46 protein-coding genes and 1 tRNA gene are annotated in these 41,109 nt (G+C 27.2%); 12 read left to right on the top strand and 35 right to left on the bottom strand.

What is annotated here, in order from left to right; all coding sequences use genetic code 11:
- Window positions 1-301 precede the first annotated feature (301 nt).
- The 5 genes from H9660_RS08865 to H9660_RS08845 all read left to right on the top strand — a co-directional run bounded on the left by H9660_RS08865 (window position 302) and on the right by H9660_RS08845 (window position 5,671).
- Window positions 302-1,660, top strand: a complete 1,359-nt coding sequence (locus H9660_RS08865; protein ID WP_191750016.1) for a MurT ligase domain-containing protein — start codon at window positions 302-304, stop codon at window positions 1,658-1,660.
- Between the two features lie 16 nt (window positions 1,661-1,676).
- The gene (locus H9660_RS08860; RefSeq protein WP_191750015.1) at window positions 1,677-2,402 is read left to right on the top strand and encodes a type 1 glutamine amidotransferase; all 726 of its coding nucleotides are present in this window, start codon (window positions 1,677-1,679) and stop codon (window positions 2,400-2,402) included.
- A 232-nt stretch (window positions 2,403-2,634) separates the two neighbouring features.
- Window positions 2,635-3,927 carry a D-alanyl-D-alanine carboxypeptidase family protein gene (locus tag H9660_RS08855; RefSeq protein ID WP_191750014.1) on the top strand — a complete coding sequence of 431 codons (1,293 nt, stop codon included), beginning with the start codon at window positions 2,635-2,637 and terminating at the stop codon, window positions 3,925-3,927.
- A gap of 165 nt (window positions 3,928-4,092) precedes the next feature.
- Window positions 4,093-4,671 carry a flavin reductase family protein gene (locus H9660_RS08850; RefSeq protein ID WP_191750013.1) on the top strand — a complete coding sequence of 193 codons (579 nt, stop codon included), beginning with the start codon at window positions 4,093-4,095 and terminating at the stop codon, window positions 4,669-4,671.
- 133 nt (window positions 4,672-4,804) lie between these two features.
- Window positions 4,805-5,671, top strand: a complete 867-nt coding sequence (locus H9660_RS08845; RefSeq protein WP_191750012.1) for a 50S ribosomal protein L11 methyltransferase — start codon at window positions 4,805-4,807, stop codon at window positions 5,669-5,671.
- An 87-nt stretch (window positions 5,672-5,758) separates the two neighbouring features.
- On the opposite strand, the gene H9660_RS08840 is transcribed toward H9660_RS08845, so the two are convergent.
- The 4 genes from H9660_RS08840 to glsA all read right to left on the bottom strand — a co-directional run bounded on the left by H9660_RS08840 (window position 5,759) and on the right by glsA (window position 10,564).
- Entirely contained in the window at window positions 5,759-6,307 is a 549-nt protein-coding gene (locus H9660_RS08840) for a lytic transglycosylase domain-containing protein (RefSeq protein WP_191750011.1), read from the bottom strand.
- Window positions 6,308-6,317: 10 nt separating this feature from the next.
- On the bottom strand, window positions 6,318-6,920 hold the full coding sequence (gene coaE / locus H9660_RS08835; protein ID WP_191750010.1) for a dephospho-CoA kinase: 603 nt from the start codon (window positions 6,918-6,920) through the stop codon (window positions 6,318-6,320).
- 15 nt (window positions 6,921-6,935) lie between these two features.
- Window positions 6,936-9,545, bottom strand: a complete 2,610-nt coding sequence (gene polA, locus H9660_RS08830) for a DNA polymerase I (RefSeq protein WP_191750009.1) — start codon at window positions 9,543-9,545, stop codon at window positions 6,936-6,938.
- Window positions 9,546-9,646: 101 nt separating this feature from the next.
- Window positions 9,647-10,564 carry a glutaminase A gene (gene glsA, locus H9660_RS08825; RefSeq protein WP_191750008.1) on the bottom strand — a complete coding sequence of 306 codons (918 nt, stop codon included), beginning with the start codon at window positions 10,562-10,564 and terminating at the stop codon, window positions 9,647-9,649.
- A 224-nt stretch (window positions 10,565-10,788) separates the two neighbouring features.
- On the opposite strand from glsA, the gene H9660_RS08820 reads away from it, so the two are divergent.
- A complete protein-coding gene (locus tag H9660_RS08820; protein ID WP_423739004.1) occupies window positions 10,789-12,021 on the top strand; it encodes an aminopeptidase in 1,233 nt (410 codons plus the stop codon).
- A 60-nt stretch (window positions 12,022-12,081) separates the two neighbouring features.
- On the opposite strand, the gene H9660_RS08815 is transcribed toward H9660_RS08820, so the two are convergent.
- The 7 genes from H9660_RS08815 to H9660_RS08785 form a co-directional block, all read right to left on the bottom strand.
- Window positions 12,082-13,296: an NADP-dependent isocitrate dehydrogenase gene (locus H9660_RS08815; protein ID WP_191750006.1), complete on the bottom strand. Its 1,215-nt coding sequence runs from the start codon at window positions 13,294-13,296 to the stop codon at window positions 12,082-12,084.
- A gap of 278 nt (window positions 13,297-13,574) precedes the next feature.
- Window positions 13,575-14,585 (bottom strand): YeiH family protein, encoded by a 1,011-nt coding sequence (locus H9660_RS08810; RefSeq protein WP_191750005.1) that lies wholly within the window; start codon window positions 14,583-14,585, stop codon window positions 13,575-13,577.
- A gap of 87 nt (window positions 14,586-14,672) precedes the next feature.
- Window positions 14,673-15,572 carry a LysR substrate-binding domain-containing protein gene (locus tag H9660_RS08805; protein WP_191750004.1) on the bottom strand — a complete coding sequence of 300 codons (900 nt, stop codon included), beginning with the start codon at window positions 15,570-15,572 and terminating at the stop codon, window positions 14,673-14,675.
- A 53-nt stretch (window positions 15,573-15,625) separates the two neighbouring features.
- Window positions 15,626-15,910 (bottom strand): hypothetical protein, encoded by a 285-nt coding sequence (locus tag H9660_RS08800; RefSeq protein ID WP_191750003.1) that lies wholly within the window; start codon window positions 15,908-15,910, stop codon window positions 15,626-15,628.
- A 168-nt stretch (window positions 15,911-16,078) separates the two neighbouring features.
- Entirely contained in the window at window positions 16,079-17,725 is a 1,647-nt protein-coding gene (locus tag H9660_RS08795; protein WP_191750002.1) for a peptide ABC transporter substrate-binding protein, read from the bottom strand.
- 461 nt (window positions 17,726-18,186) lie between these two features.
- On the bottom strand, window positions 18,187-19,185 hold the full coding sequence (locus H9660_RS08790) for a GGGtGRT protein (RefSeq protein WP_191750001.1): 999 nt from the start codon (window positions 19,183-19,185) through the stop codon (window positions 18,187-18,189).
- 20 nt (window positions 19,186-19,205) lie between these two features.
- Window positions 19,206-19,898, bottom strand: coding sequence for an iron-sulfur cluster assembly scaffold protein (locus H9660_RS08785; RefSeq protein WP_191750000.1), 693 nt, complete (start codon window positions 19,896-19,898; stop codon window positions 19,206-19,208).
- Between the two features lie 234 nt (window positions 19,899-20,132).
- Here H9660_RS08785 and H9660_RS08780 point away from each other — a divergent pair.
- A tRNA-Leu gene (locus tag H9660_RS08780) sits at window positions 20,133-20,215 on the top strand.
- A gap of 117 nt (window positions 20,216-20,332) precedes the next feature.
- Here the strand turns inward: H9660_RS08780 and H9660_RS08775 are convergent.
- From H9660_RS08775 to H9660_RS08700, 17 genes are all read right to left on the bottom strand, one after another.
- Window positions 20,333-21,367 (bottom strand): hypothetical protein, encoded by a 1,035-nt coding sequence (locus tag H9660_RS08775; RefSeq protein WP_191749999.1) that lies wholly within the window; start codon window positions 21,365-21,367, stop codon window positions 20,333-20,335.
- 223 nt (window positions 21,368-21,590) lie between these two features.
- On the bottom strand, window positions 21,591-21,902 hold the full coding sequence (locus tag H9660_RS08770; protein WP_207729451.1) for a hypothetical protein: 312 nt from the start codon (window positions 21,900-21,902) through the stop codon (window positions 21,591-21,593).
- 15 nt (window positions 21,903-21,917) lie between these two features.
- On the bottom strand, window positions 21,918-22,160 hold the full coding sequence (locus H9660_RS08765; RefSeq protein ID WP_191749998.1) for a hypothetical protein: 243 nt from the start codon (window positions 22,158-22,160) through the stop codon (window positions 21,918-21,920).
- Window positions 22,147-22,368 (bottom strand): hypothetical protein, encoded by a 222-nt coding sequence (locus H9660_RS08760; protein ID WP_191749997.1) that lies wholly within the window; start codon window positions 22,366-22,368, stop codon window positions 22,147-22,149. Before H9660_RS08760 ends, H9660_RS08765 begins: the two co-directional genes overlap by 14 nt.
- Window positions 22,369-22,476: 108 nt before the next feature.
- Window positions 22,477-23,094, bottom strand: coding sequence for a hypothetical protein (locus H9660_RS08755; protein ID WP_191749996.1), 618 nt, complete (start codon window positions 23,092-23,094; stop codon window positions 22,477-22,479).
- Between the two features lie 19 nt (window positions 23,095-23,113).
- Entirely contained in the window at window positions 23,114-25,726 is a 2,613-nt protein-coding gene (locus tag H9660_RS08750; RefSeq protein ID WP_191749995.1) for a hypothetical protein, read from the bottom strand.
- 1 nt (window position 25,727) lies between these two features.
- Window positions 25,728-26,045, bottom strand: coding sequence for a hypothetical protein (locus H9660_RS08745; protein ID WP_191749994.1), 318 nt, complete (start codon window positions 26,043-26,045; stop codon window positions 25,728-25,730).
- Window positions 26,042-26,179, bottom strand: coding sequence for a hypothetical protein (locus H9660_RS08740; RefSeq protein ID WP_191749993.1), 138 nt, complete (start codon window positions 26,177-26,179; stop codon window positions 26,042-26,044). The genes H9660_RS08745 and H9660_RS08740 overlap by 4 nt, the downstream gene beginning before the upstream one ends.
- 324 nt (window positions 26,180-26,503) lie before the next feature.
- Window positions 26,504-27,616 (bottom strand): hypothetical protein, encoded by a 1,113-nt coding sequence (locus H9660_RS08735; protein ID WP_191749992.1) that lies wholly within the window; start codon window positions 27,614-27,616, stop codon window positions 26,504-26,506.
- Window positions 27,617-27,653: 37 nt separating this feature from the next.
- Window positions 27,654-27,797 carry a hypothetical protein gene (locus H9660_RS08730; RefSeq protein ID WP_191749991.1) on the bottom strand — a complete coding sequence of 48 codons (144 nt, stop codon included), beginning with the start codon at window positions 27,795-27,797 and terminating at the stop codon, window positions 27,654-27,656.
- A gap of 86 nt (window positions 27,798-27,883) precedes the next feature.
- The gene (locus H9660_RS08725) at window positions 27,884-28,036 is read right to left on the bottom strand and encodes a hypothetical protein (RefSeq protein WP_191749990.1); all 153 of its coding nucleotides are present in this window, start codon (window positions 28,034-28,036) and stop codon (window positions 27,884-27,886) included.
- Between the two features lies 1 nt (window position 28,037).
- Window positions 28,038-28,274, bottom strand: a complete 237-nt coding sequence (locus tag H9660_RS08720; protein ID WP_191749989.1) for a hypothetical protein — start codon at window positions 28,272-28,274, stop codon at window positions 28,038-28,040.
- A 118-nt stretch (window positions 28,275-28,392) separates the two neighbouring features.
- Window positions 28,393-28,554 carry a hypothetical protein gene (locus H9660_RS16200; RefSeq protein WP_207729450.1) on the bottom strand — a complete coding sequence of 54 codons (162 nt, stop codon included), beginning with the start codon at window positions 28,552-28,554 and terminating at the stop codon, window positions 28,393-28,395.
- Window positions 28,555-28,558: 4 nt separating this feature from the next.
- Window positions 28,559-29,923, bottom strand: a complete 1,365-nt coding sequence (locus H9660_RS08715; RefSeq protein ID WP_191749988.1) for a replicative DNA helicase — start codon at window positions 29,921-29,923, stop codon at window positions 28,559-28,561.
- 11 nt (window positions 29,924-29,934) lie between these two features.
- Window positions 29,935-30,702 (bottom strand): hypothetical protein, encoded by a 768-nt coding sequence (locus H9660_RS08710; protein ID WP_191749987.1) that lies wholly within the window; start codon window positions 30,700-30,702, stop codon window positions 29,935-29,937.
- A gap of 127 nt (window positions 30,703-30,829) precedes the next feature.
- The gene (locus H9660_RS08705; RefSeq protein ID WP_243190632.1) at window positions 30,830-31,081 is read right to left on the bottom strand and encodes a helix-turn-helix domain-containing protein; all 252 of its coding nucleotides are present in this window, start codon (window positions 31,079-31,081) and stop codon (window positions 30,830-30,832) included.
- A gap of 197 nt (window positions 31,082-31,278) precedes the next feature.
- Complete coding sequence (locus H9660_RS08700) at window positions 31,279-31,473, bottom strand: helix-turn-helix transcriptional regulator (RefSeq protein ID WP_191749986.1); 195 nt, start codon at window positions 31,471-31,473, stop codon at window positions 31,279-31,281.
- 136 nt (window positions 31,474-31,609) lie between these two features.
- On the opposite strand from H9660_RS08700, the gene H9660_RS08695 reads away from it, so the two are divergent.
- On the top strand, window positions 31,610-32,296 hold the full coding sequence (locus tag H9660_RS08695) for a helix-turn-helix domain-containing protein (protein WP_191749985.1): 687 nt from the start codon (window positions 31,610-31,612) through the stop codon (window positions 32,294-32,296).
- 266 nt (window positions 32,297-32,562) lie between these two features.
- On the top strand, window positions 32,563-33,741 hold the full coding sequence (locus tag H9660_RS08690) for a tyrosine-type recombinase/integrase (RefSeq protein ID WP_191749984.1): 1,179 nt from the start codon (window positions 32,563-32,565) through the stop codon (window positions 33,739-33,741).
- A 403-nt stretch (window positions 33,742-34,144) separates the two neighbouring features.
- On the opposite strand, the gene H9660_RS08685 is transcribed toward H9660_RS08690, so the two are convergent.
- Window positions 34,145-34,966: a hypothetical protein gene (locus tag H9660_RS08685; RefSeq protein WP_191749983.1), complete on the bottom strand. Its 822-nt coding sequence runs from the start codon at window positions 34,964-34,966 to the stop codon at window positions 34,145-34,147.
- 166 nt (window positions 34,967-35,132) lie between these two features.
- Here H9660_RS08685 and H9660_RS08680 point away from each other — a divergent pair, with 166 nt between their 5' ends.
- Both H9660_RS08680 and H9660_RS08675 read left to right on the top strand, forming a co-directional pair.
- The gene (locus H9660_RS08680; RefSeq protein WP_191749982.1) at window positions 35,133-35,675 is read left to right on the top strand and encodes an NADH peroxidase; all 543 of its coding nucleotides are present in this window, start codon (window positions 35,133-35,135) and stop codon (window positions 35,673-35,675) included.
- A gap of 13 nt (window positions 35,676-35,688) precedes the next feature.
- Window positions 35,689-36,009 (top strand): DUF1540 domain-containing protein, encoded by a 321-nt coding sequence (locus H9660_RS08675; RefSeq protein ID WP_191749981.1) that lies wholly within the window; start codon window positions 35,689-35,691, stop codon window positions 36,007-36,009.
- 244 nt (window positions 36,010-36,253) lie between these two features.
- On the opposite strand, the gene H9660_RS08670 is transcribed toward H9660_RS08675, so the two are convergent.
- A complete protein-coding gene (locus H9660_RS08670; protein WP_191749980.1) occupies window positions 36,254-37,273 on the bottom strand; it encodes a pyruvate kinase in 1,020 nt (339 codons plus the stop codon).
- Between the two features lie 193 nt (window positions 37,274-37,466).
- Here H9660_RS08670 and H9660_RS08665 point away from each other — a divergent pair, with 193 nt between their 5' ends.
- Window positions 37,467-37,955, top strand: a complete 489-nt coding sequence (locus H9660_RS08665; protein ID WP_191749979.1) for a DUF4883 family protein — start codon at window positions 37,467-37,469, stop codon at window positions 37,953-37,955.
- Between the two features lie 51 nt (window positions 37,956-38,006).
- Here H9660_RS08665 and folK read toward each other — a convergent pair whose 3' ends face one another.
- The 5 genes from folK to H9660_RS08640 all read right to left on the bottom strand — a co-directional run.
- Complete coding sequence (gene folK / locus H9660_RS08660) at window positions 38,007-38,825, bottom strand: 2-amino-4-hydroxy-6-hydroxymethyldihydropteridine diphosphokinase (protein ID WP_191749978.1); 819 nt, start codon at window positions 38,823-38,825, stop codon at window positions 38,007-38,009.
- 10 nt (window positions 38,826-38,835) lie between these two features.
- Window positions 38,836-39,645: a dihydropteroate synthase gene (folP, locus tag H9660_RS08655; RefSeq protein WP_191749977.1), complete on the bottom strand. Its 810-nt coding sequence runs from the start codon at window positions 39,643-39,645 to the stop codon at window positions 38,836-38,838.
- Window positions 39,646-39,659: 14 nt separating this feature from the next.
- A complete protein-coding gene (locus H9660_RS08650; protein ID WP_191749976.1) occupies window positions 39,660-40,133 on the bottom strand; it encodes an HD domain-containing protein in 474 nt (157 codons plus the stop codon).
- 21 nt (window positions 40,134-40,154) lie between these two features.
- Window positions 40,155-40,709 (bottom strand): GTP cyclohydrolase I FolE, encoded by a 555-nt coding sequence (gene folE, locus H9660_RS08645; RefSeq protein ID WP_191749975.1) that lies wholly within the window; start codon window positions 40,707-40,709, stop codon window positions 40,155-40,157.
- An 11-nt stretch (window positions 40,710-40,720) separates the two neighbouring features.
- A partial coding sequence (locus H9660_RS08640) for an aminotransferase class IV (protein ID WP_191749974.1) occupies window positions 40,721-41,109 on the bottom strand: 389 nt, incomplete at its 5' end.

Below are 41,109 nucleotides of genomic sequence, written 5' to 3'. Positions count from 1 at the left end.
AGTGAATATAATTATATATTTTAAATATAGAATATTTTTGGAAATATTCTCATTAATTAATATTATTAAAAATTATTACTATTTAATCAGTATGAATATTCCCAATTCCATTAATTAAATCATAATAAAGCTCTGTTGTATAAATACACTTCATTTAATAATTCTTAATAAAATCTTATAACAACTTTATTTTTAAGTGTATAAAGTTATGATATACTATTCATAGTAAAATATAAAAATATTAATATTTGATTATGTATTAATATTTTTGTACATAATATTTTATAAGTAATATAAGGTGGTGAAAAAAATTAGTATTAAATCAACAATAAGCATTATAGCTTCAAAAATCACAATTTTTCTAACAAAAACAATACTAAAAGGGGGAACTACCTTCCCTGGAAAAGTGGCTTTAAAAATAGATAAAAATATTTTAAAAAAAGTTTCTAAAGGGTATAAGGTCGTTTTAGTTACAGGAACTAATGGTAAAACAACTACTACAAGTATGATTTATAATATTTTTAAGGAATCAGGAAAGGAAGTAATTACTAATAACACTGGTGCAAACTTATTTCCAGGAATAGTTACAACTTTTATTGATAATTATAAGTTCTTTAAAGCTCCTAAAGAATCTTATGCAATCATTGAAGTAGATGAAGCTAATCTAAAATATATTACTAAATTTATTTCTCCGGAAATAATTACTGTAACAAACCTTTTTAGAGATCAGCTAGATAGATACGGAGAAGTTTATACTACTCTTTCTAAAATATTAGAAGGTATTAATATTACTCCAAATACTACTTTAGTTTTAAACGGTGATGAATCTCTATTAGGTAAATTAGATATTCCTAATAAAACTGTTTTTTATGGCTTTAATACAAAAATAAATGAAAATAAAAATATAGAAATTAATGCAGATGCAAAATTTTGCAAATTCTGTAAATCTCCTTATGAGTACAATCATATTACATATAATCATTTAGGTGACTTCTACTGTACAGGCTGTGGTTTTAAAAGAGCTAACTTAAAATATGCTGTAAATGAAGTATTAGAGTTAACTCCAGATAGTTCTACTGTTAAAATAAATGACTTAGAAATAACAGTAAGTCAATCAGGAATTTATAATATTTATAATGCATTATGCGCCTTTTCAATTGCTAAAGAGTTAAATTTGAATGATAATTCAATAAAAAACTCATTACAAAATCAAAATTCAAGTTTTGGAAGACAAGAAGCTTTAAACATCGATGATAAAGAAGTCAAAATAATACTAGTAAAAAATCCTGCTGGATATAATCAAGCTTTAGATACTCTTTGCTTAAATAATGATAAGTTTTCTGCTGCATTCTTATTAAATGATAATTATGCTGATGGCACTGATGTTTCTTGGATTTGGGATGTTGATTTTGAAAAACTTCATACTCTAAATATAGATGAAATTTTAATTTCTGGTATGAGGTGCTATGATATGGCAGTAAGACTTAAAATTGCTGGACTAAATGAAGAAAAGTTTATTATAGAAGAAGACTTCGAATCATTAACAAATAAAATCAAAAATAGCTCTAACAATAAAGTTTATGTTTTAGCTACTTATACTGCAATGATAAACTTTAGAAAATATTTATATTCAAAAGGCTATATTAAAAAGCTTTGGTAAGAAAGGAGTTTTATAAATGGAATTAAATATTTGTCATCTTTATCCTGACTTACTTAATGTTTATGGAGATGTTGGTAATATATTAATATTAAAACATAGAGCAGAAGCACGAGGTATTAAAGTTAATTTAATAAACATATCTTTAAATGATGAATTTGATGCAGAAAACACTGATATTCTATTTTTTGGCGGTGGTCAAGATTTTGAACAATCAATAGTATCTGCTGATTTAAAGACTATTAAAAAACCTATGTTAAAAAAATATATAGAAGATGAAAAAGTACTTATTGCTATTTGTGGAGGGTATCAATTACTAGGTAATTATTATATAGCTCCAAATGGCGAAAAAATAGAAGGACTTGGAATACTAGATATATATACTGAAAGTGGCGAAAATCGTTTTATAGGAAATACGGTAATATATAACGAAGATTTTAATGAAACTTATGTAGGTTTTGAAAATCATTCAGGAAGAACCTATATAAACAACTTAAAACCTTTAGGTAAATGCCTTCATGGCTATGGAAATAACGGAGAAGATGGATATGAAGGTTGTATTTATAAAAATACTTATTGTAGTTACTTTCATGGATCCCTTCTTTCAAAAAATCCTGAATTAGCTGATAGATTTTTAAAAATTGCTCTAGAGAAAAAGTATGGAAATATTGAGCTTAAATCTTTAGATAACACTTTAGAACTTAAAGCCAAAGAAGTTATAATAAATAGATTAGAAAATAAATAGAAGAAGTATATTTTCTACTTCTTCTATTTATTTTCTTCTTCTATTTATTTTTAATATTAACTTCCTTAATTTACTTCTATTTTGTTCAATCATTTAAATTTATATTATATGTAAATTAACCCACTTAACTATAACCTTAAATATTGTCATTATTTATAGTAAATGTTATACTGTAAACAGTGTTTAAGTAAGTATATAATAAACTAAATTACAAAGAAATGGGGAGATAAACTTGAAAGTAAAAAACTTCTTAAAAACGCTAGCACTTACTCTTTCTGTTTCACTGTTAGCTCCATTTGCTAATATGGTCAGTGCACAAGAAACTAATATTTCTGCTCCAGAGATTATTGGAGAAGCAGCTATAACTATGGATATTAATACAGGAGAGGTTATTTATTCTAAAAATGCAGATGTAGTTCTTTCTCCTGCAAGTACTACCAAGTTAATGACTGCATTATTATTTGCAGAAAATAAATCAAAAGCTGATATGCTTACCTTTACAGATACAGTACTAAAGGTAACCGAAACTTCATTAAATAATTATAAAGATATTCATGCTGGTGATAAAATTTCAGCTGAAGATACTATGAAAGCTGTACTAATATTTTCAGCAAATGATACAGCTTATTTAATGGCCGAAACCGTTGGAGGAACTGTACAAAACTTTGTAAATATGATGAATGAAAGAGCTAAAGAATTAGGTCTTAAAGACACTCATTTTGTAAATCCTTCTGGACTTGAAATAGATCCATTAAATCCAAGTAGTACTGAAATAAACCAAACTACTGCCTATGACTTAGCTAAAATTGGTATCGCTGCATTTAACAATGATTGGGTAAAGGATATTATTTCACCTAAAAATATTAATACTACCATTGATTTAACTGGTTCACCAATGACAATAGAATCTAGAAATAAAATTCTAGGTCAATATGGTAATATAGGTGGAAAAACTGGAACTGAAGAATTGGCAGGCCACTGTTTCGTAGGATTTTTTGAAAAGGACGGTAGAGATTTAGTAACGGTAGTACTAAAATCAGATTACGGTGCAACAGGCCTTAATGTCTTTGAAGATACAGAAAAAATAGCAACTTACAGTTATAATGCAGAAAAAGAAATCTATAAAAATGCTGGTGATGAAGTAGGATCTATAGATTTAACTTATAAAACTTTTAGATTTTTTGGATCTGAAAAGCAAATAACTGCTCCTATATATGTTAATGAAAATGTAGAATATTATAAAAATGATTTTAATGATAAAAATGCTACTATATCATATAATGGTGAAATAAAAGATGCATGGAAATTAAGTGGCAATAAAGAAGTTACATTAACTTATTCAACTCCTGGTTACTCACAGGATGTTGTTGGAACAATTAAGGTTTCTACTATAGATCTTATTAAAGCTAATTTACCATTATACTTATTATCATTACTAATCATCATAATAATCTTAGTTTTAATATTATTTATTGTTAGATTAATTAACATTAGAAAAAGAAAAAGTAGAAGAAGATATTATTAAGAATTTATGGTTGCAATATAATAAAAGAAGCATTATAATGTGTACTGCTTAAATAAAAGTTACTTAACATAATTCTAAATTTCACAATATACATTCTGTATTAAGGAGCTGTTTATAACAGCTCCTGTATTTTTATAAAACAAAGTGTAAAGGATGGTAATTTATATGAAAAAGAAAAATTTTAAGGGAAGTGTGATGTTAAATCCAACTCCTGTTGTTATTGTTACTAGTAAAAATAATGAAGATAAAGTCAATGCTTTTACTGTTGGTTGGATCAGTACAGTATGTACTAAAGAACCTATATTAGCTATGGGGGTCAGACCTGAACGATTATCTTATGACTATATTAAAGAAAGCATGGAATGTGTTATAAATCTTCCTTCAAGAGATATGGTTAAATTCGTAGACTACTGTGGGGTTACATCTGGAAGAAAAATAGATAAAATTAAACATTTTGGATATAAATTAAGTGATGGTGTTTCTATTAATACCCCTTCTATTGATTTAGCTCCAGTTGCTCTTGAATGTAAAGTTAAAAGCATAACCCCTCTTGGAACTCATGACTTATTCTTATTAGATGTAATTAATGTTAAGGTAAATGAAGATATTATTGATGATAATGGAAAAATATGTTTTAATAAAGCTAATTTAATTTGCTATAATCACGGTGAATATTTCGGATTAAATGCAAAGCCTTTAGGTTCATTTGGTTATTCAATAAAAAAGAAAAAGAGAAAGAAATAACTGTATAGAATAGGTAAAATTACATACAAAATCCTTAAATAATTTTAGTTTAATTCCAATAGCTTTCTTGACATTAAGTAAAAATCTATCTATACTCAATAATGTTACAATTAATTAGTTTGGGGGATACGCTATGTTTATATTAACTTATAATATTGAATTCAAAGCACTAGATGAAAAAATAGAACTATTACAAATTAATGATATATTTAATGTTTTTTATGAAAGCCCTTTAGAAATAACAACTGATGAATATGGATACGGCTATTTAGAAAAAGAAGTAAATTCTATTGATATTAAAGTTGCATATGATGAAGATAAAAACTTTTTAGAGGATTTTAAAAATAAGGTTTCTTCACTGTTAGATAGCAATTGTATCTCCATTGAAGAAGTTAATTATAATTATGAAGATTATGATTTTCCTACCATTAAAATCAATGATAATTGGGTTCTTGCATCCCCAAATGATAATATTAATGATAAAAATATAAGTAAAATTTCCTTTATATCTCAAGGAGCTTTTGGAACTGGTTTACATGAAACCACTCAAGATTTATTAAATATTATTTTAACTAAGATAGATTTAAATAATAAAAAAGTTCTAGATATAGGCACTGGATCTGGTATTTTATCTATTGCTTCTTCCATAATAGGTGCATCAAGTGTTACAGCATTAGATATTAGAGATGTTAGAGATGAAGTGGAATTGAACGCTTCACTTAACGGTATTTATAATATAGATACCATAATAGGAAATGCTCTTAATGGAGAAGTAACTATTAATGATAAATTTGATTGGATTTACATAAATATAGGTGGTGAAGAAACTCAGCTATTTATGGATTTTATAAAGGAACATTTAATTCCTGATGGTAAAATTTTGGTATCAGGATTAGTTGAATGGAGCTTTGATAAGGTAAAAACAATAGTTGAAAGCTATGGATTTAAATTAGAAGAAAAGTTTCAAACTAACGAATGGGTTACTGCAATATTTAAATAAAATTTATTAGTTTATTATAAATAAAACATAATAAAGGCTTAGAAACTATAAATATAATTATTTTAGTTTCTAAGCCTTATTTAATGCTTATTTATTATATAAGTATTTATATATATTATAGTTGGCTTTAACTTTATCTACATACTTTTTAGTTTCTGGAAAAGGAATATAATCTAAATTTTCTCCATCCTCTGAATACTCTTCATGATTTAACCACTTATTAACATTTCCACTACCTCCGTTATATGCAGCTAAAACTAAATCTAAATTATTATCAAATTCATTTTCTAAATTATTTAAATACCAACATCCCATTCTTATATTAAGCTCTGGATCAAAAAGCATTGATGGTAAAAAATAATTTATTGATAACTCATTTGCTATCCACTCTCCTGTAGTATCCATTATCTGCATTAACCCTTTAGCCTCTTTTTTAGATACTGCTGATTTATCAAAATTACTTTCTGTTTTTATTACCGCTAATACAAGATATGGATCTAATTCATACTCATCACTATATTTATTTATATATTCAGCATATTTGTATGGATATACATATTTTTTTATTGCAAACATAAATCCTAAATAAAATATAAGTATTGCAATTAAAATAGTTACTATACGCTTAAACTTCATCCCTATCTCCTTACTTATTAATTACATTTAAAAATCCTATTACCTTATCTACCTGTTCTTTTGTCTTTAATAAGTCTCCATTATTATCTATAATTATGTGAGCATAATCTACTTTTTTATCTAATGATAACTGAGCATTTAACCTATTTATAGCCTCATCTCTAGATAATTTATCTCTATTTTTAACTCTACTTATTTGTGTATTATTATCTACCCAAACAACTATTATATAATCCATATCTTCATGAAGATTATTTTCTATTAAAGTTGGAGCATCAAGAATAATTAATCTTTCACCATTCTTTTCATATTCATCTAAAGACTTAAATATTTCACTCTTGATATAAGGCATTATGATATCTTCATATTTTTTTCTTTGCTTTGGAAATCTAAATATATGATTTCCGAATTCTCTTCTTCGAAATTCACCTCTCCAATCAAAAAATCCTGTTCCAAATTCTATCTTTATTTTATCTATTATTTCAGGATATTTTATCAAAACATCTCTTGCTATATTATCAGCATCTATTACCTTAAATCCTTCATTAATCAGCATTTTTGATATAGTACTTTTTCCTGATCCAATTCCCCCAGTTAACCCTATTTTTATCATTTTATCTAGGCCTCCCTATTTTGCTTCATACCATGTACTACCTATATTTATATCTACTTCTAAAGGCACATTCATATTTAATACCTTTTCCATTTCATTTTTCACTATATTCTTTACTTCTTCTAATTCATATTTTTTAACATTCAATATCAATTCATCGTGAACTTGTAAAATGATTTTACTATCTAAGCCTTTTTCATTTAACTTATTATAAACATTTACCATAGCTAATTTAATAATATCAGCAGCACTACCTTGGATAGGAGCATTCATAGCTAATCTTTCCCCTAAAGATTTTACTATTTTATTAGATGATTTAATTTCTGGTATAAATCTTCTTCTATTTAGAATAGTAAGAACAAACCCATTATCCTTTGCTTCCTTTATCAAACCATCTAAATATCCTTTTATTTTAGGATATCTTTCAAAATATATTTCCATATATTCAGAAGCTTCTTTCTTAGTTATGTGTAAGTCTTGAGAAAGACTAAAATCGCTAATTCCATATACTATTCCAAAGTTAACTGCTTTAGCTCTACTTCTCATTAATGAAGTAACCTCATCTAAAGGAACTCTAAACACTTCTGATGCAGTTTTTCTATGAATATCACTATGATGTTTAAATGCATCTATCATATTTTCATCCTTAGATAATTCTGCTAAAACTCTAAGTTCAATTTGAGAATAGTCACAAGATAATAATACATCTTCCTCTTCATCTGGTATAAATACCTTTCTTATTTCTCTTCCCATCTCATATTTTATAGGGATATTTTGAAGATTAGGTTCTGTACTAGATAATCTTCCTGTAGTTGTCACAGTTTGATTGAAGGTTGAATGTATTTTCCCATCAACATCTATAACATTTTTAAGTCCTTCCACATAAGTTGAGTTAAGTTTTGTTATTTGTCTATAATATGTTATCTTAGGTATTATTTCATGCTTATCTTGTAGTTTTTCTAATACATCTGCATTAGTTGAATAACCTGTTTTAGTTTTCTTAATAACAGGTAAGTCAAGCTTTTCAAATAGAATTTTTCCTAATTGCTTTGGAGAATTAATATTAAACTCTTCCTCTGCTAAATCAAATATTTCTTTTTCAGTTGTCTTTATTTCTTCTTTAAATTTTACTGCTAAATCATCAAGCATATTTTTATTTATATTAAAACCTAATGATTCCATAGAAGATAAAACAAATATTAAAGGATGCTCAACTTCATAATAAAGTTCTTCCATTTTTTCTTCTTTAATTTTTTCACTAAGTATATTATAAACTTCTTCTAGCTTACTATTTACTATATACTTAATCTCTTCTTCATTTCCTTTTACATCTTCACCTAAATATTCATTAATTAATGATAATAAATCATAAGAGCTACGTGCTGAATTTATCAAATATGCTGCAATTGCTGTATCAAATTCAAAGCTTTCAATTTTAATATTTAACTTATTTAATATTGTAATTAAAGATTTTCCGTTATGAATAATTTTCTTTAATTCTTTATTTTCCATAATATTTTTCAAAGCTAAACAAGAAGAGTCTTTATCATTATTAAATAACTCATTAAATTTAATATAATAATTTTCTTTATTATTATATATATTCATACATAACAATTGAATTTCTGAATACTTTTCACTATTTTGAACTTCATATGTTATATAAGCTTTATCAGTTAAATTCTTTGATAATTCTAAAAACGAATTTAAATCATTTATGTAATTAATTTCTATATCTTCATTTTTATCTTCTTCATTATCATCTTTTAAAATTTTATCTAGTACAGATTTCATTTGTAATTTTAATAAAAACTTTTTTAAGCCTTCTTTATTATATAAATCTTGATTTTTTATTTCTTCTAAATCAAAATCAATAGGAACATCTGTCATTATAGTTGCTAATCTTTTACTAAATATTGCTTGTTCTCTATATGTTTCTAAGTTCTCTTTTAATTTTTTTCCACTAATACTATCTATATTATTTAATACTTCTTCAATAGAACCATATGTTTGAATTAATTTATATGCTGTTTTTTCCCCTACTCCAGGAACCCCAGGAATATTATCTGATTTATCTCCCATAAGTCCTTTTACATCTATAAATTGAGTAGGTGTAACTCCAAACTCATCAACAAAACTTTTAAAATTGTATTTTGCTGTTTCAGTTACTCCTTTTTTAGTAATTATTACATTTATATTATCTGAGGCTAATTGAAGAGCATCTCTATCACCAGTTAAAATAAATACTTCTATATTATTCTTTTCTGCATACTTAGCTAAGGATCCTATTATATCATCTGCTTCAAATCCTTCTAATTCATATTTCGTTATTCCCATTAAATCTAATACTTCCTTTATAATAGGAAATTGCTCAGCAAGTTCAGGAGGCATTTTTTTTCTTCCTGCTTTATACTCCTCATATTCCTTATGCCTAAATGTAGGACCTTTTTTATCAAAAGTAGCTACAATATAATCTGGTTTTAATTCCTCTTTCATCTTAAATAACATATTTACAAATCCATAAACAGCATTTGTATGAATGCCTTCAGAATTTGTAAGTTCTGGAATTGCATAAAATGCTCTATTTAAAAGTGCATTTGAATCTAAGATTAATAATTTTTCCATTTTTTCCTCCAAATTAAGGTTTTGTTTCCTTAAATCTATTTTTAATATAAATTATACTATTATTGACTAAATAAATCATTACATTTTAATTAATATAAAAACTAAAATATGCTTAAATCTAATTCATTTGCTAAATCAGTAATTATATTTATTCCAGCAATGCTATTTCCCTTTTCATCTAATGATGGACCATAAATACCAATACCAAACTTTCTAGGAACTGTTGCTAAGATACCTCCTCCAACTCCTGATTTTGCAGGAATACCTACCTTAACAGCAAAATCTCCAGATGCATCATACATTCCGCAAGTAACCATTATAGTTTTTACTATTCTACATACATCCTTTGGAATGAATTTTTCATTTGTCCAAGGAATAACTCCATCATTTGCAAGTACTGCACCAAACCTAGCCAAATCTCTAGCTGTTACTTCTATTGAGCATTGTTTAAAATATAAATCTAATATTTCCTCTACATCCCCATCTAATACTCCAGTGCTCTTCATAAAATAAGCTAAAGCTCTATTTCTATTACCAGTTTCTTTTTCAGATAAATATACTCTTTCGTTAACAGATATATCATCATTATTGGTTACAGTTCTCATAAATTCTAATATTTTTTCTAACTTTTCATTTACATCTTTTCCATCTATTAATGAAGTAGTAACTATAGCACCTGCATTTATCATTGGATTATATGGTTTACCACTATCACTTGCTTCTAAATTAACTATTGAATTAAATCCCATACCTGTTGGTTCTACATCTACTTTTTTAAATACATTTTCTCTTCCATTGTCTCTTATAGCTAAAATAAGACTTACTATTTTTGATATACTTTGAATAGTAAATTTTGCATTATAATCTCCAGAATAATACTCTTTTCCTCTAGAATCTACTACATATATTCCAAGTTCATCTGGATTTGCTTCACTTAATGCAGGAATATAAGATGCAACCTTTCCTTCTCTACCATATTTTTTATTTTTTTCTACTAGTGTATTTAGTAAACTAAACATAAAGCTTCACCTCTTATTTCCTATATTTATTGCAATTTATATTATATATATGTTTTGATTAATAATCCACATCATTATAGGATAATAATATTAATTTTAGCTAAAACTTATATATCAATATTTATTATTATAGACAATAAAGTTTATACTTATATATTTAACTAGACTATTTTACTATATTATGTAAGAATAAATTATATAAACTATATTTTAGAGGTGATTAAATGGATATGAAAAAATTATTAGACAAATATGCGAAATTAGCAGTAAAAAAAGGTGTTAACTTACAAAAAAATCAAGTTTTATTAGTAAATTCACCAATAGAATGTATAGACTTTGCAAGAGCTATTGCTAAAGTTGCTTATGAAGAAGGTGCTAAGGAAGTTATTGTTCACTATGGAGATCAAACTCTTCAACGTCTTAAGCTTGAAAATGCTTCTATCGATACATTAAAAGAAGTTCCTAACTGGATTGCTGAATCTTATAACTCTTATGCAAGAGAAGGTTGCTGCGTAATATCTATTTCAGCTTCAGACCCAGATGCTTATAAAGGAATACCAATGGATAAGATATCTGCATATCAAAAAAGTAGACAAATAGCTTTAAAAGAATACTATGAATATTCTATGGCAAACAAAATTCGTTGGACAGTTGTTTCAGTTCCAACAGAAGCTTGGGCATTAAAGATTTTTAAAGACTCAACTCCAGAAGAAGCTGTAGAAAAACTTTGGAATGTAATTTTTAAAGTTGTAAGACTAGATAAAGAAGATCCTATAAAAGCTTGGGATGAACATAATTCTAAAATAGCTGAAAAACTTGAATTTTTAAATAACAATAAATTTAAAAAGCTACATTATACAAAGTCTAATGGCACAAATTTAACTATTGAATTACCAGAAGATCATGTTTGGCTTGGTGGTTCTGAAAAGTGTAACTCTGGTATAGAATTTAATGCTAACATGCCAACTGAAGAAGTTTTTACACTTCCTAAAAAGAATGGAGTTAATGGTATAGTTACTTCATCTAAGCCTTTAAGTTACGGTGGAAATTTAATTAATGATTTTTCTTTAACTTTTAAAGATGGAAAAGTAGTAGATTTTTCAGCAAAGGAAGGCTATGAATCACTAAAGAATTTATTAGAAAGTGATGAAGGTGCTAGATATTTAGGCGAAGTTGCCTTAGTTCCTTTTGACTCTCCTATTTCTAATTCAAATTTGATTTTTTATAATACTTTATTTGATGAAAATGCAGCTTGCCATTTAGCTTTCGGTAAAGCTTATCCTACATGTATAGTTAATGGAGATAATTTAAATCAAGATGAACTATCTCAAAAAGGTGCTAACAATTCTATAATCCATGTTGATTTTATGGTTGGAACTAATGATTTAAACATTGTTGGCTACACTTACGATAACAAGGAAATTGAAGTATTTAAAAATGGAAATTGGGCATTTTAATTTATATTAAGCTTTTATTTTTGAAAAAAGTAGTTGCTAAAATTGCAACTACTTTTCTTATTAATTATTATATATTGTTTCTAATCTCATTCTTATTTGCTTTATAAATTCCTCAGAATTCATTACACTTACATTATCTATATCTGATAATAAGGCTAAATCCTTCGTCATATATCCATCATTTATAGTTTGTATAGATGCTTTCTCCAAGTTATTTGCAAACTCAACCAAATCATTATTATTATCCATTTCGCCTCTTTTTCTTAAAGCACCTGACCAAGCAAATATAGTTGCAATGGAATTAGTAGAGGTTTCTTTTCCTTTTAAATGATTATAATAATGTCTTTGAACAGTTCCATGTGCAGCTTCATATTCATAATAGCCTTCTGGAGATACTAATACAGATGTCATCATTGCTAAAGAACCAAAGGCTGTAGCAACCATATCACTCATCACATCTCCATCATAATTTTTACATGCCCAAATATATCCGCCTTTTGATTTTATAACTCTAGCTATTGCATCATCTATTAATGTATAAAAATATTCTATTTTTAATTCTTTAAATTTTTCTTTATATTCATTATTAAATATATCTTGAAAAATATCCTTAAATGTATGATCATACTTCTTTGAAATTGTATCTTTAGTTGCAAACCATAAATCTTGTTTTGTATCTATAGCAAAATTAAAGCAACTTCTTGCAAAGCTCTCAATAGAGTTATTTAAGTTATGCATTCCTAAAACTACTCCATCATCATTAAAATTATGAATTAATTCACGATTCTCATTTCCATTTTCATCCGTGAATACTATTTCTGCCTTACCTTTTCCTTTTATTTTCATTTCTACATCTTTATAAACATCGCCATAAGCATGTCTAGCTATTGTTATAGGTTTTGTCCAATTCCTTACATAAGGCTTAATAGAATCTATAAGTATAGGTGCTCTAAATACCGTTCCATCCAAAATAGATCTAATTGTTCCATTAGGACTTTTCCACATTTCTTTCAAATTATATTCTTTAACTCTTTCTGCATTAGGAGTTATAGTAGCACACTTAACTCCTACTCCATACTTTTTTATTGCTTCTGCTGCTAAAATAGTAACTTCATCATTAGTTTCATCTCTATACTCTAAACCTAAATCATAATATTCAGTTTTTAAATCAATAAAAGGATATAATAATTCTTCCTTTATAATGCCCCATAAAACTCTTGTCATTTCATCTCCATCCATTTCAACTAATGGATTTATCATTTTAATTTTATTCATTTATAGCCCCCCAATATATTTTAATAAGTAAATTATACCTTATAAGATATGTTTTTACAATTATCTTTAGTTTTTGCAAATAAAAAAGTGTTAAAGTATCATATCCAGGTTCCGTCGCAAGCTCCAAGTCACCTTGCTATGATATTTTAACACTTACAAACTGAAGGAAGGAAAGTATAAATAGTTAATAATAAGGCATAACTTTTTATACTTTCATATGCATTAAAAAAAGGATTGTATAATACAATCCTTTTTAATCAAGTTCTAAGTAGTTATATTTAGATAAAAATACTTATAAGTATTATAGCAAATATTATTTGGCAAACTCCTACAGCCCCACCATATAACATTGCTAAAGGACCTTCTTTAACTAAATCTCCAATCTTAACTCTCATACCAATACCTGCAAGTGCTATTATTTCAAAATTTCCACTTATCCATTTAAATATTTTTGAAACTGCTTGTGGTACAAATCCAATAGTATATAAAACACAAATTATAAAAAATCCTGTTATAAACCATGGAATATTAAATTTTCTTTTATTTTCTACTTGAACCTCATTATTAATTTTTTCTTCTTTTTCTTCTTTATCTAATTCTATTTTTTCAAATATTATAACAACAGCTACTAATAATATTATTCTTATAATCTTAAAAACTGTTGCTAATTTGACTACATCATCAGATACAAATTTAGCAGATCCAATCACTTGTCCAACAGATTGTAGTATACCTCCCATCATTGCTGATGTATGTAATGTTTCATTATTATATAATGCTAAAGTTATAGCAGGTAATAAAATCATAAGTATAGTACCAATTACATTAACTATTGTAATAGATATAACTTTATCTGAATCACTTGCTTTAATAACTGGTGCTGTTGCCCCTATTGCAGATGATCCACAAACAGCATTTCCAGATGCCATTAATAAACAATACTTCTCATTAAATTTTAATTTTCTTCCTATCCAATATGCTGCTATTATAGTTAATGTCATTTGTAAAGCTATAAATATAAGTCCATTAAAACCTAGTCCTAAAATTTCACTTAAATTAATATTAGCTCCCATTAAAACAATTGAATAATTTAAAAGATCTTTTTCTGCAAATTTAGTTCCTTCATCATATTTTTTACCTTTAAACATAGTATTCCCTACAAATATGCCTATAAAAATTGCAAAAGTTGCTGCCCCAACAGTTGAAAACTTCTTACCAAGAATTTCTGATATTATTCCAATAATCAAGCATATTAATAAACCTGGCACTATGTTCTTAATTTTTTTCATAACTAACACCTCAATCTCTATAATTTTTCTCTCTAGAATTTATTATAGATATTATTGCCATAAAATTAAAATACTATTATTTTATTATTATAATAACTCTTTACCTATATAAAAATCCTTTGTGTACTCAATAAAAGTTTTCATATTATTTGATATGAATTTATCATTATGACTTATTATGTATAAATCCCTTTCAATTTTTCCTTCTAATAATCTAAACATAAATAATTCGCCACTTTTAACCTTATCTTCTACAACCCTATAGGATAAACACCCTATACCTAAATTTGCTTCTACTATTTTCTTTATAGCCTCAGTATTACCAAGTTCTAAAAAGGTTGTAAATTTAATCTTATTTTTTTTAAGAAATAATTCTGTATGTTCTCTTGTTCCACTACCTTCTTCTCTCATAATTAATTTTTGATTTTCAAGAGTTCTTCCTTCTATACTTCTATAATTTCTTAGATCATTCTTATCTCCACAAATAAATACTAATTCGTCCTTCCATATTATTTCTTTTTTTATTTCCTCAGAATGAACGTCACCTTCTACATAAGCAAAATCAACTTTATTTTCTAAAATTAATTTTTCTATGTTTTTAGTATTTTCAATAATTAATGATATTTCTATATCCTTATATTTGCTTGAAAACTCCTTTATTATCTCTGGAAGTATATATATACCTATAGTTGTACTAGCACCTATAACTATTTTTCCCTTTTCATTTAAATTAAAATCTCTGATGGTTTTAAATCCCTCATCATATAGATTAAGAATTCTTCTTGTATAATTAAAAAAAACCTCGCCTTCATGAGTTAAAAATAATTTCTTCCCAATTCTATCAAATAATTTTGCTCCAAGTTCTGCCTCTAACTCATTTATACTTTGACTAATCGATGGCTGACTTATATACATATCCTTTGCAACCCTTGTCATATTTAAATGTATTGCCGTTTCATAAAATATTTTTAGCTTTCTAAAATTCAATTTTTTTCTCCCCTTTAAATAAAACTCAGCCTAAGCTGAGTTTTGTTTAATATTTATTTATCTACATCTTCGTAATCAACATCAATAACTTCTACAACAGAATCATCAATATTTTCTATACTTTCACTATTGTAACTTGTTTTATATTCATAATTGTAAGTAGTTGTACTATTTTTTTTACTTCTTCTCTCTATATATACTTTAATTTTAAATATAACATATAGAACAAATAATATTGGAAGTAAAAATACTAAAATATTAAAAGCTACAACTCCTATTATACCTATTATTAATATTGTACTCACTATAAATAACCAGAATTTAATCTTATCACTCATATTAATTTACCTCTTTATTTGATAATATTATTTTTTCTCTAACTTGAGGTAATTATACCATAAACTAAACTCATTTTCAACAAGAGATATATAATATCATTTTAAAAGTTTAAATATACCCTTTATATCCTTTAAAAAAGGACTGTACAAAGTACAATCCTTTTTATATTAATTTTCTTCAATATAAGCCTTATCAAAGTATACATGTCCTAAAGAAGAAACTCTAACCCCTTTAACTTCAGGTTTAGCACCCTTAACTAGAGTATAATAGTATATTGGGATTATTGGCATATCATTCATTACTATATCTTCAGCTTCTTTCATGATTTCCCATCTTTTTTCTAAATCCCCTTCTATCTTAGCTTCATTAACTAGCTTATCATATTCAGGATTTGAATATCCAGCATCGTTATTTCCACCATCAGTTACCCATAAATCTAAGAATGTCATTGGATCAACATAGTCTCCAGACCAACCATGTCTAGCTATTTCATATCCACCTTCTTGTCTAGTATTTAAAAATACCTTCCATTCTTGGTTAGTTAATTCAACATTAACACCTATTTTAGCCCAATCTTGTTGTATAGCTTGAGCAACTAATTTATGAGCTCCTTCAGTATTATACATAAATTCTAAAGTTGGAAGTCCTTCTCCATTTGGATATCCAGCTTCTGCTAATAATGCTTTTGCTTCTTCTATATTAGCTTTATTTGCATCATAATATTCTCTATCTGCAAAATCTTCTCCCTTATCATTTAAAATTCCTTGTGGAACAAAACTATATGCAGGGATTTGTCCAGACTTAGTAACATTTTCTGTAATAGCTTTTCTATCTATTGCAATTGATAACGCTTTTCTAACCTTTGCATTACTTAAAGCTTTTTTAACATCTTCAGGTAATGTTGATTGCTTACCAACATTAAATACTAACATATAAGTTGCAAGGTTCGGATAAATTGTAACTAAACCTTCTTCTTGGCCTCCTGCAATTTCTGCTGGTGGAACACTAGAAACCATATCAAATTCACCTGATTTTAAAGATGCATAAGCAGTATTTTCATCAGTAACTAATTTAAATACAAGTCCTGGAAGCTTAATATCTTTAGCATTCCAATATTCTTTATTCTTTTCAAATACTAATTGATCTTTTAAATCCCATTGAACTAATTTAAAAGGTCCATTAGAAACGTAAGTTTCTGGTTCAGTTGCCCATCCTTCTGGATCAGCTGTAACTATATCTTCTCTTTCTGGAAAATAAGTTGTAAATGCAGTAAGTTCTAGAAAATATGCTGTTGGAGCTTCTAAAGTTACTTTTAAAGTATGATCATCTATAACTTCAATTCCCAATTCTTCTCTAGTAGCTTCTCCATTATAAAATTTTTCTGCATTCTTTATATAATATAATTGATAGCTATATTCTGCTGCTGTTTCCTTAGTTAATGCTCTAATCCATGAAAATTCAAAGTCTTTTGCAGTAACAGGCTCTCCATCTGACCATTTAGCATCTTTTCTTAAATGGAATGTATATTCTAATTTATCATCTGAAACATCATATTTTTCAGCAACTCCTGGAGTTGCCTTTTCATTTTCATCAAGTCTCATTAACCCTTCAAATGCATTTTCTATAATAGTTCCAGCATCTGATGCAGTATTTAAAGTAGGATCTATTGTTTCTGGATCCGCACCTAAATTATAAATTAAACTTCTTCCTGCCTCTGCTGAATCACCACCATTTCCACAGCCTGCAAAAACAGACATTCCAAGAGCTAGTGTTAGTGCTACTGCACAAATTTTTCTTAGCTTATTGCTCTTCATTAAAAATTCCCCCTTAATATTATGTTTATATAATTTTTATTTATTAACCCCAATAAAATCTAACCTTTATCTTTTTTAATAAATATAACTAATTTGTTATATTTTTGGATTTAAAGTTAATATTTCCTTATACAGATATTATCTTATCTATTTAACAATGTCAATTATTTTTTTGAATTTTTTATTTTTTTATTGCTTTTTTTGATATTTAATAAGTATTTTTTCATTATTAATATTAAATCTATTAAATAAATTGCAAAGTATGTTGAATTTTATCAATTTCCTATATAAGTAATTTATTTTATATTCATAATATAAAATAATAAACATACTATTATTATTTAACTCTTATAACTAATAAAAATATTTTTTATAACAAAATTATATATGCTAAAAAAGTCATGGATAAATCTAAAAGTTTATCCATGACTCTTAATAAATTTGTTTAATACAAATATTTTTTATTTCATTGCTTCTTCTATTGCAACTGCAACAGCAACTGTAGCTCCTACCATAGGGTTATTTCCCATTCCGATAAGCCCCATCATTTCAACGTGAGCTGGTACTGATGAAGATCCTGCAAATTGAGCATCTGAATGCATTCTTCCCATTGTATCTGTCATACCATAAGAAGCTGGACCAGCCGCCATATTATCTGGGTGAAGAGTTCTTCCTGTACCACCACCTGATGCTACTGAGAAGTATTTCTTTCCTTGATCTATACATTCTTTTTTATATGTTCCTGCAACTGGATGTTGGAATCTTGTTGGGTTAGTTGAGTTACCAGTAATAGATACGTCAACTCCTTCGTGATGCATTATAGCAACACCTTCTCTAACATCGTTAGCACCATAGCATTTTACTTTTGCTCTTGGTCCATTTGAATATGGAACTTCTCTAACTATTTCTAATTTACCTGTGAAGAAATCAAATTTTGTTTCAACATAAGTAAATCCATTTATTCTTGATATGATGTATGCAGCATCTTTTCCTAAACCATTTAAGATAACTCTTAATGGTTCTTTTCTTACTTTATTAGCTTTTTCGGCTATTTTTATAGCACCTTCTGCAGCTGCAAAACTTTCGTGTCCTGCTAAAAAAGCAAAACATTTAGTTTCTTCTCTTAAAAGCATAGCTCCTAAATTTCCGTGTCCAAGTCCAACTTTTCTATCATCTGCAACTGAACCTGGAATACAGAAAGCTTGTAATCCTTCTCCAATAGCTTCTGCAGCATCAGCAGCTTTTGTACATCCTTTTTTAATAGCTATAGCAGCTCCTAAAGTATAAGCCCACATAGCATTTTCAAATGCGATTGGTTGAGTTGATTTTACTATTTCATAAACATCTATACCTTTTTCATCACAAACTGTCTTTGCATCTTCTATTTTATTCATTCCGTACTTTTCTAATACAGGAATGATTTGATTTATTCTTCTTTCATAACTTTCAAATAATGGCATAATACTGTTCCCCCTTCAAATTATTCGTGTCTTGGATCGATAACTTTAACTGCTTCGTCAAATCTACCGTATTGTCCTGTAGCTTTTTCCATTGCTTCATTAGCATCCATTCCCTTAGCAACCATTTCCATCATCTTTCCTAAGTGAACAAATCTATATCCAATGATTTCATTATTAGCATCTAAAGCTATTTTAGTAACATATCCTTCTGCCATTTCTAGATATCTAGATCCCTTAGCAACTGTTCCGTACATTGTACCAACTTGTGATCTAAGCCCCTTTCCTAAATCCTCAAGTCCAGCTCCTATAGGTAGTCCACCTTCTGAGAATGCAGTTTGACTTCTTCCATATACTATTTGAAGGAATAATTCTCTCATTGCTGTGTTAATTGCATCACAAACTAAGTCAGTATTTAATGCTTCTAATATAGTCTTTCCTGGTAAAATTTCTGAAGCCATAGCAGCTGAATGAGTCATTCCTGAGCATCCTATTGTTTCTACTAATGCTTCTTCTATTATTCCATCCTTAACATTTAAAGTTAACTTACAAGCTCCTTGTTGTGGTGCACACCAACCAACTCCATGAGTTAGACCTGAAATGTCTTTTACCTCTTTAGCTTGTACCCATCTTCCTTCAACAGGAATTGGTGCAGATCCATGATTTGGTCCCTTAGCAACAACGCACATTTCTTCCACTTCTCTTGAATACATCATATTATATCTCCTCCCTAATTATAGATTCCAGTAGCTTTAATAATTTCCCTTAAAATATAAACTACTTAAATCGGGACAAATATTACCCCAGTATGGGCATATTTATCCTACATCTATAATAACAGATGAAAAAAAGTCTAACAATATTTTTATTATAAAAAACTTATCATTTCTTCATGAAAATTTCTCTCTTGCTATTTTAAACCTAATTTGCTATAATAATTCTTGCAGCTAGTCGGCATGGCGGAACTGGCAGACGCACATGACTCAAAATCATGCGGGAAACCGTGTGGGTTCGATTCCCACTGCCGGCACCAATATTTATAAGAAATGGCTTTATCACTAGGTTTTAGTACTTTTTGATAAAGCCCTTTTCTTTTTTTGTTACACTATTTGTTACAACTAAAAAAGAACTCTAAAAGAGCTCTTTAAATCTATTCATTAATTCTTACGTTAAAACTTTCTATTAATTTAATAAAGGCATTATCGTTCTTAAAGTTATCAAAACTACCTTTATTATAATATTCATTAAATTTTTTCAAGAAATAATCTCCATAATATTTGTAATTCTCTTCTATAATTTCTATAGCTTCTTCTACACTTGATAAATATAAAAAAGACAATCTATCATTTAATTGACTATTTAATACATTCTTAATTTCGTTAATTACATTATCTATTAATTCATTACTATTATCTTCTAAATAAATATTTATAAGTAACCTTCCTATATTTTCAATATATTCCATTTCAGATAAATTATCAACTTCCATATCAGGATACACATTCTTAACTTTTTTTAAAGCTAGATTACCATAATAAATAGCATCATTTTTCATATTTATTATATATGATGAATAAGCTCTTTTATAATATAATTTTGAAACTTCAATATTATCTATTATATCTGGATATTTTTCTGTTAAATTTATAGATTCGTCAATCAAATTAATGAACTTAATAGTATTAACTCCTGGTTTTAAAAAACTATCTTCTATTTTATATATATTAAATTCCAACTTAATTCTAATATTATCTAGCTTTAGTATATTCTTCTCATCATAAATACTATTAATTTCGTATCTTAATTCTTCTATTTGCGCCTTACTCAAAGTCAAATCTCTATTTAATAACTGAGTACCTTCTAATAAATCATTTATTTGTTTATCAAAATCTTTAACTTTCACAAATTGAAATACTGATACCGAAGAAACTATTACTGCAAAAAATATTGCTGATACAGCAATTATATTGTTTATTCTTCCTGTTACATTATTAGCTACAGCTTCTATCGCAATTATCTGATCTTGATTATATTCTCCTGTTGATTGTATTGTTACATTAGTATCTCCCATACCTTTAGATATAAAATATATTGTACTTATAAGAATTAATAAAAATACTATCAAATATATAATGCTATTTACATTTATAATATATACTTTGTTATTATTTTTTTTCTTCTCCATTATCCCACCTCTTAGATTTATTATTCTACAAATATTTATAAACTCCTTCATATAAAAATAAAATTATACCCTTAATAGTATTCGTATAATCGTTATTTAGCGAAATTATTAAATATCATCTATCTAAGCCATTTCTTTAAAGTCAAAATACTTAGTTTTAGTTTACTATTAATAAACTTTAATAAAGAAAAATGGTATTTCGCATTAGTCTTAACGAAATACCTTAAATTCCATAATTAATATTATGTTCCTTATAATATTCAATAATTTTATGCTCAGCTTCTTCTAATGTATAATATTTCTTATTCTTATCCCTAAATACAATCCCTAGATTTATATAAAATTTAAAAGCACTATAAAGATTTACTTTAGCAAATATAGGTTTTATTATTTTTCTGCCAGTATTGGCATAGCATTGAATAAAGCCTAAATCCTCAAAGCTAATACTAATATCATATCTTGGTTTTTGTATTAGTTTTTTATATATATGCTCTCTTAGATATATATCTTTAACATCTAAATTAGTAACTTTCATAAATCTATCTTTAAATTAACTCTCAATTAACTGCTGCAATATATGAATTAAGCCACCATAACTTGAACAACTGACTATTTCCTTGCTCTTTATAGCTTTTATAAATTCATTTTCATTAGGTAAATTAGTGATAGAATCAAGAATATCAGTACCCTTAACACTTAATTCAGTATCATCAGAAAACTTTATAGTTGCCATTTTGCCTTTATCTTTCATTAATGTTCTTTTTATTCTCTCTAATCTTTTATCGCTTATCATTTATATATTCCTCAAGCTCTGCTATTCTCTTTTCTTGGTCGTCAACTCTTATACTGTTTAAAATTGAATTACATGAGTATATTATTGTATTAGCTTTCTTAGTATCTATTTCATTATTTGCTATCATATTAGTTATTTTGGCTAAGGTCTTTCTTATATCGCTTGGAGTACTTAATCTTAGCCTAATCTTCTTATTTTCATTATTCATGGGGGTATATCCCTCCTTTCTTTCTTAGTAATATCAATGCTTTAAGCCTGTTTTTAATAGCCAAAAAGGGGCTTTTTTAACCCCTTAATGCTTGTTTTAAGTATAATTTTATTGCATTTCTTCCCATGGAATTATTGATAAATCATCTTTCAATCTAGTTTTAATAAATACAATCATACTTTCTAGGCTAATAGTTAATGAATTTCTTATGTTGCTTGGATTTATATTACTTTCTATGTTGTTTCTTAGATTGCTTAAAGCCTTCTTGTTATATTCTCTATTATCTTTAGGTATTAACATTAATAAATCACCTTTATCAATATCTGTGCCTAATAAATTTCTTATAGTTGCTAATGCATTATAATCATCTTTATACACTTCAATGATATTCTTAAAATCTTCTTGATTTGTTATTGCTCCTGTTTCTATCATTTTTATTGTATTGGCTAGTCCTATTTGATAACTTGAATCTGTTAATTTACCAGTTGAATTATCTTTCCATTTTTTCTCTAAAGCTTCAATGCCATCATTTAATATTCCAATAGCTCTGATATTTGTATTCTCTGCTATTATTTCAAATGGTACAGCTAATTCATTAATTCTTCTTTCTGCACCTTCTTGTGTTAAATCTCCATTTTTAAGTATTTCATTTACTTTACTTGCAAAGCCTTCTTGCTTTCCTTTATAGCTTTCAATAACATTTAATAATTCACTTTTCTTACTCATTATTTTATCTTCCTTTCTTTTATATTCTTAATAAAGTTTTTCCTGCCATTCTTTGTACTTTATTTATTGATTCAATAGCTTTAGTTCCGAATACTGTATCTCCAACTTTAAGAGTGATCTCTATAGGTCTATCACTATTGAAATTATTAGATTTATTCATTCCACCTAGTCTTTCCATAAGTTTAGAAGCTAACAAATCTAATCCTTGTGTATTATTTTCCAATGGGACTACAGCTTCTTTACCTGCTTCACCTACCATAGCAAGTGTAGGACTATCTATAATACCTCCTTTTGCTAAGTAAGGAATCTTAGGTATATTAAATCCCCAACCTCCTACTTCTCCAAAGAATGGTATATCTATAGAAGGTATCTTTATTTTATTTAGTCCACTAATTGCAGCATTTATTAATCCTATTATTCCATTTAATGGTGCTTTCATTACTGCTTCTAAACCATTCATTATTCCACTAAAAATATCCTTAACACCTTGCCATGCCCTAGACCAATTACCAGTAAATACTCCTGCGATAAAGTCAATTATTCCTTTAAATATTTGCTTAACACTATCAAAAATATTTTTAACATTAGTTAAATATCCATTTAGTATATCTCCAAGGAAACCAAATCTTTGAGACCAATCTGTAGCAAATACATTACCCAACCAAGTTTTAAAGTCATTGAATTTTAATTTTATACCATCCCATATTTCTGATACTTTTACCTTAAAATCATTAAATTTTTCTTTTGCTTTATCACAAAACTCACTTACTTTTTCTTTTACTTTATCCCATATTTCTATAGCTTTAGCTTTTATTTCATCCCAATGCTTATATAGGAGAATCCCTATTGCAATTACAGCTCCTATTGCTGCTACCACTATAAGTAAAGGCCAATTTACAGCCGTCATAGCAGCTCCAAAAACTGTCGTAACCGCTGTTGCTATTACTCCAACTGAATTCCATAATCCTATTGCTGCATTAACTAATCCCCAAGCTAAAGCAAAGCTTCCTATGACTAAAACCAAATCTTCTATTAATGGTTTATGTTCACTAATCCATGCTCCAATATTACTAAGCATATCAGCTAAGCCATTTAATACATCTACTATAACTCCACCAGTCCAACTAGCTATTGGTTGTAAAAAGCTATCCCATAACCAAGCCCCTAAACTCATGAATACTTCTAATATAGGATTTAAAAAATCTAAAGCACCTGCAATTAAATTAATAAAAGCTGGTAATAAATCTGATATAGTCCAATGTGCTAATGGATCAAGAATTTCTACTAAAAACCATTTTATAATTTTACCTAAGTTATTTATTATAGGCTCTACAGATTTTTTTAATCTATTAAATGAATTTATTAGTGGCTCAAAATTAAATGTATTAATATATGCTTTTATCTTATCTACAAGACTTTTCATAGCACTATCAACACTTGATGTATCTAATGCTGGTGTAACTAATTGAGGAATACTTGAACTTCCTCCACCTCCATTACTTCCAGATGAATCATTGTTAGAATTCAATGTATTTATTTCATCAAAACTAGCTAATCCTAATGCATCTTTTGCAGCTTCTCCAGCAGCCTTTGCACTATCTCCATATACTCCCATGGCATTTTTAGCATCTATTAATCCTTGTGTTGCTTGCTTGCTTTGTTCAAATGTCTTTCCAAATATAGCACTTATAAAACTTGCTATATATTGAGTTGCTACACTTAAAGCACTCATTAAAGCATTTATAGCTGGTAGTATAGCTTCGTATATTGGAGTAAATGCAATCATTAAATTAGATTTTATTTGAGCTAGAGAGTTAGAAAACTGCTCATTGGTCATTAAATTATTATAAAGTCCTGTAGTCATGGCTTTTAATCCATTAACTATCATAGGGAGAATAATCATCCACTTAAACATTTGTCCTATAGTGCTACCTAAACCATAACTATATTTTTTAGTTATATTACTTGCTTTAGATGTTGAATTATTAATAAAACCTAATTTCTTCCCAGTTGAAGCACTTTTATTTTCTAAACTAGCAAGTTTGCCATCTAAATCAGCTAATTTAAATCCTAGCTTATCTGACTGCCCTGTTAATTTGATAATACTAGATTCAGTTTTCAATATTTGCTCTTGTATTTTATTCTTCTTAGAAATATTAAAAGTATTTCTGTAAGATTCTCTTAATTGGATTAATTTACTTTGCTGCTGCTCTATCTTTGCGTTAGTGTTTTCTAATGCAGCAGTAACATTCTCAATTTGAGCTGTAACTACATCATAATTAATAGGTGGTCCTCTCTTCCCCATACTTTCCTTTAATATTGAATTCTTTGATGTGATATTCTTACTAGCTCTTGGTAATTCCATTTTAGGTATAGATATATTTTTTAAAATATTTTTTAATGATTTAACTGTATTATTTAAAGTTTTACTTATGGAGCTACTTATCGTTTTAGATACCCCATTTAATTTATTTTTAGTTTCTTTAGTTACATTATCTAAAGACTTACTCATTGTATTCTGCAAGTTCTTTTTTAATGAAGCTTTCAAAGAATCACTAACTTTACTTACTTGATTTTTTATATCTGATACAATTTCAAGTTCTAATCCTATCTTTCCTACGCTGTCACTCATTTTATCCCTCCTTTTTAAAAATAATATTTATACAATCATAAACCTTATAAATAGAATCCTTTTTTTTATAGAACTCCAATATCTTTGCTGATTTATTTATAGCTTTTCTATAATTACCACCTAAATTAACATTTAAAATATCGCCATTATCTAAAGGCATTTTTAAATAATAAATATCTGAGTAACTTTTAATTAAATAAACATATTTATTTCTCTTGCCAGCTTTTAAGTATCTATTATCTTTGTCTATTTCCATTAACTCTTTAAAACACTTTAATCCAAGCTTTTTCATTGGAATTACAAAACTATCTCTTATCACTTGTTTACTTCTTTCCTCCCCTCTTGTGCTTTTTTCTCCCAGTATCTCTCCTGGTGAGCTTTTACCTTATCTTTGTTTTTTAATCTCCATTGTCGCATATACTCTCGCCTTGCTAATCTAGCACTAGCTTCCATACTAACAACTCCTTTATTACAAAATAAAAAGCCACAGGAAATAACCAGTATTTAAACTGATATATTTTCCCGTGGCTTATGCCTTACATTTTTCAATGTGGTACTAATTTATTTACTTGTTCTTTTTATGTTTATCTTTATATTTATTTTATCATAAAACTTATATTAATTCTAGTACTGAGTGCAAACTTGCACTCTCTTAATTATATAGATGTTAGCATTTCTTAGCATAATAACCTACTGTCGCATATTGCTACTTCAGATGTTAATATGAGCTTAACATTTCTTAACTCAATAACAATTCGTTATCCAGTTGCTCCTATATCAAAGCTCCACATTCTTAAATTTATACAACTGCTTTCTATACTCTATTAAACTATCAATATTAACCTTATAATCTTTAGTAGGCTTATTATTAATCCAATCTATAAAATGCTCTATGCTTAATCCTATCGTATCACCTTCGACCTTAATATCAATCCAATCTGACATTGAATATTCTATTTCATAATTACCACTTAGTATCATTCTTACTAACGAGCCTGTTATATCTGACTTATCTATATCTAAATTACTTTCTCTGTACAGGTCTATCTCTTCAAAATATTCTTCATGGTTAAAATAAGCTTTAGTTTCATCTAAATTATAGTATTCTTTAAGCTCTTCCCAACCTTCAAATACTTTCTCTCCATGTCCTGGTAGTACAAAATCAAGCTTTCCATAAATACGCCTAATATATCCCCCTCCAATAAGCCATATTTCACTACTTGGGAACTTATCATAACAACTTATGTAAATATCCTGTACTAACCTTATTTCACTTCCTAGAGCCTTTAATACCTCATTCTGTTCATTAATATATAAATCCTCTTTGAATATATCATCTATTTTATTTCTAATATTTCCCCCTTGCTCTTGTATCTTCTTCAACTCTTCATCTTCTATCTCAAACCTTTCTTTAGTTCTACCTCCAAAGGCTTTTGACATAGAATTAAATCTCATAGTAGTATCTATATTTCTTCTATGCATTTGCTGAACATCAAACATAATTGTGGTGTCATATGTAGGGGTACACTCTTCCACTATTTCAGCTTGTACTATTTCTATATTTTCATTTACAGTTGTAGTGTCATTATCTTGTACCACTATATCAAATTTATCTGTAGTGTTATATTCTTCTGCCACTACTTTTTTAATGCTTATTAACTTCTCTAAAATCAAATCTATATTTTCAAGACTTATACCTTTGTTTATTAATACATTCTCTATATCAAATTTAATCTTATCAATAGATATACTTAATATACTTTCTTTTGGTAGTGTCATTATATATTTATCACTACTTTTTACTTTTCCAGTTGCTTTATCCCTATATCTATCGCATAAATAGAACTTATATTTATTATTCTTCTTATCCTTTTTTACTGAACAAAACATATTTCACCTTCTTTGTAGTGTTACTGCATTATTGCCACTACTCTATATCTACATAAACCCTATAATATCTACCTGTCTTACAAGGCTTACTTATCTTGTTTATTTTAATTCCCTTAGATAGAACCTCTAATATCTTAAGCTTTTCTATTTCATTCTCATATCTAATTTGTATTTTTGCCATAGCTCCTCCTATTATTAGTTTTATTGTTTAAAAGTTTGAGTAATTTTCTATAAAAATCAATTTCTAACTCTATGCACTTATCCATATTAATTACTCACTTTTCTATTTAAATGTTCTCTTGCTTCATCAAGTAACAATATCAATTCTCTTTTTATATTATTAACTTTTCTATTTATAACTAGGTTATCTATCTCAGCAAGTAATTTCCCTTGCTCTTCTAATACTTTTCTATTTTCCATATTAAAACCCCCTAGTTAAATGCTTTTCCTTAATTAAACTATGTAGTGTTCTTCTCTTTTCTCTTGGATCTAAATTAGAATTTATAAGACAACACTTAACCCCGTATTTCTTTTGATAGCAGCCAGTAAAGCCCTTTATATCTTCTTTCATCTCTGTTACTATATGAACTACCCCCTTATATTTAAATATCCTTGTATTGGTTATTTGATTTTTTCTTTCTTCTGAAATTTTAATCATATCTTACATTCTCCTTTAATTTACTATTGATTTTTTAGGAGCTTATAGGATACACTTAAGTTGCTAAACGAAAGTGTTATCCTATGGATAGCTCCTTGCTTATAGGTATTGGTAGTATCTATAAGCATTTTTTCTTTTTATATCTCTTTCTTTTAATCCTTCTTTTACTGGTCATAAGCTTTCCTACTTCAATTTTCGTAGGTTTATCAGCTTGTCCATATTTCTCGCCTATTATTAATGCTCTACACATTAATTCTTCTGTTTTATCTATAAATATCACTCCTTTAATACCAATTACTAATTCTATAATTTTGAGCTTTCCATTTAACTGCAATAATATCTTTTCCACTTGCTCTACTTTTCTTTATTAATAAATTCATACACTCTGGATTAACATCTGGATCTGTTGAACTGTAATCTATTTTGCTTTGATTTGCCAATATATCTCTAACTACTTTATTATCTAGCTCTATATTCCTATACATTCCTATTACTATATCACTATCTCTGTATATACTAGCTCCTCCTGCTATATCATTTACTGCAACCTTTTCCCATATATTAAGATTCTTATTAGTTATTTTACTAGCACATTCTTGCTTTCCTTGTGCCAATATTACAATAGGCTTATTAACCTTTATTGCTAACTTCTTTAATAGTCTAGTACATTCTGCAACTTTATAATGCTCCTCTTTGTTATTACCAGTAATATTGATAAGATTTATATAATCTATAAATATAATATCTATATCATTTTTCATTATTTCTACTTGTATTTTACTTGTTATATTTAGCAATTCATCTTCAACACTTATTAACAACCTATTATTTGACGATAAATACGTATTAGCCTCTATTACCTTATCTAGCTCATTATCATTCAATTGACCACTTCTTATATTTTTAAATGGCACTCCTGTTAAATTTGATATTAATCTATCCCTTACTTGCTCTTTTGGCATTTCTAAACTAAAGAATAAAACCTTATTATTATTCCTTATATTATTTAACGCTATCTGTGCTGCTAATGCAGTCTTCCCAACTCCACTAAATGCAAATATAGTTACTAAATCACCTGCATTAAATCCACTTATTTTACTATCTAATCCTGTTAAACCTGTCTTTGTTGGTCTTATTTCTCCCTTCATTCTTTTTTCAAGTATATATAAATACTCTTCTTCTTGCCTTTCTGATGTTTCTGTATTATTATCACCTTCTATGGTTTCTGCTATTAATCCTGTAACTTCTTGTTGTAGCTCTTCCAATCCCTTTCCTATATTAGCTCTTATATGATTAGATAATGCTAGCAACTTTCTTTTTTGACTATATTCTCTTAGTATTTCTATATAACTTGTTAAATTAGCAGTTGTTATTACTGATGAAGATACATCTGTTACATACGATATTCCATTAACCTTATCTAATAGATCCTTATCCTTTAACTCCTCAATTAGTAATAGTAAATCCATAGTTGTATTATCTTTGAATATACTTTTTATTGTTCTAAATAAAATTTTATTGTAAGTGTAATAAAAATCTTCTTCTCTTACTTTTTCCTCAATAACTTGAATACAACTATTATTATCTATAATCATAGCCCCTAAAATATTCTTCTCTACTTCTAAACTATGAAGCTTTTCATATTCCATTCTCTCACTCCTTACTTAGTTATATATGATGAAATATCTATAGTTTTATTATTTTCTACAACCTTATTCTTTAACTCAAATATTCCTTGCCATGAATTAAATATACTTTGATTTAATATTTCTATCTTTTCATTATCATTAGATCCTAACTTATCCAATTTATTAATTAATAATTTCATAGCTTGATCTGTCATAGGTTTCTTTATAGACTTTCTCATTTTTAAAAACTCTTTTAATGTATTTCTTAACTCTAAATTTCCAGTATAAGCATTTATAATTTTATCTATGCTTGTACCTTTTTCTTTATTAGATATTATATCTAGATTATTATATCTAGATGAGTGGACCTTTTTCTGTTCCTCATTCTGTTCCTTTTGAGTTCCCTTTTCTGTTCCTCCATCATCTTCAAACCCTGTATTTTCAAGGTTTGTTTCTGTTCCCTTTGAGTTCCCTTTAAGTTCCTCATTCTGTTCTTTTTTCTGTTCCTTAAATCTTGTTAAAAAATACTTACTAGAAATCCCCTTTCTGCCTTTAAAAGTTTGTACTATTACTGCATTATTAACAGTTAATTCTTTTATAGCTCTTACTAATTGTTTTTTAGAGATTCCTAATCTTCTTTCCCAACTCTCATAATCAAACCTAAATTCTCCTGGTTGTAATCCCTCATATTCTTCTTGAGTAAGGTTAGCTCTATATTCACATTCCATATAAACATCAAATACATAACTCAAATTTGAATATCTATATTTTTTTCTTATTTCACGTTCAACTATATGCAATTTCTCACCTACTTTTATTTAAAAGCCATTCTAAAATTGTTCAATCCTTGCCATGAAATTTCTTTATTCCATGCTCTGCATAACTCCACATATGCTCTAAATATCTTTATATCCATAATTACGCCTCCTATAATACTTCTCCAATATGCTCTTCTAACCATTCATCTAATTTACTTAATATAATCCTTGTGTCTCTTCCTATTTTCACCTTTGGGAATGTTTCAATCCTTGCAATTCTTCTTGCTTTATCCATAGATATATCTAACATTTCTGCAAGGTCTTGAATTTTACAAGTTTTCTTTTCTATTGTTCTTCTATAATCCTGATACTTCTCTCTATACTCTTCCATTGTCCTTGGTCTATTTTCTAATTCTTCCATTCTATATCCCTCCATAAGCTCCTTATAGCGTTTTGATTTTATTAGGGATAAATATACCTTTTATTACTTAAATCTATTTCTAGGCTTAATTTTATAAGCAGAAATAATATATAAAGTGTTTCACTTTACTTATGTCATACCCACAAGTGGGTATAAGATATTTTAGATATGTTTTGATAGTGAATACCTTCACTTTCTTATTCTTCCTCACTGAAAAATAATGTTTGTACATCACTATTAAGTGCTTTTGCAATTTTAATCATTGTAGCTCTTGTAAGGCTATCATAATTGCCCTTTTCAATTTTAACTATAGTCACATTTGATAAACCAATTAAAGCTGCTAACTCTTTTTGAGTTAAACCAGCTTTAATCCTTGCTAATTTAACATTCATAAAAACCCTCCTTTTGACTCAAGTCAATTTATAATACAATTTTATTTGTCTATAGTCAAAAAGTCAACACTTTTTTTAAATTTTTCTTTGACTTTAGTCAAAAATAATTTATAATTAGTTTATGGAGGTTAATTTTATGGAATTAAATGAAAGAATTAAACTATATAGAGAAAAGTGCAGTATGACAAAAAGCGAACTAGCAAGAGCTATCGGTGTTTCACCATCTTATATTACTAAATTAGAGAGTGGAGAAAAGGCTAATCCATCATTAGAGATACAATTTAAAATTGCAAAAACTCTTGGAATTCCTTTAACCGAATTAACCAGTAGTATAAAATCTGATGTTAGATACACACTTAACAATAATGTAGATTTTAGAGATATAAAAAAATATCGTGAAAAACTAAATTTATCTCAAGAAACCCTTAGCGAGTTAATAGGTATTAAATTAGAAGATCTTAAAGGTTTAGAAGCTGGTACTATTCCTAATCCAAGAATAGATTTCGCCGTAAGATTAAATGATTTATTTAAGCCTGATCCACCATTTTGCTATGAGCAAATAAGTGAATTGTTTAATGGTACTGGTACTCTTGCCGAATCACTTAATAAAATTTTAAATAATGGAGTTTATCAATCAACTGAATGTAGACTAGATAAGAAACTTATACTTAATTCTTATATACAAAGATTTGCAGATGATAGAAATATAACTTTAACAATTAAAGATAAACTAGAAATATGTGATTTTTTAACTCAAGTAATAGATCCATTATTAGAACATAAGGTAATGGAAATATCTAATAAAAACACTAACAAAGAATAGTAATACTATATAAAAATTAAAGGTAACTACATTGAAAAGGGGAATTTTCACTTATCAATATAACTAACCACCTTAAAATTTAGGTGGTTTATAGTTACTATGTTTATTTTTATGATAACTACATTTAAGAAATTGAATAATGCAAATTTTGTTTATTTCTAATATAAATCATAAGTAGTTACTTTATAAAATTTAATGGTAACTACATTAAAATGTTTAGTACTAAATCTTTACTAATAATAAATATAAGAAAGGAGATGTATATAATGGCTAAAAGATCTAATGGAGAAGGCTCTGCTGGATGGGTAACTAGAAATGGTATTAAATACTGGCGTATTTCCATTTTTGAAGGATATGATTCTTTAACAGGGAAACCTAAAAGAAAAGTCATATATGGTAAAACTCAAAAAGAAGCTAAAGCTAAATTAAAAGAGTACCAAGAAAATCATACTATAAATAGTGATAATTCTACCCTAGGAAACTTCTTTTATGATTGGATATGGAATATTAAAAAACAAGAATTAAAGCCTTCTACCTTTGAAAGAATTGAGGGTATATATAGATTATATATAAAGCCAAATAAAGGCTTAAATGATGTTAAATTAGTTGATGTAGATACTCTATATCTTCAAAAGATAACTAATAAATTATTAGAAAAACATACTTTATCACAAATTAAAAATCTTAATCGTGCTATAGGTAAATGCTTTGATTATGCTATTACTATAAATAAGGTTAAAAATAATCCTACTAAGGGCATTGTTTACCCTAAAAATCACGATGTTATAGAAGAAAAAGAAAACTATATTTCAGAAGATGAACAGAAGGCTTTAATTAAAGCTCTACAAGGAGATAAGCTTGAGGGAATAATCTTACTTGGTTTAATGTGTGGACTTCGTCTAGGTGAAGCTATGGCTCTACAGGAGAATGATATAGACTTTGATAATAGAGTTATAAAAATAAATAAATCTGTTAAATATGTATGGACTGGAGAACGTACTAAAGAAGGTAAGAAGATCTATGAAAATAGAGTTACTATTCCTAAGACTAAAAAAAGTATAAGAGAAGTTCCTTTCCCATCTTTACTTAGTCCTATACTTAAGGCTCTTATTAAGAAAAATAAAGAAAATAAACTTAAACTTGGAGAATTATATTTTGATAATAAATTAATCTTCTGTAAGGAAACTGGTGACTACTTAGATAATAAGCAACCCAATAGACGTTTAAAAGCAGCTCTTAAGAATGCTGAAATAGAAACTGATATACATTTCCATAGTTTAAGACATATATTTATTACTAACTGTATAAGTAATGATATTAATTTAAAAACTATTATGGATTGGGTTGGTCATACTGATATTTCTGTTACTATGGGGATTTATGCAGAAGTAAATAAAGCTAAAAATTTAAAAGAATATGATAAGATAAATAATATGTTTGCATAGGTTGGTATATTCATATCAGCCTATTTTTTGTTACACTTTTTGTTACAACTAGTGTAACAATTAATAAAAATAATATAATTAGCTAAATAACACAAACCCTTTAAATATCAAGAGTATAAACATATTTAAGGCTTGTACCAAAAATAATATTTTGATTCCCACTGCCGGCACCAATATTTATAAGAAATGGCTTTATCACTAGGTTTTAACACCTTTTGATAAAGCCATTTTTATTTTTGTAATTTTTCTCTTTTATAAACTACTAATTTATCACTAAAAATAATACAAAATAAATATTCTATAAAAATTCAACCTAATAAAGGTGTTATGATAATATCAACATTATTATCATAACACCTTTATATGTTTTAAAATTACTTTATTAATTTCTATTTAAAATATTCTATTGATTTACTTCATCAACTTTGTCAACTATAACATCTAAAGTATCTGTTAATCCTTGAGAATCCCCTTCTGAATTTAGTGATTCTTCTTGTGTTTCTAAATTGCTATTTGAGTTATCTAATTCATCTTCTATTGTTTCATTATCTGTTGAACCACTTTCATCACTTGATGATTCTCCACTGTTTGGATCATTTTCACTATTTGAAGAATCTCCATTTGCTGAATCACTTCCACTATCAGATGATTCTCCACCTGTTGAACCACTTCCACTATTAGATGATCCTCCACCTGTTGAGTCACTTCCACTATTGGATGATCCTCCATCTGTTGAGCCACCTACACTATTGGATTCCCATCCACTTGTTGAACCACTTTCTGTAGAATAGTTCGGATTCCAAATATTGCTATCATCTTCCTGATTTTCTTGTTCTTCTTCTACATTTTCCTCTTCTTTTTCTTTTAATAATTCATTATATAAATTATTATAATAAACTATATCATCATCTAAACTTCCTTCAGTTTTCTCTATATCTATGTCTTCATCTAATTCTTTAATTTTTTTCTTAATTTCTTCTAATTCTTCTTTTTTATCATTAATTTCTTTTTCTTTATTATTATTTTCTATTTTCTTATTATCATTTTCATCTGAATTATTATTTTTAGTAACCTTAAAAGATAAATTCTTCTTATTTATTTGATTTGAATAAATCGCACCACTAATTAATACTACAACTAATGCTACTATTAAAACTGCTGATATTCCTATCTTTACTTTTAAGTTACCTTCAATCAAATTTATAATTTTTCTTATAAGTTTCATTATTATCTCCCTTCTGTAAATTAATAACTTTTTCCAGTATATTTTAGCAAAATATAACAAAATACACAAATGTAAAATAAATTATTTATGTATTTTTTATTCAATTTAGTAAATACTACTATTGTCTTTTATATACTAGATAAATTTACTAAAAGGAGGAATATAAATGAAAAAATTCGTATGTACTATTTGTGGTTATATCCATACTGGAGATAACCCCCCAGAAATTTGCCCCGTTTGTAAAGTAGGAGCTGAAAAGTTTAAAGAATTAAAAGATGGAATGGATTGGGCAGATGAACACCAAATTGGAACAGCCTCAGACCTTAATTCAGAAATTTTAGATGCCTTAAGATCTAACTTTACTGCTGAATGTACTGAGGTTGGTATGTATTTAGCAATGTCTCGCCAAGCTGATCGTGAAGGTTATCCTGAAGTTGCTGAAGCATATAAAAGAATTGCATATGAGGAAGCAGAACATGCAAGTAAATTTGCAGAAATTTTAGGTGAAGTTGTAGTAGCTGACACTAAAGCAAATTTACAAGCTAGAGTTGAAGCTGAATATGGTGCTTGTGATGGTAAAAAGCAATTAGCAACTTTAGCTAAAGAACTTAATCTAGATGCTATCCATGATACAGTTCATGAAATGTGTAAAGATGAAGCTAGGCATGGATGCGCTTTTAAGGGCTTATTAGATAGATATTTCAAATAAAGGAGAGATTTTAATGAACTTGATTAATTGTAATGCAGTTAACTGCTCTCATAATAAAGATATGGTATGCCATTCTAATAGAATAAATATCGTTGGTAAAAACTCTAATAAAGATGATGATACTTCTTGTGGTTCATTTTTAGATAGTAAAACTTATGGGACTTTAACTAATAATATTTTTGAAGAAGGAAATCCTTGTGATTGCTTAGTTTGTAATGTTGAAAGTTGCAAATATAACGACAATCAGCTATGCTCCCTTGATTCAATCTATGTTTCAGGTAATGGAGCTAACTTATATAGTGAAACAAGTTGTGAAAGCTTTTGTAGAAAATAATACAAATAAAAAATGATATCCATTATGGATATCATTTTTAATTAAGGGGATAAATAACTAATTGTTAAGCACTAACAACTATATTTATATAATACTATGTTATTATGTCAATATTGTTACAAAGCCTAAAAATGTATTTATTCAAAACTTAATTAACATATTATATACATATAAAAGTAAAATTAATATTATTATCCCCATGATAATCCATAATAATATTATTAACTTTTTTTCTTTTTCCATTTTACTCCTCAACACTATAATAATCTATTGCATCTTTCAAAAATCTAACTGTTTGTACTGGCACCTTACCTATAGATGTTTCTCCTGCCAATAAAAAACCATCTACATCTAAATTAATAAAATTATATATACTTTCTACTTCAGGTAAAGTTGCTAACTGTCCATTTTTCATACTATTTAATAAATTAGTAGCTATTATAACATTTTTATTTCTATTCTTTATTATATTTATAGCTTTTTCTTGTAATTTAACAGAATTTAACATTCCAGACTCAGGAACTAAATCCCCTCTTCCTATAACTACAGTATCAACAATATCTAGTATTTCATTTAAGTTTTCTATACCTTTTGGTGTTTCAATCTTAGCCCAAATATCTTTTTTACATCTATTATTTTCTTTGTCTATAAATTTAATTATATTTTCTATATCCTCTCTCTCTTCTACAAATGATTGACATATAATATCTATTTCATTTTCTATTGCCCATTTTATATTTTCTTTATCTTTATAACTTAATTCTTTATTATCATTACATAATTCAGAAATATTACATCCCTTTCCCCCTCTTATTATTCCTCCCTTTAATACTTTTGCCCTTACTATTCCATTACTTATATTTAAAATTTTAAACCCCATTGTATTATCTTTCATAGATATTTCTTTAATATTACTTTTCCTCAATTTATCTGCTGTTAAATTTAACGGAATATATTTTTTTCCCTTCTCCATTTCAAAATCTAAATTTTTATAATAATCTTCCCCACAAAAAAATACCTCTTGATTATTATAAACTTTATAAATATATTTTAACTCTTCTGATACCCTTACTTTCTTTCCTGATAAATCTATAAGTATATGTACTCTATTTTTTAAACTTTTTGAGTAACTTATTACTTTTTCAAAGTCTTCCATATTAAAGTGTGAACAATTCAATCTTAATGTCTCCACTCCATTTTCCACCAGTTCTTTAATTATCCATTTATCTATAGACTTTGGGCCTACAGTTGCAATTATATTCATTGAATTCTCCTAATTATTATTATCACTTATTTTTACTATTAAAATATCTATTTTATTACCAAAATCTATTAAATAATTATATAACCATAGTCATTTAATAAATTTTTATTCTTACTCTCTTTTTAATAGAAATGTTCTAAAGTATTATAGTAAAGAATAAGTTAGTATATAGTTAAATTTAAAGGAGGTTTCCATGAAAAAGTATATTACAGTCTTTTTAGCTATTCTAATTTCATTACTCTTAACCAGTTGCAATTTTAATAAATCTCAATACATAAGCCCTAAAAATAAACCAAAAATAAATTATTATACAAGTGAAATTGAAAATCACATAAAGAATGAAGAATCATATACAATTAAAATATTTGATTTAAATGTATATAAATATTATGAAGTAAGTAAAAAAGAACATAGTATTATCCCTGAATTTATAGATAATATAGATAATGATAATTATGATATAGAAATAGATGAAAATTTATCACCTGAATATGAAATTATCATTGAGTTTGAAAAAGAAAAATATATAATAAATGCTTATAATGATAAATTAATATCCATTCATCCTTGGGATGGTATTTATCCTCAAGATACTATATCAATGGAAGGAATTCCTGATTATTATAATATTTATAAGTATTGTGAATATATAAAAAAGGTTTCTAGAGGCTTTGAGGGTTAATTTCTATAATAAATAAGGAACTACCAAAAGGTAGCTCCTTATTTTATTAGGCTATTTATTTTTTATTTCCTCTAACATTTTAAAGACTCTTTTATTATTTAATGGATGTATGAAATTAGGGGCAATTTCATTTAAAGGCTCTAAAACAAATTCTCTCTCTTCCATTCTAGGATGTGGTATAGTTACATATTCATCTGAAGATATATAATCATCAAAAAAGATAATATCTAAATCTATGATTCTCGGTCCCCATTTAATTATTCTTTCTCTCTTCATTTCCTTTTCTATATTTAGTAATATAGTCATAAGTTCTTTAGGATTTAAGAAAGTTTCTATTTCTATAGCTGCATTTTTAAATGTATCTTGTTCTTCATATCCCCAAGGCTCAGTTTCGATTATACTCGAAATCTTTAAAACTTTAATTTCTCTAAATTCTTTAAGCTTATCTATTGCTTGATTTATATTTTCTTCCTTATCCCCAATATTACTTCCAATAGAAATATAAACTTTATGCCATTTTCTATATACTTCAACTGCTGCACTATCTAAATGTCTTCCTATAGGTGCCCAAGGTTTTTTTAATAAAACCTTAACCCCCTTTACTAAATTATAATTATATAAAACATATTCTGCTATTTTTTCTGTTGCTGTTTCAATTAAATCATAACTTTCTTTTTGAAATTCCCTTTCAATATTATGACATAATTCTCCATAGTGAATTGATTTACTTAAATCTCCAGTTACTGCCGCTTCTCTTAAATCAACATCTAATTCTAAGGATAATATAAACTTTTGTCCTAAGTTTTTTTCTTCTTGAAATACACCATGATTTGCAAATATTTCAACATCTTTCAAATATAATTTATCCATAGCTTTACCTCTATTTCTTACTTAATATTTTATCAGTCATTACACAAGCCCTTTTATTTTCTAGAACATCATGTACTCTAACCATTTTACATCCCTTCATTATCCCCATAACTGTAGTTGCAACTGTTCCTTCTACTCTTTTATCTACAGGGAGATTTAAAGTTAAACCTATCATTGATTTTCTAGATGTAGCTAATAATACAGGAAATCCAATCGAAATAATTTTTTCTAAATTATTCATTACAATTAGATTTTGTTCATAATCCTTTGCAAACCCTATGCCTGGATCAAGTATAATTTGTTCTCTTTTAACCCCTGCGTCTAAAGCTATATTTATACTTTCAATTAGATCTTCTAAAACATCTTTCATTAAGTTTCTATAATTATTTGTTTCCCTATTATGCATTAAAATACAAGGAACATTATATTTTACTGCTATATTTGCCATATTAGTATCTTTTTTAAATCCCCAAATATCATTTATAATATCAGCTCCTGCTTTAATAGCTTCTTCTGCTGTTTTACTTTTATATGTATCTATAGAAATTAAAACATCAAGTTCTTCTTTTATAGCCTTAATTATAGGAACAACTCTATTTATTTCTTCCTCTTCTGAAACAAATTCAGCTCCAGGTCTTGTAGATTCCCCACCTATATCTATTATATCTGCTCCTTCTTCTACCATTTCTTTAGCTCTTTTAACGGCTGCTTCAACTTCATTATAACTTCCACCATCAGAAAAAGAATCTGGAGTTACATTTAATATACCCATAACATAAGTTCTCTCATCTAAATTAATAATTTTATTACCTATCTTCATCTCTTTCTCCCTTACTATATTGTTATTTCATTATTTTTCTTTTCTTTATCCCAATAACATTCATTGTAAGCCTTACAATTAAAACAATTCCTTGAAAGCTTATCACTTTTATAAATTATTTTAGATAATTCATCATCACATTCTTTCCTATGATCCCTAATAGCCTTAATAATTAAGTCTTTTTCTTCAGTAGTAAAAGATGTTTCTTCTAATAGCTCATTAGCTATAATAACACTTCCTTCATGATGATCTATTCCATTATTATACTCTAAAACTCTACCTATATCGTGTAATAATGCTATAGTATAAACAATCTCTTTACTATAACTTAAACCTTTCTCTAATATAAATATATAAGAAATTCTTGCTACATCTAAAAAGTGCTCTATTGTATGATTACAGAATTCTCTATGTTTTTCTAAATCATTTAATTCATTTAATAATTTTTTGTATTTAGGATGATTTAAAATTTTATTTACATTTTCCAAATTATCACCTCTTATAATAGGCTATTTAATAAAGCTCATTACTTCTTTTCTTAATTCATAATCTTCTTTAAAACATCCTCTATATGTTGTTGTAACAGTTTTAGCTCCTGGCTTTTTCACGCCTCTCATAGTCATACACATGTGTTCACCTTCAATAACTACCATAACACCTTCTGCATCCAAATACTTCATTAATGCATCTGCAATTTCAGTTGTAAGTCTCTCTTGTAATTGTGGTTTTTTAGAATAAACTTCTACACATCTAGCAAGTTTTGAAAGGCCTGCAACTTTTCCTTTTGGTATATAAGCTATATGTGCTTTACCATAAAAAGGTACTAAATGATGTTCACACATAGAGTAAAAAGTTATATCCTTCTCCAAAACTAAATCATTTCCTTCAACAGTAAAAGTTTTTGCTAACTCATTTTCAGCTGTACTACCTATACCTGAAAAAATTTCTTCATACATCCTAGCTATTCTATCTGGAGTTTCTACTAACCCTTCTCTATTAGGATCTTCCCCTATACCTTCAATTATTAGTTTTACTCCTTCTTTTATCTTCTCTATATCTATCATTAATCTGCCTCCTAGCTTTCAATCATTTGGTTATACTCTTCTTTAATAATATTAGTAAGCTTGTTTTCCACTAAAATTTTATTTTCAATTTTACTTATTTTCATTATACCTAATATACTATTTGTAATAAATATTTCATCTGCGTTAAATAATTCCTCTAAAGTAATTCTCTTTTCAATAACATTATATCTTTCTACAATAAAATTTCTAATTATTCCTGGAAGAAGTCCTTGATTAATATCAGGAGTAAAAATTTTATTATTTTTTATAATAAATATATTAGACATACTTCCCTCTGATAAATATCCACTTTCATTTAAAAATATAACTTCATCATAGCCATTTTTTATTGCTTCTTCTCTCTCTAAAATATTTTCTAAATAATTAATTGATTTTATAT

The organism is Clostridium gallinarum (assembly GCF_014836325.1).
In the GTDB taxonomy this organism is placed as follows: Bacteria; Bacillota; Clostridia; order Clostridiales; family Clostridiaceae; genus Clostridium; species Clostridium gallinarum.
This window is presented reverse-complemented; position numbering and strand designations above follow the sequence as displayed.

Excerpts from the sequence above, each read along its gene's own strand:
- H9660_RS08860 (WP_191750015.1), top strand. The coding sequence starts at position 1,677 with ATGGAATTAAATATTTGTCATCTTTATCCTGACTTACTTAATGTTTAT.
- H9660_RS08850 (WP_191750013.1), top strand. The coding sequence starts at position 4,093 with ATGAAAAAGAAAAATTTTAAGGGAAGTGTGATGTTAAATCCAACTCCT.
- H9660_RS08845 (WP_191750012.1), top strand. The coding sequence starts at position 4,805 with ATGTTTATATTAACTTATAATATTGAATTCAAAGCACTAGATGAAAAA.
- H9660_RS08840 (WP_191750011.1), bottom strand. The coding sequence starts at position 6,307 with ATGAAGTTTAAGCGTATAGTAACTATTTTAATTGCAATACTTATATTT.
- coaE (WP_191750010.1), bottom strand. The coding sequence starts at position 6,920 with ATGATAAAAATAGGGTTAACTGGGGGAATTGGATCAGGAAAAAGTACT.
- polA (WP_191750009.1), bottom strand. The coding sequence starts at position 9,545 with ATGGAAAAATTATTAATCTTAGATTCAAATGCACTTTTAAATAGAGCA.
- glsA (WP_191750008.1), bottom strand. The coding sequence starts at position 10,564 with ATGTTTAGTTTACTAAATACACTAGTAGAAAAAAATAAAAAATATGGT.
- H9660_RS08820 (WP_423739004.1), top strand. The coding sequence starts at position 10,789 with ATGGATATGAAAAAATTATTAGACAAATATGCGAAATTAGCAGTAAAA.
- H9660_RS08815 (WP_191750006.1), bottom strand. The coding sequence starts at position 13,296 with ATGAATAAAATTAAAATGATAAATCCATTAGTTGAAATGGATGGAGAT.
- H9660_RS08810 (WP_191750005.1), bottom strand. The coding sequence starts at position 14,585 with ATGAAAAAAATTAAGAACATAGTGCCAGGTTTATTAATATGCTTGATT.
- H9660_RS08800 (WP_191750003.1), bottom strand. The coding sequence starts at position 15,910 with ATGAGTGATAAGATTAAATTCTGGTTATTTATAGTGAGTACAATATTA.
- H9660_RS08795 (WP_191750002.1), bottom strand. The coding sequence starts at position 17,725 with ATGAAGAGCAATAAGCTAAGAAAAATTTGTGCAGTAGCACTAACACTA.
- H9660_RS08790 (WP_191750001.1), bottom strand. The coding sequence starts at position 19,185 with ATGCCATTATTTGAAAGTTATGAAAGAAGAATAAATCAAATCATTCCT.
- H9660_RS08785 (WP_191750000.1), bottom strand. The coding sequence starts at position 19,898 with ATGATGTATTCAAGAGAAGTGGAAGAAATGTGCGTTGTTGCTAAGGGA.
- H9660_RS08775 (WP_191749999.1), bottom strand. The coding sequence starts at position 21,367 with ATGGAGAAGAAAAAAAATAATAACAAAGTATATATTATAAATGTAAAT.
- H9660_RS08770 (WP_207729451.1), bottom strand. The coding sequence starts at position 21,902 with ATGAAAGTTACTAATTTAGATGTTAAAGATATATATCTAAGAGAGCAT.
- H9660_RS08765 (WP_191749998.1), bottom strand. The coding sequence starts at position 22,160 with ATGATAAGCGATAAAAGATTAGAGAGAATAAAAAGAACATTAATGAAA.
- H9660_RS08760 (WP_191749997.1), bottom strand. The coding sequence starts at position 22,368 with ATGAATAATGAAAATAAGAAGATTAGGCTAAGATTAAGTACTCCAAGC.
- H9660_RS08755 (WP_191749996.1), bottom strand. The coding sequence starts at position 23,094 with ATGAGTAAGAAAAGTGAATTATTAAATGTTATTGAAAGCTATAAAGGA.
- H9660_RS08750 (WP_191749995.1), bottom strand. The coding sequence starts at position 25,726 with ATGAGTGACAGCGTAGGAAAGATAGGATTAGAACTTGAAATTGTATCA.
- H9660_RS08740 (WP_191749993.1), bottom strand. The coding sequence starts at position 26,179 with ATGGAAGCTAGTGCTAGATTAGCAAGGCGAGAGTATATGCGACAATGG.
- H9660_RS08735 (WP_191749992.1), bottom strand. The coding sequence starts at position 27,616 with ATGTTTTGTTCAGTAAAAAAGGATAAGAAGAATAATAAATATAAGTTC.
- H9660_RS08730 (WP_191749991.1), bottom strand. The coding sequence starts at position 27,797 with ATGGCAAAAATACAAATTAGATATGAGAATGAAATAGAAAAGCTTAAG.
- H9660_RS08725 (WP_191749990.1), bottom strand. The coding sequence starts at position 28,036 with ATGGAAAATAGAAAAGTATTAGAAGAGCAAGGGAAATTACTTGCTGAG.
- H9660_RS08720 (WP_191749989.1), bottom strand. The coding sequence starts at position 28,274 with ATGATTAAAATTTCAGAAGAAAGAAAAAATCAAATAACCAATACAAGG.
- H9660_RS08715 (WP_191749988.1), bottom strand. The coding sequence starts at position 29,923 with ATGGAATATGAAAAGCTTCATAGTTTAGAAGTAGAGAAGAATATTTTA.
- H9660_RS08705 (WP_243190632.1), bottom strand. The coding sequence starts at position 31,081 with ATGGAAGAATTAGAAAATAGACCAAGGACAATGGAAGAGTATAGAGAG.
- H9660_RS08700 (WP_191749986.1), bottom strand. The coding sequence starts at position 31,473 with ATGAATGTTAAATTAGCAAGGATTAAAGCTGGTTTAACTCAAAAAGAG.
- H9660_RS08695 (WP_191749985.1), top strand. The coding sequence starts at position 31,610 with ATGGAATTAAATGAAAGAATTAAACTATATAGAGAAAAGTGCAGTATG.
- H9660_RS08690 (WP_191749984.1), top strand. The coding sequence starts at position 32,563 with ATGGCTAAAAGATCTAATGGAGAAGGCTCTGCTGGATGGGTAACTAGA.
- H9660_RS08685 (WP_191749983.1), bottom strand. The coding sequence starts at position 34,966 with ATGAAACTTATAAGAAAAATTATAAATTTGATTGAAGGTAACTTAAAA.
- H9660_RS08680 (WP_191749982.1), top strand. The coding sequence starts at position 35,133 with ATGAAAAAATTCGTATGTACTATTTGTGGTTATATCCATACTGGAGAT.
- H9660_RS08675 (WP_191749981.1), top strand. The coding sequence starts at position 35,689 with ATGAACTTGATTAATTGTAATGCAGTTAACTGCTCTCATAATAAAGAT.
- H9660_RS08670 (WP_191749980.1), bottom strand. The coding sequence starts at position 37,273 with ATGAATATAATTGCAACTGTAGGCCCAAAGTCTATAGATAAATGGATA.
- H9660_RS08665 (WP_191749979.1), top strand. The coding sequence starts at position 37,467 with ATGAAAAAGTATATTACAGTCTTTTTAGCTATTCTAATTTCATTACTC.
- folK (WP_191749978.1), bottom strand. The coding sequence starts at position 38,825 with ATGGATAAATTATATTTGAAAGATGTTGAAATATTTGCAAATCATGGT.
- folP (WP_191749977.1), bottom strand. The coding sequence starts at position 39,645 with ATGAAGATAGGTAATAAAATTATTAATTTAGATGAGAGAACTTATGTT.
- folE (WP_191749975.1), bottom strand. The coding sequence starts at position 40,709 with ATGATAGATATAGAGAAGATAAAAGAAGGAGTAAAACTAATAATTGAA.